We start from the raw sequence: 55889 nt of genomic DNA, 5'->3' as shown, positions 1-55889 counted from the left end.
GCCATCATCAGCAAGGCGATTTTCGAGAAGGAGGCCGCTGGCCTCTCTCCCGGCCAGGTGTTGCCGACGGACCGCTACCGCAGCCAGAGCAAGCACCTCACTCCACTCGAGGACGGCGGACGCCTCTTCCTCGTCACCGTGCGTCCCCCCGACGAAGCTCTCTGGCTCGTCGCCGTGCTCGAAGGCCTGTCCTCCGATGACGAGGGGTGGATCGGCCGCAAGAACCGCGTCCCCATCACCGACGTCACCTCCGCCATCTCCAAGCTGCGCTTCGAGTTCGGCAAGGGCATCCAGGCCGCGAAGGGCGCGCTGGGCATGTCCCTCCAGACGCCTCGCGTCCTCACCTTGGCGGACTCGGAACTCCTGCTCGGAAGCGCGGGCGGCGGACCCATCAACTTCACCGCGCACCAGGAGCACTCCGCGCTGCCCTGTCTGTGCAAGCAGTGCCTCCCCCGAAGCCCCGAGCGCGCGGAAGCCCAGGGCATGCGCTTCCTCCGTGCACAGGTGGAGACCGGTGGCCGGCTGCTGTACTACTGGCTGCCCGAGGAACTCACCACTGACTCACGCGCTGTCGCCCAGGCCGTTCGCGGCGCCCTCATCGGGCGGCTCGGCTCCTGACTCACTCAGCGGAGGGAACCGCTACTTCGCGTCCGGCGTGGCCAGCTCCGAGCCGATCTGCTGCCACTCCTGGGCGTAGGCGCCCCGGGTGAAGGTGCGCAGGTCGTCGCTCGTCACGGTGCCTCGCGCCAGCGCGGTGTCGAGCGCGCGGACGACGGCGGTGCGGTGCGGCTGCTCCACGTAGGGATTGCCCTCGCGGAACACCTCGCCGAACAGCGACTCCAGCCGGCCATCCTGCTTCAGCCGCTCCACGATGCGCGCCTGCGAGGCGGGCTCGTCCGCGTGCGCATGCAGCATCGCGGAGGCCATCCCACCCTGGGCGTCGGCGTCGGGGAACTCCGAAAGCAACTCCAGCTCCGCGTCCGCGCCAGCGATGGCCGAGGCCTCATTGGCAGCGGGCGCCAGCGCGGGGTTGATTGCGGGCGTGGCGCGCGGCGTCGGCCGACGCTCCGGCTCGAAGTCGCTGCGGCCCTGGAACGGACTCACCGCGCGATGTGCCTGGACTTCCTTCTTTCCGGGGCTCTGCTGCACGTTCTTGGAGGCGGAGTCCGGCCGCTCCGTGCTGGAGCGCTCCGAGACGGAGCTCTTCGGCGGGGACGAACGGTTGCCACCATCAATGCGCGACATGAGTGCGCTCCAGGAAGACTGCGAGCCGGTGCGGGCATGGCTCCGGGAAGTCTCAAGGAAGTTATCGGACGCCCCGGGCGCCAGTTGCGTCCAGCACGAAGGTGAGGTGGCACACGGACCCATGCCGCGCTGATGACCACCAGAAGACACTTGAGAAATGCAGCAACTACCGGCGCTTGGCCACGGGCTGTGGAGCGAACAGCGCCTCCAGCCCACGCACCACGTCATCCCGCCAGGCCGGGTAATTGTGCCCTCCGCTGTACTCCCGGTACTCGACGCGGTGCCCGGTGCCCTTCAGCAAGGGGACGAGCCGCTGGTTGCCCTCCAGCAACACCTCGAAGCGGCCGCAGCTCATCCACACGTCCAGGGGGCGACGAGGCAGGTGCCGCGCCAGGTCGAACACGACGAACTCGTGGTTTTCCACGACGAACGCCCCCGACTGCGACAGCACCCGTCCAAAAATCTCCGGCGCGCGCAGCCCGATGAAGAGCGACATCAACCCGCCCAACGACGAGCCCAACACCCCGTGCACGCCCGGGTTGTGTCGTTCGTCCACCAACGACAGGTGCTCCCGGGCCAGGGGCAGCACCTTCCAGAGGAGGAGGGCCACGGTGTACTCGCTGCACGCGTACTCCACGCCGCGCGTCACGCCGCCGTTGGAGACGAGCGCGAGGGCCACGGGCCGCATGCGGCCATCGGCGACCAGCGTGTCCACCAGCTCCGGCAGGCGCACGCGGCGCAGGTAGTCATCGCCATCGAGCACGACGAGCAGCGGCACCGGCCCACGCGTCGGCGGGGCGTACAGGTGCACGGTGCGCTGGCCGTCCAGGCCCACGTCGGACATGTCCACGCGGTGGCGGGTGACGTGGCCGCGCGGCACGCCTCGGGGACGGCGCAGGGGCAGCGAGGGCCCACCGTCGGGCATGTAGAAGGCGTGGTTGACGTCGCCGAAGCCGTTGTCGGAGACGCGGACGTTGAAGTCGTCCTTCAGCCGCTGCCCGTGGGAATCGAAGAGGGCGTATTCGACGTACGCGTCGCGGGGCAGCGCCAGCGAGCGAGTCCACAAGCCCGGCGCCACGCGCTCCAGGGGAAGCGGCTCGCCCCTCCAGTCCTGGAAGTCACCCTGCACGAAGACAGGCCCCCGCCCCCGCCACACGAAGGTGGCCGTGTCTCCGATGATGACGGGCGTGCCCTCGGCTCGCGCTCGCGCTTCCAGCTCCCTGGCTTCCATGCGCGTCAACCTATGTCAGTAGATTCCTCAGCGCCCCCTCCAGTTCGGGAAAGCGGAAGGCGAAGCCTGTCTGCCGGGCACGCGCGGGCAGCACGCGCTGACCCTCCAGGACGACCTTCGCCATCTCCCCCATGGCCGCCTTCACCATGAACGCGGGGATGTGCATGACCGACGGCCGGCCCAACGCATGGCCGAGCGCATGGGCAAGTGTCGCGTTCGTCACCGGCTCCGGGGCCGTCGCGTTCACCGGGCCCTCCACCGTCGCGTCCTGGAGCACGAAGCGCACCATCGCCTGGGCATCCTCGCGGTGAATCCAGCTCACGTACTGCCGGCCGCTGCCCACCGCGCCTCCCGCGCCCATGCGGAAGGGCGGCAACATCTTGTGGAGCGCGCCGCCGTCCGGATGCAGCACCACGCCCATGCGCACCACCGCGGTGCTGATGCCCGCGCCGCGCGCGTTCCCCGCCTCCGCCTCCCAGTCCACGCACACCCGCGCCAGGAAGTCGTCCCCCGGCGGGCTCTCTTCCGTGAGCGCCTCCGCCTCGCGCGCGCCGCCGTAGTAGCCGATGGCCGACGTGGACACGAAGCGCTTCACCGTCCCCGCCGCCTTCATCGCCTCCACCAACATCCGCGTGCCCAGCACCCGACTGTCGTGGATGCGCTGCTTCGCGTCCTTCGTCCACCGCTGCGCCACCGGTTCACCCGCGAGATGAATGACGGCGTCCGCGCCCCCCAGCACCTCCGGGGCGACCGCCGCCCGTCCATGGAAGGGCGCACCCGTCACCCCCGGCGGCAGCTTCTCCAGCGCCCGAGGCACGTCCCGCGTCAGCACATGCACGGTGTGTCCCTGGCTCAACAAACCCTGGACAATTCCTGGGCCCAGAAACCCCGTGGCGCCGGTGATGGCCACCTTCACGGCGCGGCCTCCGGGGCCTTGGGCGCCGCCGGCGTGTTGAGGTCCACCCCCACCAGCGTGCTCAGGGCCGAGAAGAACGCCACCTGCTCCTCCGGTTTCATCTTCCCGGAATACCGGTAGACCACCGCGCCCTGGGCATCCAGCAGCAGCACGTTGGAGGTCTTCATCGGCAGGCCCCACGGCGCCGAGCCCATCGTCCCGTCCAAATCCACCAGGATGGGCACGCCCACCTTCTTCTCCTCATCCCGCACATAGGAGAGGGCAATCTGCCGAGCGGGAAAGAAGTCGAACTTCCGCAGGTTGGCCACCGCCACCACCCAGGCGGAGCCCAAGAGGTTCCGCTCCTTGCCGCGCGCGAACAGCTCCTCCTTCAGCTCCGCGTTGAGCGTCGTGGAGTCCTTGTCCTCATAAAAGAGAATTACCGGTTTTCCACGCCATTTCGAGAGGCGAATCTCATCTCCGCTGGAACTCCGTAACGTCGCATCGTGCGGGCCGTCTGCTGGGCTGGAAGCCAGCGCACCCTGGGTCAGCAGGGCCGCCGTCAGCGTGCTTGTGATCCACAACTTCATGAGGTGACCCCCGGTGGACAAGGTTCTTACAAACCCTGTACATAGCCTTGACAAGCCCTCGACGCAAACGCTACGTCTGGAGGGCAGGACCCTCATGAACCCCGAGGATCAACCCATGGCACTCCCGCGTTCCGCCGCGCAGCCGGGCGAACTCCCTTTGGAGCAGGCGTGGCGGATGCTGGTGCACGCGAAGGTGGAGGCGTCGCTGGCGGAGCTGTTCGAGCTTCCGGACGAGGCGGGCCTGGACGCGCGGTGGACGCGGGCGTTGGAGGAGGCGCGGCTGTACGCGCTGCGGCCCGCGAAGCGGGTGCGTCCGGCGCTGGTGATGGCGGGGCACTGTCTCGCGAAGGGCACACCGGTGGTGCCCTCGGAGCTGTGGCGCTTCGCCGCGGGGTTGGAGTTGCTCCACACCTTCCTCCTGATTCATGACGACGTGGCGGACCGCGCGGTGCTGCGACGTGGGAGCGCGGCGCTGCACCACCTGCTGGCGCCCGGGCGGATGGGCGAGGACCTGGCGGTGGTGGTGGGAGACCACCTCTTCGCGCGCGCCCTGGAGGCGATGCTGGAGTCGGACCTGCCGGGCGTGGCGAAAGTCGTCCGCTACTACCTGGCGGTGTGCCGGCACACGGCGGCGGGGCAGTATCTGGATTTGTCTCTGGAGCGCGCGCCGCTGTCGGAGGTGTCGCTGTTCCAGGTGATGCGCGTGGCCTACCTCAAGACGGCGCGCTACGGCTTCTGCGCGCCGCTCGTCTGTGGCGCCATGCTGGGCGGCGCGAGCCCCGCGCTGCTGGAGGGGCTGGAGCGCGTGGGCCGTCAGGTGGGGCTCGCCTACCAGCTCCGCGATGACCTCATCGGCCTCTTCGGCGACTCCACCGTCGCGGGCAAGTCGTCGGCCAGCGACTTCACGCAAGGCAAGCGCACCTTCCCCCTGCTCGCGGCGTATGCGCGCGCCTCGCCCGAGGGACGCGAGGAGCTGGAGGCGCTCTGGGCGCTGCCGGAATGTCAGAAGGATGCGGCGGCCCTGGTGCGTGCCCGGGCGCTGGTGGAGGCGCATGGCGGCCGAGCCGCGTGCGAGCGGATGGTGGAGCGCGCCTCTCGCGCCGCTCGTCGCACCCTCCAGTCGTTGCCCAACCCCAACGGCGTGAGGGACTTGATGGACGCCCTCATCGCCCGGCTCGCGCATCGCGCGGCCTGAGGAACACATGAGCCCGCGGACACAAGGCAGACGCGTGGTGGTGGTGGGCGCTGGCGTGGGAGGTCTGGCCGCGGCGGCGCGACTGGCGCACCAGGGCTTCGACGTCCAGGTCGTCGAGAAGACGGTGGGGCCGGGCGGGCGCTGCAACCGGCTGCGGGTGGACGGCTTCACCTGGGACATCGGTCCCACCATCGTGCTGATGCCGGAGGTGTTCGAGGAGACCTTCCGCGCGCTCGGCCGCCGAATCGAGGACTACCTGACGTTGCTCAAGTGCGACCCGAACTATCGGGTTCACTTCCGTGACGGCTCCGACGTGACGTTCACCTCCGAGCTGTGCGCCATGGGACGAGAGCTGGAGCGGGTGGAGCCGGGCAGCTACGCGCGCTACCTCGCCTTCCTGGCCCAGGGTCGTGTCCAGTACCGCACCAGCCTGGACCATCTGGTGGGCCGCAACTACGCGGGCATCACCGACTATCTGTCCCCGCGCGTGCTCGCCCGCATCTTCCAGGTGCGCGCCCACCGGCGCATGTACCCGGACGTCAGCCGCTACTTCCGCGATGACCGGCTGCGCGCGGCGATGACGTTCCAGACGATGTACCTGGGCGTCTCTCCCTTCGAGTCGCCCGCCGTCTACGGCCTGTTGCCCTTCACCGAGCTGGGCGTGGGCATCTGGTTCCCCAAGGGTGGGCTGTATGCCATTCCGCAGGCGCTGGAGCGGCTGGCCATCGAGGAGGGCGTGCGCTTCCACTACGGCTCGCCGGTGGAGCGCATCCTCACGGACGGAAACCGCACCACCGGAGTCCGGCTGGAGGGTGGCGAGGTGCTGGAGGCGGACGCGGTGCTGTGCAACGCGGACCTGCCCTACGCGTACGAGAAGCTGTTGGACCCCCAGGCCACCACGCTCAAGCGCCGCGAGTCGCTGCGCTACACCTCCAGCGGCTACATGCTCTACCTGGGCATGCGCCGGAAGGTGCCGGAGCTGTTGCATCACAATGTCATCTTCGGGCGCGACTACCGGGGCTCGTTCGAAGACATCTTCAAGCGCTTCCGCGTGCCGGACGACCCGAGCTTCTACGTCAACGCGCCCACGCGCACCGACGCGTCGATGGCGCCCGAGGGCAAGGACTCGCTCTACGTGCTGGTGCCCGTGCCGCACCAGCACCCGTCGCTGGACTGGAAGACGGAGGGGCCGAAGGTGCGCGCCAAGGTCTTCGCGCGGCTGGCGGAGCTGGGCTTCCCCAACCTGGAGTCGGACATCGAGGTGGAGCGCGTCTTCACTCCGGATGACTGGGCGGGCACGTACAACCTGGCGAAGGGCAGCGCCTTCGGCCTGGCGCAGAACTTCATGCAGATTGGGCCCTTCCGTCCGTCCAACCAGGACGCGCGGGTGAAGAACCTCTTCTTCGTCGGAGCCTCCACGCAGCCGGGCACGGGGCTGCCCACGGTGCTCATCTCCGCGCGGCTCGTCACCGAGCGCCTGGGAGACTGGGCAAGGCAGCAGGGCGTGACGCTCTCGCCGCGCGGAAGCCGGACGAAGTCGACAGCGGTGGAGGCGGCGGCGTGAGCGCGTCCGACGACAGGGCGCTGGTGCGCCGGGGATATTGGCTGGCGCGGCGGGTGACGCGTCACCACGCGAAGAGCTTCTTCTTCGCCTCGTATCTGCTGTTCGGTCAGCGTCGCAAGGCGGCCTTCGCGCTGTATGCGTTCTGCCGGCGGCTCGATGACCTGGTGGACGAGGCGGGCGCGGCGACGGAGGACTTGTCCGTGCGGCTGGGGCGGGCGCGGCGCATGGTGGCGGAGCTGTACGTGCCCATGCCGGAGCTGGCGTCGAAGGAGCTGGGGCCGCCGGGCGGACGACTGGTGGGCGTGGCGGCGAGCTCACCGTGGGACGCGGGGGAGTTCGCCGCGCTCGCGCACACGGTGCGCCACTACCGGATTCCCGAGCAGCCCTTCCAGGACCTCATCTCCGGCATGGAGATGGACCTGACGAAGCACCACTACGCCACGTGGGAGGAGTTGGACCTCTACTGCTACCGCGTGGCGGGCGTGGTGGGGTTGATGCTGACGCCGGTGTTGGGGTGCTCGGACGAGGGCGCGCTGCAGCCAGCGGCGGACCTGGGCCGGGGCATGCAGCTCACCAACATCCTGCGCGATGTGCGCGAGGACCTGGAGCGGGGGCGGGTGTACCTGCCCGCTCGGGAGCTGGCGGCCTTCGGCCTGTCCGAGGACGACTTGCGGCAGGGCAAGGTGGATGCGCGGTGGCGCGACTTCATGCGCTTCCAGGTCGAGCGCGCGCGGACGTACTACGCGAGAGCGGCCCTGGGTGTGCCCGCGCTCACGGGCTTTGGCAGTCAGCGGATGGTTCGGCTGATGGGCGCCATCTATGGCGACATCCTTCGTGAAATCGAAGCGCGCGACTACGACGTGTTCAGCTCTCGGGCGTATGTGACGACGCGGCGCAAGCTGTCGCTGGCCACCTCGGCCTTCCTCCGGCCCCACTCCGTGCTTCCCGCGCCGCCGGCCGAGCCGCGCGTGCCACTGCTGCCGAGCGAAGTAGGGGGACAACGCCATGGGTGAAGCGAAGCGCCTGTCGGTGGCTGGCGAGGCACGGACGCGCGGGCTCCTGGACGCCGAGGTGGCGCGACGGAGGCCCTGGTCATGAGCACCTCTCGTGTCGCTGTCGTGGGGGGAGGCATTGGAGGACTCACCGCGGCGGGCCTGCTGGCGAAGGAAGGCCACGCGGTGACGCTCTTCGAGGGCGGGCCCTCGCTGGGTGGCAAGGCCCAGGCCGTCACCGTGGACGGAATCACCCTGGACACCGGGCCCACGTTGCTGACGTTGCCGGACCTGGTGCGTGGCACCTTCGAGCAACTGGGTGCGCTCGACCTGTTGCCGAGGCTCACCGAGTTGGAGCCGCAGTGCACCTATCGCTTCTCGGACGGGTGCGCCTTCACCGCGTACAAGGACCTGGACCGCACCGCGGACAGCGCGAGTGAGGTGAAGCCGGTGGAGCGCAAGGGCATCCGCGGTTTCTACGCGGAGGCCGCCGCCATCTGGGGCGCCGCGGGCGAGCCGTACCTGGAGGCGCCCTTCGAGGGCATGGCCGGGTTCATGGGACGCGTGGCCCGCCGGGGGATTGGCGCGGTGATGGCGGGGATGCAGTTGTCGTCCCTGCACGGGCTGGCGGTGAAGCACCTGCGCACCTCGCACCTGCAGCAGTACGTGGGTCGCTTCGCCACGTACGCGGGCGCGTCTCCGTACGAGGCGAGCGCGGCCTACGCGTTGATTCCGCACATCGAGCGCGCGTACGGCGTCCACCATGCCCAGGGCGGCGTGGGCGCGCTGGTGGACGCGCTGGGGCGGGCGGTGCGCAGGCTCGGTGTCACGGTGCACCTGAAGACGCGCGCTCGGTTCGCGCATACGAGCGAAGGCTACCGCGTGGGGCCCGGCGAGGACTCCGCGCCGTTCGACAGCGTGGTGGTGAACGCGGACCCGCTGGAGTCACTGCGTCGTGGAGACGAGCCGCTGGCGCTCTCCGGGTTCGTGTTGTTGCTGGAAGTGGAGGGGCGTCCCTCGCTGCCGCACCACGCGGTGCTGTTTGGTGGCGACTACCGGCGCGAGTTCGACGAGCTGTTCAGCGGGCAGCTCGCGACGGACCCGACGGTGTACTTCTGCAACCCCACCGCGACGGACCCGACGATGTCGCCGTCTGGGCGCACGGGCCTGTTCGTCATGGTGAACGCGCCCGCGTTGCCGGTGGATGAAGCGGAGGCGGACGCGGCGGCGCGCGCCTGGGAGCTTCAAGCGGAGCGGGTGAAGGCGCAGATGTTCGAGAAGCTCTTCGCGCACTTCCCGGAGCTGAAGGGCCGGGTGCGAGTCATCGGCCAGCGCTCGCCGGTGGACCTGGCCGCGCAGGGGGCGCCGGGAGGCTCCATCTACGGCTTCCTGCCGCATGGGAAGCTGGGGCCCTTCCGTCGTCCGCGCATCCGGGGAAACACCCCGGGCCTGTTCTTCGCGGGAGGTGGCACGCATCCGGGGGGCGGGGTGCCGCTCGTCATGCTGTCGGGGCGCTTCGCCGCGGAGATGGCATCCGAGCATCTGCGGAGGGGCGCATGAACAGCCTGCGCGACATTCCTCCGCTGCCCCGTGAAGCGGGGGCCTATCGCTGGTTCTATGCCGACGTGACGGCGGGGCCCTACAGCGCGGTGTGCATCTTCATGCTGGGTTCGCTCTTCTCCCCGCGCTATTCGGTGGCGGCGCGGCGGGGCGGGCGGCCCATGGAGCACAGCGCGGTGAACTTCGCGCTGTACCACGAGGGCGTGCGCCGCCTCTGGGTCCTGAGCGAGTACCCTCATGCCGAGGTGGAGTCGGCGGGACGGCTGCGGATTGGCCGCTCGACGCTGACGTACGGAGAGGGTGGCACGGTGCGTATGGACGTGGAGGACTGGACGGCGCCCTGGGGGCGGCCCGTGAGCGCGCGCCTCACCCTGGAGCCGCTGACGCCGGTGGGCGAGGTGGTGCGGTTGATGCCCGAGCTGCCGCACTACTGGCAGGCGCTGGCGCCTCGCGCGCGGGCTCGGCTGGAGGTGTCCTCCCTTGGGGTGAAGGCGGAGGGGCTGGGCTACCACGACACGAACCACGGCGAGGAGCTGCTGGGCGAGCGGCTCGCGGGCTGGCACTGGGCGCGCACGCATCGCGAGGACGCGACGACGGTGGTGGACTACCACCTGCCGGATGGCGTGGCGCCGCTGCGGATGACGGCGTGTGCGCAGGGCGTGCGTTGCGAGCGGGGCCCGGGACCGAGGACGCAGCCCACGGTGATTACCGGCTGGGGCCTGCGCGTGCCCTCGCGACTCCAGGCCGGCAACGTGGAGGTGGGGCAGGCGCGGTTGCTGGAGTCCTCGCCCTTCTATGCGCGGATGGAGGCTCGCAAGGGCGCGCTGGATTGCATGGGCGAGGTGGCGGACTTCCGTCGCTTCCACTCGCCCTTCATCCGCTGGATGGCGCACTTCCGCACGCGGCTGGGGACGGCGGCATGAGCGTTCCGGTTCTCCTGGGACTGGGTTGGGCCGTGCTCGCCACGGGCTTCAGCGGCGTCGCGCTCGCGCGCCTGCTGCGCCTGCGTCGGGGCACGGGGACTCGGCCCGTGCAGGAGCCGTCTGTCGAGGCGCATGGCACTCGGCCTTCGGTGTTGTTGCTGCGCCCGGTGGACGCGCCCACGCCTCGTGAGCTGGAGAACCTGGCCCTGCCCATCGAGTACGCGGGCGCGCTGGAGCAGGTCGTCGTTTCGCCCTACCGCCCCCGGCTTCCACCCGACGTTCGCTGGCTGCCGAGCGACCCGCTCACGCCCAACCGCAAGGTGGGCCATCTCCTCTACGCGCTGGAGGTGCTTCCCATCGAGGGCCGCGTCGTCCTCGCCGTGGATGCGGATGTCGCGGTGACAGGCGCGCTCGTGGAAGGGCTCGCGGCGCCCCTGGTTCGTGGGGCCGCGCTGAGCACCGCCGCCCCCACTCCGGTGGACGTGCGCGATGGCGCCGGGCGGGCCATGGCCGGTCTGCTTCGCTACACGCATCACAGCTTCCTCGCGCTGCACGTGATGAGCGCGGGCGCGAAGTCCGTGTGTGGCAAGGCCCTGGGTCTGTCCCCAGTGGCGATGGAGTCGCTCAAGTCCCTGGCCGACCACATCGGCGAGGACCTGGAGCTGTCGAAGCGCCTGCACGCACTCGGCCTCGACGTCGAACTGAGCGACGCGCCGGCCGTGGTGCCGCTGGGAGACATCGGCGCTTGGGAGGTTCCCCTGGCCCGCTTCACGCGCTGGATGCGCGTGCTGGCCAGTCACCGTCCCGCGCTGTACCCCACCGTGCCGCTGCTCTTCACGCCCACCGTGCCGCTGGTGGTGCTGGCCGCCCTGCTGGGCTCGCCCGTGCTCTCGCTCGCCGTGGGATTGCTCGTGTGCGTGCGCGCTCTGCTGGCGCTCCGACTCGCGGTGCTCGGCGCGCCTCGGGTGGAGGGCTTGCGCGACGCGGGCCTCGGGCGCGCCTTGACGGATTGGTTGCTGGGAGAGTTGCTGTTGCTGACTGCCTTCATCGTCTCCCTGGGCCGCCAGGGCCTGGTGACGTGGCGGGGGCGCACGTACGCGCTCTTGCCGGGAGGCCGCATGGTCCGGGTGTCGCCGGAGCTGACGGGAGGACCTGGATGACCTACGCGCGTTTCCTCGGGCTGTTCGTGGTGCTGCCCATCGTCTTCCTGCTGTGGCGCTACCGCCGCACCTTCACGGCGCGCAGTCTGGCGCCCATGGGGCTCTTGCTCATCGTCGTCTACGCGGCGACGTCGCCCTGGGACAACCTCGCGGTGAAGTGGGGCCTGTGGGGCTTCGACGAGAGCCGCATCTGGGGCATCAAGCTGGGCTACCTGCCGCTGGAGGAGTACCTGTTCTTCGGCCTCCAGACGCTCCTCGTGGGGCTGTGGGCGAGGGCCCGACTCACCCGCGCACTGGCGCGCACGGAGCCCGCGCGGCCCGCGACGTCGTTGCCCACGCCTCCCTCCGAGCGCGCCCTGGCCCCGAGCGAGGTGTCGTCATGATGGAGACGCGCTGGGCCTATCTCATCCACCTGGTCGGCTGGACGCTGCCGCTCATCCTCTTGCAGACGGTGGTGCTGGTGCGCCATTACAAGGAGCGCTCCGGCGCGGTGCTGCGCGCGGTGCTTCCGCCCGCGTTCATCATCGGCATCTACCTGGCGGTGGCTGACCACCTGGCCATCTCCACGGGCATCTGGAACTTCGGCGAGGGCCTGCACCTGGGCGTCTACGTGGGGCTCGTTCCCCTGGAGGAGGTGCTGTTCTTCCTGCTGACCAGCGTGCTCGTGTCGCTGGGGCTCGCCCTCTTCACGGGCCTGGTGGAGCTCTTGACGAAGAAGGAGGCCAAGGCGTCGTGATTCCCGCGGCCAAGGGAGGCCCCTTCGGGTGGGCGCTGGACGCGTATATCGGGTGGAAGTTCCGCTCGGCGTTCCGAGGCCTGTGGGTGCGCGGAGAACTGCCCGCCGCTGGCCCGGGGAGGTTGGTGTACCTGAACCACGCGAACTGGTGGGACGGCTTCATGCTGCACCAGCTCTCGCGCGTGGCGGGGTGGGACGCCTACTGCCTGATGGACGAGGAGAACCTGCGCCGCTACCCCTTCCTGGCGCGCATCGGAGCCTTCAGCATCCGCCGCAAGGACGCCGTGTCGTCGGTGGAGTCGCTGCGCTACGCGAAGGACCTCCTGAAGCGCCCCCGCGCGGCGCTATATGTCTTTCCCGAGGGTGAGCACCGGCCCTTCGGCGAACTGCCGCTGCGGCTGGAGCGCGGCGTGGAGCTGCTGGCGCGCGTGGCCAAGGTGGAGTGCGTGCCCATTGGCGTGCGCTACGCCTTCTTCGAGCACGAGCGCCCGGATGTCCTCCTGGAGGTGGGCACGCCGCACCCGCCCGGCTCACTGGCTGTCTTCCAGCAGGGGCTGGAGTCCGTGGTGCGCCGGTTGATGGCGGTGACGAGCCTGGAGGGCTTCACGCGCAAGGTGTCCGGCGCGCGGGGCGTGGCGGAGCGCTGGGATGCCGCCCGAGGGGTGGGGCCATGATGCTGCGCATCCGCACCATCGCCCGCCTGACGGGCATCCGCGAGGCGACCCTGCGCGCGTGGGAGCGACGCTACGGCTTCCCGCGCCCGATGCGCTCGGAGGGCAACAACTACCGCGTCTATTCGCGCGAGGAGGTGGAGTCCATCCGCCGCGTCGCGCGGCTCATCCAACTGGACGGCCTGGCGGTGAGCGAGGCCATCGCCCAGGTGCTCGCCACGCCCGTGAAGTCGATGCCCCGCGCGGAGCGGTTCCAGGAGCGCTTCTGGGCCGCCGTCATGCTGCTGGACGGGGACGAGGTGTCGCGCGTGCTCGACGAGGCGCAGGAGGCCATGGACGTGGACACCTACTGCGACGACTTCCTGATGCCGCTGCTGCGAGAGATGAGCGCGCGGCTGGACATCGCCCGTGAGCACCTGGCGTCCGGGTTCATCCGGCAGCGGCTGCGGCAGGTGCTGACGAGCGTGGAGAGCCCGGCGAACGGGCCGCGCGCGCTCCTGGCCTGCCCGCCCCAGGACTTCCACGAGGGGGGCCTCCTGGGCCTGGGCGTGCAGCTCAAGCGCCAGGGGTGGCGGGTGACGATGCTGGGGGCGGACACCCCGGCCGAGGCGCTGCGCTCCGCCCGCGAGCAGCTCCACCCGGACATGGTGGCGCTGTCCTTCGTGCAGAGGCGCGAACCGGACGAATTCATGACGCTGTTATCAGATGCGCTGCGAGCCTGCGCCCCCACGCCGGTCGTGGTAGGAGGGCCCGGCGCTCGCGAGCACCTGAAGGCCACCTTCACGCTGGGCGCGCAGTACGCGGAGTCCTCTCAGGAGCTGATAGCCCTCTGGAACCAGGTGCGTACCGCGCAGAACCGCCCCTGACCCGTATCGCCCATGGCCGAGCGCACCTACCGAATCCACGTCGCCGCGGAGCTGTCAGGGGTTCGGGTGGAGCTCATCCGGGCCTGGGAGCGTCGGTATGGCGTGCTCCAGCCCTTGCGCACGCCCGCCGGCTACCGCGTCTACACCGAGCGGGACATCGCGCTGCTCAAGCGGCTCAAGAAGCTGACGGACGAGGGCGTGGCCATCAGCGAGGCGGCGAAGCTGCTGCCTCAACTGCTCGCGCAGCTGGACGCCGTGCCCGCCGCCCCCGACGACGTCCGGGGCTCCGGCGCGGGCCTGGAGTTCTGGCGGGACGCCGCGCTGCTCGCGGCCGAGGCGTATGACCAGGGCGGCGTGTCCGCCGTGGTGGACGAGGTGCTGTCCGCGCTGCCCCCGCTCAAGGCGTTCGACGGCGTGCTGGCGCCGCTCCAGCGCGAGGTGGGCGAGCGCTGGCACTCGGGAGAGTTGAGCGTGGTGCAGGAGCACCTGGTGACGCAGGTGGTGCGCGCCCGGCTGGTGAACCTGCTGCACGCGGCGCCGGACAGCGGGCGGCGCCACGCGGTGCTGGCGTGCTTCCCGGACGAGGAGCACGAGCTGGGGCTGCTGGGCGTGGCGCTGCGCCTGCGTCACACGGGCTTCCGGGTGACGCTCCTGGGACAGCGGGTGCCCGCGTTGGATTTGGGCCGGGCGGTGGCGGAGCTGAAGCCGGAGCTGGTGGGCCTGTCCGCCGTCCACAACCGGGGCGAGGGGCCGTTCCGCGACACGCTCTCCGAGCTGATGCGGGCGCTGCCCCGGGGCGTACCCGTATGGGTGGGCGGCGCGGCGGCGGTGGCCCACTCGGACGTCGTCGTCCGACTGGGCGCGCGGCTGTTCAGCGCCGAGGACGACTGGGCGAAGGTGTTGGAGGACTAGGCGCGGGCGCCCGCTGGAGCGTCGCGATGCGGCCCGCGTCTCCGACAGCCCACACGCGCTTGCCCGTGGGCGATGCGGACACGGCGTGGAAGCCCGGGGTGCCCAGCGACGTCCAGTGCTTCGCGCCGTCCACGGACAGCTCCGAGCCGGACGGCCCCACGGTGACGAGCGTGGGCCCCGGCGCTCCTGGCAACCGCGCGACGCAGGAGCGGTAGCCCGCGGGCCTCGCGCCTGGGGGCACGCTCCACGTCTTGCCCCCGTCCCGCGTGAGGGCCAGGTTGCCGGTGGCGTCATCGTGACGCTGGTGGTTGCCGCCCACGGCGATGCCGTCGGTGTCGCTCCAGAAGAGCAGCGAGAAGACGCCGCCGCCGTCGCCCGTGGCCAGGGGCGTCGTCGCGACGCTCCACGACTTGCCTCCGTCCGTCGTGCGGAGCACGCGCGCCGCCGCGCCGCCCAGGCCGAACCACGCCTGCCTCGGGGCTCGCACGGCGATGCTGGTGCCGCTGGCCGCGAAGCCCGCCTCGCCGGGGAGCGCGGGCGGAAACGCTTCAGCGGGAAGCGGAGCCCAGGTGGCGCCGCCGTCGGAAGTGGCGATGACGAGGAAGCGGCCCTCCACCGGGTCGCTGAAGGCGAGGCCCTGCTGCTCGTCCCAGAAGGCCATCCCGTCGAAGAACGCGCCGGGCGTCGAGCTGGTGAACTGGAGCGTCCAGTGCTCGCCGCCGTCCACCGTCTTGTAGATGCGGGACTTGTCGCCCTCGCCGATGGAGAGCAGATACGCGGTGGTGTCGCTGAAGGCATCCACGTCGCGGAAGTCCAGGCCTTCAGCGCCGGGCACCGTGCCCGCCTTCCACGTCACGCCTCCGTCCGTCGTCCGGACGAAGGTCCCCTTGTCCCCGCTGGCCCAGCCCACGCGTGCGTCGACGGCGCTGACGCCTCGCAGGCGCACGGTGGTGTGGCTGTCCTGGGGCTCCCACTTCATGCCCGCGCTCCCCAGCGACAACAGCGTCGCCAGCCAGATGGCTCCCGTCATCATGCCGCGTCCTCCTCGCGGCCCGGGAGGCTAGCTCAGGGCTGGGGCCTGGTGAGTTGCTCGTTGGCGATGGAGTTGTTGAAGACGACGCTCTTGAAGAGCTGCTTGGCCTCCTGGGCGTTGTCGCAGATGGGCGAGCACTTGAAGGCGGTCGAGACGTTGTGCGGGTCCCTGCAGTCGTTGATGACGTGGCCGTTGGCGTCCTCGATGGGCTTCTGCAACGTCACGCAGCCGGCCTGCAGGTGCTTCCAGCGCCAGTGGCTCAGACACGCCGGGCCGCTGGTGTCCCAGCCCGCCTCGAACTGCATGCCCGCCGGGCCCGAGCCCTGGGTGGGAGGGGGGATGATGTTCGGCGCCAGCGAGTCCCACGGCTGGATGAGGGTGCCGTCCTGGGTGAAGGACGCGCCACCGCCGCAGTAGTCGGCGCGGGCCATGCGGGTGCAGGCCCAGTGGGCCTTCGTCACCGCGCCCGGGCTGGCGCCATCCAGCCACGGCTTGTAACCCCAGCGGTAGCACTTGGCGAGCACGCCCGGGTCGCACGCGAGCGTGAAGATTTGGGTGCTCTCCTCGCGGTCGCCCGCCTTCGAGAAGGAGCCCTCCAGGGGCACTGTCCAGGCCCAGCCCACGGCGGGGTCGGCGCCCGTCGTGCACAGGTCCACGGTCGGCCCGGTGTTGGGCCGAATCTGCAGGCGATAGAGGAAGGTGTCGCCGCTGGCGTCCCAGATGCCAGGGGACTCGGGGATGACGACGTTGGCCGCGTTGGTCGCGTCCTTGACCTCGATGACGGTGCCGTAGCCGGACGGTGACGAGCTCAGCATCCGCGCGCCGATGAGCTGCTCGCCGCGCAGGTCCTTGTACGTCACCGGGAAGCGGCCGGAGGTGGCGCGCGCCGCCACGCTCGCTGTCTGGGTCGTCGAATAGGGCCCGGTCAGCACGGTGAAGATGCCGCTCGAGGGGCAGGTGAACCTCACGGAGGGACAGCTCGAGGTGAGGCTGCACTGGAGGTCGGGCCCCGCCGAGCCCACGTCCGTGCCCAGGTAGCCGGTTCGCTCGAACTCACAGGGCTTCTCTCCCGAGCAGACGCGCAGGATGGGGCGGCCCGTGCAGCTCCCCTGTGTGCCCGCGCACTCACCACTGGAGACGGTGACCAGCGCGTTCGGCGAACAGATGCCCTGGCCCGCCACGGTGAAGCCACAGCTTCGCTCGGGTCCCGTTCCACGCGTGACGCATGGGGCGAGGCTGGGCGTGATGCCCGTCACCGACAGGGGGATTCGGGCGAACAGCTCACCCTGGAAGATTCGCAGCGTCGCGGCGCGGCGGACGCCGTCGTGCATCACGGAGGCCCCCGTGTACGAGACGGACGGGATGTGCGAACCGTGGAGCTGGGTGCCCTGGGAGTGGGAGTCGTCGTTTCCAGCGGAGAACGCCTGGGACTCCAGGGGAGACGTCGCGTCCTCGGGGGCCAGGGGCCCGCATGCGGCGAGGAGACAAAGACAGAGATTCAATGACAACAATTTCGAGATGGCGCTCATGTGAGGGGCCTCGGTTTCGTTCAATCCAGATGGGCGCCTGTAGAGCATCTCGTATGCCATGGGCACGTCCGCGCACACCTCGGGTAGAGGGTGGACGGGGCCCCGCGAAGCAGCGGAAGCCGGCGGTTCCGGCCGGCAAGGGTTGCCGGGGTCCGGCTTGGGTTGCCGCGCTACGGGCGCGGCGTGGCACAGACGCGCAGGCCGATGAGGGCCTCGCGCTGCGTGGGCTCCACGCGGTCCCGGTTGGCGGTGTGCGCGGTGAGGTCGCTCTGGTACCAGCTTCCGCCCTGCGCGGAGGGCTTGGAGGGGTCCACGCTGGAGCGGGTCCACTCCCAGACGTTGCCCGCGAGGTCGTCCACGCCGAAGGGGCTGCGTGAGCGCGGGTGGCTGCCGACCTCGTCGGGCCCGAAGCCTCCGGGCTCGCGGCCGTACGTCACGTCGTGGTTGGCGTCGTCCGGGGACAGCCAGTCACCCATGGGGTAGCGGCGGCCATCGGCGCCTCGGGCGGCGCGCTCCCACTCGTGCTCGGTGCAGATGCGGGCCCCGGGGACCTGGCCGGTGCGGTCCAGCCAGGCCACGTAGGCCTCCGAGTCCTCGAAGGAGATGGCGGACACCGGGAAGCGCAGCCAGTCCTGCTCGCGGCGACGGTCTCGCGTGTCGTAGCGCAGCCGTTCTCCATTGAGCACGCTGTAGCTGGCGGAGGCGGGGCGCAGGTTGAAGCGCCAGCGTCCGTCGGGCTCGCGCGACAGGTCCACCACGGTGAGCCGGCGGCGTGAGCCCGGCATGCGCGCGGCGCGCTCCTCGGGTGGAAGGGTCTCCAGGAAGGCGATGTACTGGCCGAACGTCACCTCGTGCCGGGCGATGAGGTAGGCGCCGGTCTCCATCTCGTGCAGGGGCGGGGAGAAGAAGAAGGCGCGGCGCAGGAACTCGCTCTCCGAGGCGCCCTGGAGGAAGCGGCCAGGAGGCACGTACACGAAGCCCTCGGGGACGGCGGAGGCTTCGGGCAGGGCGAGGTCCAGGGTGAGCGTTTCACCCGTGCGCACCATGATGGGGGCTCGCACGGGGAAGCGACCTGGAGCCTCCATCAGGAGCAGGTGAGAGCCTTCGGTCAGCTCCAACTCGCGCAGGGGCGTCTGTCCGAGGTCCTGTCCGGAGGTGTCCGGTGGCGGCGAGGTAGGGGGCCGCGCCGTGTCGCGTGCCTGGTCATGTCCTGCGGCGCTCGTGTCACCGACGGGGGCCTTCAGCAGCCGCACCCGTGCCCCAGGTGGTGAGGTGATGATGGAGATGCGCGCGGGTGTCACCAGCTTCCGCTGGCGCAGTCCGGACGTGTCGTAGGCGGCGAGGCGTGCGAGCAGTTGGGCGCGCAGTTCGGGCTGTCGTTGCCGGTCGGCCCGCACCGCGCGCTCGGCGAGCAGGTCCGCGAGCGGCTCGTTCACCCGAGGGCTTCCCGGGTCCAGCCCCCATGCCGTCTCCAGCGCGGCCTGGGCTCGCAGCGATAGGGTCTCCACCTCCTGCTCTTCCTCCTGGACGCGCGTCCACAGTGCCTCGGCGGCTTCGCGGCGCTCGGAGCCCGGCGTGTCGAAGAGGGTGAGCGACTCCTGTCGCAGCCGCTGGGCCGTCGAGTCCTTCTCGAGGGCATCGTCGCGGTGCCTTCGCGCCTCGTCCAGATGGTGCGTGATTCGGGCTTCGAGCTGCGCGCGCGACTGGACACGAGTCACAGCCACCACGGACAGGAGCGCGAGCGGCGCGGCGATGGCCACCGTCCAGCGCGCGGCCCGGCGACGACGCACCGTCTGGTGCGAGCGGGCAAGGAAGTCCTCTTGCCCCTTCCCCTCGGCGAGCACTCCGGCGGCGCTCGCCTCCGTGAGCTGGCGCTCAGCGTAGAGCAGTTCGGAAGGGCGGCCCAGGCGCTCCCACTCGGCGGCGGCGCGAGCGAGGCGGTGCCGGATGGCGCGGCGCTGTTCATCCTGGCCGAGCCAACCGCGCAGCGTGTCCCAACCCGTCAGCAGGCTCTCGTGCGCGAGCGTGTAGACACCCTCGCCGCTCTCGGCCTCGCCCGCCGTGAGGAGTCGACCGCGCACCAGTCCATCCAACACCGCGCGACCGTTGTCATCCTGAGCGCCGCGCAAGAGCTCCTCACGGGTGCGGCGCAGTCGCGTGCCCTCGGGGGTGACCAGCTCCAGCAGCAGCTCCCGCGCGCGCGGACGTTGTTCCGGGCGGAGCCTGTCCACCACCGCGTCCGCGTGACGGGCCAGCGCGCCCTCCACGCCACCGAGCGAAACCAGCGCCTCGGCGGGGATGATTCCCCGGGCGACATCGCGGGCATCCCACAGCGCTTCCAGCGCGAACTGCAACAGCGGGAGTCCACCGTCGGCGCGCGCGGCGGACGTGACGAGCGTGTCGACCAGGGCAGGGGACTCGAAGCGGATGCCCAGCGCGCGGGCGGGCCCCTCCACGGCCTCGCGCAGTCCTCGGTCGGACAGGGCGCGAACGATGTACAGCGCGCGAGGGAGCTCGTCTCCCAGCCCCGGCAGGGCCACCAGTCGCGTGAGGCAGTCACTGCGCGCGGTGGCCAGCACGCGGATGCGCGGAACGCGGTGAAGCGCCAGGGCCAGCTCCTCGGCGAACCGCGCGGCCTGGGCGGGCTCGGAGAAGGTGACGAGCTCCTCGAGCTGGTCGATGAACAGGAGCACCGGGGGAGCCCCCGAGGGACGTCGGCGCAAGGCTCGCGCGAGCGCGCCGGGTTCCTCGGTGGCGACCTGCGCGAGGAACACGTCGGCGCCCCCGTCGAGCACGGGCGCGAGCGCCTCCGCCAGCGCCTCCAAGGGCTGTCGTCCAGGAGTCCACGAGACGATGTTCCACGCGGGGCCATCGTCTCCACGTCCCGCGATGACGGGCAGCACTCCGGCGCGACACAGCGACGACTTGCCGACGCCCGAGTCTCCCGCGAGCAGCACGAAGCGCTCGCCGCGCAGCCGGTCCATCACCTCGCGCAGCTCGGCCTCGCGTCCGAAGAAGACGCCACGGTGCTCGGCCTCGAAGCTGCGCAGTCCCCGATAGGGGTTGCCGGAGGGCAGGGGGCTCGCCTGCGTCGAGTGGGCCAGCGCCTCCAGGGCCTCGCGCAGCGCGTCTCCAGACTCGAAGCGCTGCTCGGGAGCCAGGGCGAGGCAGCGGTCCACCACGGCGGCCAGGCCGGGAGGAAGGTCCAGGTCCTGCTCCACGAGCGGGCGTGGGCGCTGCTCCAGCACGGCGCGCTTGAGCTCGGACATGGGCACATTCTCGTGAGGCGCGTTGCCGGTGCACAGCTCATGGAGGAGCACGCCCAGCGCGTAGATGTCGCTGGCCCGACTGGCGGACTCACCGCGCCAGAGCTCGGGTGCGAGGTAGAGCGGCGTGCCCGGCACGGCCATCGAGACGGTCGCCGCCCCACGGTGCGCGGTGGGCACTTCATCCCAGGCCCCACCCGGAGACGACTCCTCGCGCGGACCCTCGACCTCGCCGGGGCCCGTCCGTGGCTTCGGTGAGCCGCTTCCCGCCTCGGGTGTCGAGGGCGCCGAGTCACCCGGGAAGGGCAGGGGTTGTGTCTCCGTCAGGAGCCCTCGCGCCGCGCCCTCGCCCACTGGCGACATGGGACGCGTCCGCACCTGTGCCTTCGGCGCGGCGGCTCCGCGAGCACCTGGCGTGTCATCTCCTCGTCCCGTGTCCAGCGTCGCGCGCGGTGCTTCCTGCCCCGAGTCCCGAGCGTCCCGAGCACCCACCGAAGAGCTCGTCGCGTCCGTCCACACCCGCGCGCGCGGACCGTCCTCCTCCGTCCACGACTCCGCGAGCCCGAAGTCGAGCAGCTTCACCTCGCCTTCCTCGGACAGGATGGCATTGGCGGGTTTGATATCGCGGTGCAGGACGCCGCACCGGTGCGCCGCCGCGAGCCCTCGCGCCAACCCCATCCCCAACGCCAGCACCTGCCGCCCGTCCATCGGCTTGCGCAGCGTGTCCAGCGGCTCGCCCCGGATGAGCTCGGACACCAGATACGGCTGGCCGCGCACCTCGCCCACGCGGTGGATGGCCACCACGTTGGGGTGCTGGAGCCGCGCGATCGCCCGGGCCTCCTGGAAGAACCGCGCGCGCGCCACCGCGTCCGGCAACCTCCCCGCGGGCGTCGCGATGAACTTCACCGCGACCAACCTGTCCAGCAGTGTGTCCCGCGCGAGGAAGACCTGTCCCATGGCGCCGCGCCCCAGGGGGCGGAGCACCTGGTACTCCTCGAACTCGCGGGGGGGCTCCAGCAGCCCGGATGGCTCACTCATTCCGGCGAGGTGCCTCGGCGCGCGGTGCGAGGTTGCAAGCCCAGTTGCTTCAGCTTGAACGAGAACGTCCGGATGGGCATGCCGATGAGCGCCGCCGCTCGCGTCTGCACGCCCTCCGCCGCCTCCAGCGCCTCCTGCATCCTGCGCCGCTCCAGCTCCCGAATCTCCTGCGCCAGCGACTGCCGGGGCCGCTGCGCCGCGTGCTCCGGCTCCGAGGCCACCGGCTCCACCTGCGCCACCGTCCGTCCACCCGCCATGCGCGCTGGCAGGTGATGCGGCTCCACCACATCCCCCGTCACCGCCGCCGCCACGTAGTCCATCAGGTTGCGCAGCTCGCGCACGTTGCCCGGCCACGAGTGCCGCGACAGCGCGTGCAGCGTGCCCGACGCCAGCTCCAGCCCGCCGCGCCCCAGCGCCACACAGGCCCGCTCCAGGAAGTCGCGCGCGAGCATGGGCACCTCGCGAGGCCGCTCACGCAGCGGCGGCAGCAGCACCGTGGCCGCGCCCAGCCGGAAGTACAAATCCTGCCGGAAGCGCCCCGCGGACACCTCCGCCTCCAAATCCCGATGCGTGGCGGCGACCACGCGGATGTCGATGGTCCGCTCCTTCGTGTCTCCCACGCGGGTGATGCGGCGCACCTCCAGCGCGCGCAGCAGCTTGGCCTGCGCGGACGCGGGCAGCTCGCCCACTTCATCCAGGAACACCGTCCCGCCCTGCGCGCTCTCCAGCAACCCCGCGCGCGACGTGGTGGCCCCGGTGAAGGCCCCGCGCTCGTGGCCGAACAGCTCGCTCTCCACCAGGCCTTCCGGGAGCGCGGCGCAGTTGACGGGAACGAAGGGCCCGGACGTCCGCCGAGACCAATGGTGCACCGCGAAGGCGGCGTTCTCCTTGCCCGCGCCTGTCTCCCCGCACACCAGCACCGGCAGCTCGCTGGCCGCCAGCCTGCGCAGGAGCGCGTAGAGCTGCGCCATCGCCGGGTCCGCCACCAGCACCGTGCGCTCGCCCAACGTCACCCGGGTGATGCCCTCCGCCGCCGAGGCGAAGCCCCCTGGCGCGGCCGTCCGCGCGGCCGTCCGCGCCGCGGCCACCAGCGTCTCCGCGTCACACCCATCCGACGGACACGTGGCGGCGCCCAGCCGAGCGCGAGGACTCGCGCTCAAGAGCGCCTCCACGCGCTCCCCCAGCCCCTCCTCGCCCGGCTCGCCGGAGACCTCTGGCAACAGCCACAGCAGGTGCTCTCCGTCCAGCCAGCCTGCCGCCTCCGCGGGCCCCGCGTCCGAGCCGAGCACCGCCTCCACCGCCTCGCGCTCGAACGGGGCCTGCTCGGCCAGCGCGAGCGTCAGCACCGTGAGCGGCCGGCCATAGCGCAGCGCGCGCTCCACCTCCTCGCGCAATTGCCCCATCAGCCGGTCCGCGTCGAGCGCCCGGCGCGCCGGCATGGGACGGCGCCTGGCGCGCACCACCGCCACCACCGCGCCGAAGGAGACCACGTCCCCAGACAACAGCGGCCGGGCGTCGTCGAGCGGACGGCCGTTGAGCGACGTCCCGTTCTGACTGCCCAGGTCCACCACGCGCGCGCCCTCGTCCGTCACCAGGATGCGGGCGTGACGGCGCGACACGCTCTCGTCCTTCAGCTTCAGGTCCGCCTTGTCGTCGCGGCCCACCAGCACCACGCCCTCGGCCGGCAGCGGGAAGCGCCAGGAGGACTCGCCCTCCAGCACCAGCAGATAGGCCGCGCCTGCCCCGGAGGGCTCCGAGGGAGTGCCGATGGGGCGGGTGTCGCGAGCACTGGGAGGCGGAGCGGACATCGGGCGGACGTCCATGCTGGCACGCTCGCGCCGAATCGGGCAACCCAGGGGTACCCTGGAAAAAAGCCGCCTGGGCCCCGAGCGGAGGATGCTCACTTGCGCAGCGTCATGGGCAGGCGTTCTCCGGCCCGCGAGAGGTAGACGCGCGAGGTCCGACGTCCCCCTTCGTTCCGGGGACGCACCACGGCCTGTCCGCGCAGGCCCTTCACGCGCAGGAGCGAGGTGAGCAGCTCCGCCTGGGCGTCGCCGTCATCGTGCTCCACCTCCAGCGTGCACAGGTGCGTGCGGCACTCGATTCGCGCCAGCCGCGAGCCCACGAAGTCCGGGCCCTGGAAGGATTGGGTGACGAGCGACTCGGTGGGGGCCGCCCACTGCGCGTCCCGAGGCTCCGTGTTCGCGGCGAGCTCCAGCTCCGCCTCCAGCTCGACGACACGCTCCTGGCGCTGCTGCTCTCGCGCCGCCCGCACGACCTCCTCGTCCTGAGCGGGGGCGGGGTCCTCGGCGTCCTTCGCCGTGGCCCCCTCCACCGGCTGCACCGGCGCGGTGTGGGGCTGCTGCTCCAGGCGGCCCTGATTGCGACGCAGGGCCTCCAGCTCCGCGCGCAGCGCGCGCACTTCCTGCTCCAGGTCCGCTGGAGGCCCGGCGCGGACCTCCGAGACGGTCGTCGTCGGCACGCCCGGCGTCGGCGCGTCCCCCCTCAGACTCCACGCTCCGGCGGCGGCCACGGCGGCTCCGGCCAACCCCAGGACTCCCCAGCGGACCTTGGACATGGCGGCTACTCCGAGATGTAGAAGCTGGAGAGCGCGGAGTTGTAGCCGGAGTACGGCGCCGGCAGCTCGCAGCGCAGCGCGATGAAACCGTTCACGGACGCGAACGTCGCCGGGATGCTCAGGCTGATGCTCTTGGGGTTGGCGGTATCGGCGCCGGAGGTACAGCCGGAGTCAGCGGCGATGGCCGTACCGTCGGGCTCCGTCACCGTCGCGGTGCAGCAGACGTTCTCGGTGAGGTGCGGATCTCTCGCGGTGATGAGCAGGGAGACGGTCTCGTTGAAGCCCACGGTGTTGACGTTGCGCTGCACGGGGCAGACGACCTCGAGCGCGGCGCCGGTCTGGTTGATGAGCCGGCCGCTGCGGAAGATGCTGGGGGCGCTGAAGCCCGACACGGACGTGCACAGCGCGCCCGCGTACGTCGCCGGACCTGCGACGGAAGGCAGCGCACCGAGCAGCGCGAGCGCCGCCACCGACTTCTTGAACGTGTTCTTCGTCATGGGGTTTTCCTTGTCGTGCGCGCCGCCCTCGAGATGTCGCGTCATGCGCAAACCCGGGCGGCGTGCTTGGGACAGGGAAGAGCAACGAGGATGCCAGCGCCTCGCGGTCCGCCTCCCGGGCGAAGGCGCTCGCCACTCCGGCAGGAGTTGCCGCGCGGCGCGGTTTCCGGAACGGCAACGCTTGCCGTCCCCGGCGAACCTTGCCGGGGTGGACATGACGAAGCCCCGGCCCAAGTGACGGGCGCCGGGGCTTCGGACCGCTGGGCCCAGGAAGGCCGGGGGCTACTTCGCCGCGGAGCGCAGCGCGACCTGGCTCTGCGACTGGAGCGCCGGCGGCGAGGCGTTCAGCGCGCCCAGGTACAGCCGCCCGTGGAAGCCGTCCGGCCGCGTCTCGCCGAAGAGCTGGACGCCCGGGTTCACCTTGGAGAGCTGCAGCGCCTCGTTCGTCGGGCTGATGGCGAAGACGTTGCACTCCACGTCCTCCCAGACGCTGTAGCGGCAGGAGAACTGGGTGCCGCGCTTGAAGCCGACATCCAGGGCGCGCACGGAGCTGGGCAGGGCGCGGAACACGCGCGCGCCCAGCGGCTCGAAGTCACCGTCCCAGCCGACCTTCGCGGTGCGCGCATGCACGCTGCCGGTGAGCACCAGCGTCCACGACTGGGGGCGCTTGGACTGGAAGGCGAGCAGGTTCTTGGCCATCAGCGCCTCGCGCTCGTTGCCCTGGACCTTCTCTCCGTCAATCGCGGCCAGGGCCACGTCCTTGCCGGAGGCGCGCAGGCGGCGCACCTGCTCGACGAGCCACAGCATGGCGCGGCTGCTGCGCCCGTCCTGGTATACGCGGCGCCAGAAGGCGCTCTCCGACAAGAGCTCCTGCGCGTCCTCGGACTTGCCCTCGCTGGCGAGGTAGCGCTCCAGGAGCGGCTGCTCGGAGGCGGGCACCGACAGGGCCAGCGTCGCCGGCAGCCCCTGGGCGGTGGCCTCGCACAGCATCCGCAGCGCCATGGACGGCACCTCCTGGGTGCCCAGCGGGTCGGCGACGAACAGCACCTGTCCCGCGGTCAGCAGGGGGCTCGCGCCATCGACGGGCGCGCCGCACTCCGCCGCGTTGACGGTGCCCGCCTCGCCCTGCTCACCCCAGCCCTCCATCATCATCGAGCGCATGGGCACGGGAGCGTTGCCGCCCACCAGCTCCAGCGCGGGCACCATCTCCAGTCGCTCCAGCAACTGGCGCTCGATGCCCAAATCGCGCACGCCGTGCACCATCCGGAAGCGCTCCATGCCCGGGGCGCTCGGGAACGGGTCCGCGAGCGCCACCTGCTGGCGGTGGCCCTGGGCGTTGGTCTCCGTCCGGAAGGCCTCCAGCCGTGCATCCAGGGGGTTGGAGTTCTGGTCGGAGAGCAGGTCCTTGTTCAGCGAGCCCGCCACGCGCGGTCCCTGCTCGACGACGTTCTCCATCTCGTTGTAGCGGAGGCGGAAGACGCGGACGAGCGTCTTGCGAGGCCCCAGTCGCTCGCCCTTGACGTAGTAGCGCTCGACGGTGCGCAGGTTCTGCTGGTTCCTCCCCGGCTCGTGCGCGGAGGAGAACAGCTCCAGCCCGCCGTCCTTCTCCAGCACGTCGTAGCGCTCCGACTCCAGGATGCGCCGCGCCGTCATCATCGCGTCCTCGACGGGCACCAGGTACACCGTCTCCTCGACGGGGGTCTCGAACTCGCCAGTCTCGGGGTTGATGTTCGCCCCGAGCGGCCGGGTGAGCGTGGAGCACCCCGTGAGCAGCAACCCCATCAGCAGTCCGTACCGGCGCATCCTGGCTCCCTGTCCGGGCGCGTGAAGGAGCCCGGTGCGACACTCCCAGCCAAACGCCCGGCCACCGCCGAGTATATCGCGACCTCCCGCCCGACCCGCCGCGTCGCCAGGACGGGGGGTGGAGTTGGTGCCGGTGCCAGCCCTGTAGTGAACTGCCGACCGTGCCCCCACCCCTCGCCGCTTCCACTGCGTCGTCCCAGGAACGAACGGTCGGTCCGTTTCAGCTCCTCGCCCTGGGCGTCAACGGCATCGTCGGGGTGGGCATCTTCTTCGCGCCCGCGGAGGTGGCCGCGCACGCACCGGGGATGGGCGCGGTGCTCGCCTTCGCGCTCACCGGACTGTCGCTGATTCCGGTGGCGCTGGCCTTCGCGGTGCTCGGTCGCCGCTTCGACGCGGATGGCGGGCCCGTCGTCTTCGCGCGGGCGGCGTTTGGCGAGCGCGTCGCCTTCCTCGTCGGCTGGGTGGCCTACGTCAGCGCGTTCCTGAGCACGTCCGCGGTGGTGGCGGGACTGTCGCAAGCCGTCGCGCCGTCGCTGGGGCTGGAGGGGCCGGTGGGGCAGCGCGTGCTGGCCTCCGCGCTGGTGACGGCGCTGGCGGCCATCGTCGCCTCGGGCATCCGCGTCTCCGCGCGGACGTGGACGTCGCTCACGGTGCTCAAGCTGTTGCCGCTGGCCGCGCTGCTCATCGCGTTCGCCGTGGCCACGGGGACTGGGCCGGTGGTGGCGCCGACAACGGGGCTCTCGGACGGCGCGTGGCTGCGCGCGGGGCTCACGGTGATGTTCGCGTACCAGGGCTTCGAAATCGTGCCGGTGATTGCCGGGCAGGTGCGCTCGTCGGAGCGCAGCGTGCCGATGGCCACGGTGGGCTCGCTGTTGGGCGCGGTGGTGTTGTACGTGGCGCTCGTCTGGGCGTGTGTCGCGGCGCTGCCGGAGCTGGCGTCATCCGCCGCGCCGCTCGCCTCGGCGGCGGGCGTGTGGGGCGGGACGGGGCTTGCGCGAGTGGTGACGGCGGGCACCAGCGTGTCCGCGCTGGGCATCTGCGTGGGGATGATGGTGACGACGCCGCGCTACCTGTCCGCGCTCGCGTCGGGAGGCCGGTCGCTGTTGGGGCTGGAGGGCATGTCACCCCGGGGCGTGCCCCTGCGGGCGCTGGCCGTCACGTGGGGCGCGGTGCTGCTCTTCGTCAACCTGGGGAACCTGTCGGAGCTCTTCGCGCTCTCCAGCATCGCCGTGCTGATGCAGTACGGCGTCACGGCGGCGGCGCTGGCGTGGCTCTCGTTCAAGCGTCAGCGGGGCTTGCGGCCGGTGCACGCGGTGTTGGCGGTGCCCACGCTGGGGCTCGGCCTGACGCTGGTGGCGTTCGGCGCGAGCCTCCGGGAGGCCGCCACCACCGGAGTCGCGGTGGTGGCGGGCCTGGTGCTGCTGGGGCTGTCCCGGCCGAGGGCCTAGAACTGGCTCCAGAGGTACTGGTTGGTGATTTCGTGGTGGAACTGGATTTCGGACGTCTTCACCCGGGCGCCCAACTGCTTGGGGCAGCGCTCGGCCGAGGCCGTCTTCAGCTCCGCGAACTTGGACTGCACGTTCTCACCCAGGATGTTGGCGATGAACGAGCTGCCCTTGAAGAGGCGGATGGCGTCGAAGATGTTGTCCGGCAGGAAGCGGGTGCGGCTGCGCTTGGTCTCCGCGTCCTCCTGCGGCTGCGGGCCTTCCAGGCCGGTGCGCAGCAGCGAGTAGAGCACCAGGTACGGGTTGGCGTCCGGGGCGACGGAGCGGCACTCGACGCGCGCCGAGCGCTCGTTGCCATAGGGGATGCGCACCATGGCGCCGCGGTTGTTGGCGCTGGCCTTGATCTGATTCGGGGCCTCGTAGTGCGGATCCAACCGGCGGTACGCGTTCACGCTGGAGTTGAGGACCAGGCAGATGTCGTTGGCGTTGGTGAGCAGCCGGTCGATGAAGTCCCAGCCCATCTGGCTCAGGTTGTCCTCGCCGGCCTTGTCGTAGAACAGGTTCTTGTTGTTCTTCGACAGCGACATGTTCATGTGCATGCCGTTGCCGTTGACGCCCGTCACCGGCTTCGGGAGGAAGCTGGCGGTGGTGTCCATCTGCGCGGCGACCTGGCGGCACAGGAGCTTGTAGAGCTGAATCTGGTCCGCGGAGATGAGCGCCTCGCTGTACGAGAAGTTCATCTCGAACTGGCTGGGGGCCACTTCCGGGTGGTCCTTCTCGTTCTGGAAGCCCATGGCGCGCTGGGCCTCGGCGGCCTTGTCGATGAAGGCGCGCAGCGGGTCACCGGGCAGCGAGTGGTAGTAGCCGCCGGTGGAGATGAAGTCGAACTTGCTCGTCTCGTGGTAGTGGCGCTCGGCGTCGCGGCCCTTGAAGAGGAAGCCTTCGACTTCGGGCGCGGCGTGGAAGACGGTGCCGTCCTTCTGGTACAGCGCCTCGGTGATGCGCTTGAGCTGGCCGCGCATGTCCGCGTGGTACGGGCTGCCGTCGCGCTCCAGCACTTCGCTGAACACCAGCACCTTGCCGGGGCCGAAGATGTCGGAGGGCAGCCAGTAGAAGGAGCCCCAGTCGATGTTCAGCCGCAGGTCGCTCTCCGACTGCTGGGAGAAGCCGCGGATGGAGGAGCCGTCGAAGGTGAGGTTGTCGGCGCTCTTGAGCAGGAACTTCTTGTCGTAGTCCAGCATGTGCAGCCGACCCTCGAGGTCGGTGAAGCACACGGTGACGGCCTTCAGGTTGCGCTCGTCGGTGAGGTACTTGATGCGCTCCTCACGGACCTTGTCAGTGGCCACGTGCTGGATGCGCTGCTCCTTCACCTTGAGGTTGCGCTCCTCCAGCTCGTCGTAGGGAATCTCCAGGAACGTCCGCAGCCCCTTCGTCTCCATGTTTCCGTGCCTCCAGGCCGGTGACCGCCGTCAAAAACGGCGGCAGCGAATCCGTGGGCGCAGGTATTTACATTTGGAGACCGGAAATCAAGCCTAAATTCACGCGAATGAAGGCTAAATGCTTGGTCTAAAAACGTTTAAAGCCCGCTTGGCAACACTTCGGAGGGGCTTCGGGAGGGTGGGAGTGACGCCCGGAGGACACTGGGAGGCCCCGGGAGCTTGCCTGCCCGGGAGGGCCATGGACGGGGGTGGAGCGAGGTACAGTCGGCGGCCTTCGGGGACAGGTGGAGGTGGAGGGGCAGGATGTTGGGTCCAAATGACATCAAGGAGCAGCTCAGCTTCGCGTACGTGCATGCCGTCGCGGCCCGGGCTGACTGCTCGGTAGGCGAGGATCTCCGCCCATGAGTGGCGAGCCGCTGTTTCGGCTGGGAACCCGGGTCGACGCCCTCGACGTGAGAGCCTATCTGGAGGCGCGTGGCTGGAGTCGCGTGCCTTCGCGTCGCGCCTATGCCGCCATCTACCGGAGCTCCCGCGAGCCCCTTGTGGAGGTCCAGGTCCCGCTGGACCGTGACCTCGCCGACTATGGTGACGCGATGGTCGTCATCGCGCGGCGCGTCTCGGAGTGGGAAGGGCGGTCCGTCGAATCCGTCCTGCACGACCTGCTGCAGCCACGAAGGGATTTGCCGCGCTCCGGGCTCGAAGGCGATAGCCCACGCGAGATGCAGCCCGCGCAGTTCGTGGGACAGGTCAGCGAGCTGATGGGCGCACCGGGGGAGCAGGGCGCGGTCGAAGGGCCCGTGGTCCTCCAGGTGCAAGTGGAAGACGAGTTGCTCAAGGCGCGCGTCATGCTGGGCGCGGTGGAGTACCGACAGGCCGCCGCCGCGCATCTGGATCAACGCTACGTGACGGTGCGCGGGGTTCTCCGACGAGGACCGCGCATCCATTGGATTGAAGCCGCATCGGGCTTTGGAATCGTCGGTGGCCCATCAGGAGGGGTGGCATGAGCTCGCAGTGGATTCTCGAGGAGGCGCCCGCCGCGCCGGATGCACGCATCGCGTATGGCCCGGGTCCGCACCACTTCGGGGAGCTGCGGCTTCCACCGGGCAAGGGTCGCCACCCCGTCGTCGTCGCCATCCACGGGGGCTTCTGGCGCGCGAAGTATGACCTGGCCCACCTGGGCCACCTGTGCGCCGCGCTCACCGCGAGCGGCTTCGCCACCTGGAACCTGGAGTTCCGACGCATCGGCCACGAGGGCGGTGGCTACCCCGGCACGCTGGAAGACGTCGCGCTCGGCGCGGACTTCCTGCGCACCCTCGCGGACTCCCACCCGTTGGACCTCTCCCGAGTCGTCTTCCTGGGACACTCCGCGGGCGGCCACCTCGCGCTGTGGCTCGGGGCCCGTCACCGTCTGCCGCCGGGTGTCTCCCTGCGCGGCCAGGACCCGCTGCGCCCGCGCGGCATCGTCTCGCTCGCGGGCGTGGCCGACGTGACGCGCGCCTACGAGCTGGGCTTGAGCGACAACGCCGCGGAGGCGCTCCTCGGCGGCTCTCCGCTGGAGGTGCCCCTTCGCTACCAGCGCTCCTCTCCCGCCGCGCTCCAGCCCCTGGGTGTCCCCCAGGTCCTCCTGCACGGCTCCGAGGACGACACCGTCCCCGTGGCGATGAGCGCGGACTTCAGTGCCCGGGGACGCGCGCACGGAGATGAAGTGCGCTGTGTCGTGCTGCCCGGCGCGGGCCACTTCGAAGTCGTGGACCCGCGCTCGCGCGAGTGGCCCCAGGTCGTGGACGCCGTGCGCTCGCTGCTGTGAGCGCGGTCGTCACGAGCCCCACTTGAGGCCGAGCACGCCCTGACGTCATGGGGAGCGTGCCCGGCCTCGTGTGCTAGTTCACGTCACCGAAGACGATGCCGTAGCCCACCGAGTTGGGAGTCCCGCCGTCCGGGCCTCCGGCGCCCGCCGTCATGCACGTGAAGGTGCTCGTCGCGTCGTCATACGCATACGTGTACGCGGTGGGGCAGGCCTTCTTGAGGAACGCGAGCCACGGCTGGACGTTCTGCGCCCACGCGGTGTTGTTGTTGATGCACTGCCCCTGGTTCTGCTGGTTCGGGTTGTTGCCGGCCTCCAGCGTGGTGGGCCAGAAGCTGCCCGCGGGATTGCCGGGGAACGTCGCGCAGCCGCAGCAGGCGGGGGTGTTGCCCGCGCTGGAGTTGTAGCAGGACTGGCCGAAGTTCCCCGCGCACTGGAAGAGGTTGTTCAGCGTGTCCGTCACCGTGCCCGCGGTCATCACCTGCGAGCAGTTCAGCGGGCCGTAGCTGAACGAAGACATCGCCGCGCAGAAGTCCTCATAGGACCACCAGCCGATGGACTGGCCACACGTCTGGATGAGCGGCGTCATGGTGTCGACGCCCGGGAGGAAGGCCGTGCCGCAGGTCGGCGTGCCCCCATCATCCAGGCCCGCGCAGTCGCTGTTCGACGCGCAGGTGCTGCAATAGCCGGCGTCGGGGTTGTTGGGGTTGCTGCACACCGCGTTGCCCGCGCAGTACGGCTCGGTGAGGGCGCACTTCGTCAGCGTGGGCTGGCACACGCCGCTGGTGCAGGTGGTGCCCGCTCCGCAGTCGGTGTTCGTGCCGCACGCCGGCAGGACGATGGCGCGCAGCAGGGTGGAGTAGTCGGCGGGGAGCCCCGCCGTCGTGTCGGGGGTGAATTGCCACGAGCATGCCTCCAGCGTCCCCGCGTCGGGAGTGCTCTGGGCGCTGCGTGAGCCCGCGGTTCCACAGTTGTAGGGCGAAGGCAGGGACGTGGGCGCGAAGCCGCCGTCATTCGTGGGCCCCATCTGGATGCTGACGTTCGCTCCGTTGATGACGGTGACGTCGTAGAAGTCGGAGGCGTTGGGCTGGAGGGTGAACTCCGCGGCGGCGAACGGGTTGGTGCCGCCCTTGCCGAGCGGGCATGGCAGTCCGGGTCCGTTGCCGCAGTCCGCGCTCTGGCACTTCGTTCCGTCGGGCTGGCACCCCGTGCGTCCGAAGATGCCGCCGCTCCATCCGACGACGGAACGGCACAGGCAGTTGGTCGAGCCCGCATCCTGGGAGCAGTCCTTGGTGGTGATGTCGGGTCCGTTGGCCTGCAGGCAGCGGTTGCTCTGGCATTGCGAGTCCTGGGTGCACGCCGTCATCTGGGGCTGGAGATTGGCGTAGGCGGGAGGAAGCGAGGACGGCATGCACAGCGTGGCCGTCTCCTGGGGCGTCAGCTCCAGCGCATCCAGGGGCACTCCACCATCCGTGCGCGGGTACTGGCACAGGCCCAGTGCCACGTCGCACGTCTGTCCCGTCGGGCAGGTGGTGTTGCCCGTGCCGCAGGCCTGATTCTCACCGGGGACGACCTGTTGGAAGTAGCAGGTGCCCCCGTTGGCGAGGCTGCACTCCTGCACGGTGTTGGCGCACGTCGTCCCCGTGGGGCACACGCCCTGGCCGCCCGTCGCGCAGTTGCACAGGCCCGTGGCGGAGTCGCAGCCCTCCGGGCCGCAGTCAGCGCATGCCGCCACCTGCATGGCTCCCGTGCACTGCATGGAGGGAAGGGTGACGGTGACGATGGGCGCGCTGCCGTTGCACTGGGTGCCGGGCGCCACCATGCACTGACCCGTGGTGGTGTCACACATGTTGCCGGCGTTGCAGTCGGCGGTGCTGGTACAGCCCGGGTTGTTGCACTGCTGATTCGGACCACAGTCCGTGTCGTCGGTGCAGGAGAAGGGCGGCGGTGCGGCGCCCGCTGTCTGCCCGAGCCACACCGTCTGGCTCGCCTGGTTCGTCAGGGTGAAGGGGCGGAAGCCAGGAGGGCAGGCCGCCGGTGGTGGCGTGGAGGTCACGTCGGGTCGGGGCTCCGGGCCCGATGTTCCTCGGTCCTGGTTCATCGCGAGCACCACCACGAGCGCGGCCAGGCCGAGCGACACCACGGGAACAACCAAGCGACGCGAGACCATGACGGGGGACTCCAGGGCGGGAACTGTCGAGGACCGTACTTTGCGTGAAGGCACCCACCAAGGAGTCGGGGCATCGGATGCCCGGGTGTCCCGAGACGTACCCGCTTGGGAGTGCTCCCTCATGTCGCGCATCGCGTCCGGCAGGTTTCCCGGCGCGCGGACACACGAGCCGCTGTCCTGGCGCAGCCGCGCGCACGTTTCGTCGTGGAGCACTTGCACTCGACAGCGAGCTTGATTATCACTGAACCATATGGTTCAGTTTGATTCGCGGCTCGATTTGGCCTTCGGAGCGTTGGCGGATGCCACGCGTCGGGGCGTGCTGGAGCGGCTGGGACGTGGCGAGGCGTCCATCAGCGAGCTGGCTGGGTCCTTCGACATGACCCTCACGGGCATGAAGAAGCACGTGCACGTGCTGGAAGAGGCGGGGCTGGTCTCCACCGAGAAGGTGGGGCGGGTGAGGACCTGCAAATTGGGACCGCGGCGCCTGGAGGAAGAGGCGGCGTGGATCGCCGGCTATCGGCGGATGTTGGACGCCCGGCTGGACAGCCTGGGCGAGTTCCTCGCGCGAACGAAGGATGAGGAGGAGTCATGAGCATGTCTTTGCAGCAGACGACCAGGGATGCCGTTGTCACGCAGCCGTCCGACCGGGAGATTCGCTCCGAGCGCATCTTCAATGCCTCGCGCGAGCGGGTCTGGCGAGCGATGACGGACCCGAAGCAGGTGGCGCAGTGGTGGGGCCGTGGCAACAAGCTCGTCGTCGAGCGGCTGGAAGTCGAACGCGGCGGACACTGGCGTTTCGTCGAGCACGCCGAGGACGGTGCCCACGGCTTCGAGGGACGGTTCCGCGAAGTCTCGCCGCCCGAGCGGATGGTGCAGACCTTCGAGTGGGATGGGATGCCGGGTTACGTCATCCTGAACACGACGACGCTCGAGGACCTGGGTGACGGGCGCACGAAGCTGGTGGCGACGTCGCTCTTCTACACGACGGAGGAGCGCGACGGCATGGCGTCCTCGGGTATGGAAGGGGGCCTCAACGAGAGCTACCGCGCGCTGGATGCGCTGCTGGCTCGGGAGGCGTAGCCGGCTTCACGCGGCTCGCTCGGCTCATTCCCTGGACCAGCCATAAGGTTCAGGGAATGAGCCGATCACCAGCGGCTCCGGTGCTCACGCGAGGCGTATCATGCGGGGGCTCATATCTGGGGGCTCGATGGTAACGATTCGCGCGTGGTGGGTTGCTCTGTTGTGGGCCGTGCTCCTTGGCTGTTCGACGACGTCGGAAATCGCGAGCACGGAAACCATCACGCTGCCGCGAGAGGCTGACTCCGCCGAGGATTGCGCGGGGGCGGCCGATAACGACACGGGCTGTGTCACCATCGCGTGCGCGGGAAATGTCTGCGGCGGGTATCGGTGCGAGGACGTGGCATCAGCGCCAGTCGCTCTGCGAGGCGCTACCGCTCCATCGATGACAGGTGCCAGCTCCTCGCCCCAGCGTCTTTGGGGCGCTCCGCAGGTACTCCCTGGACGGGAGGCGGTATTCGTCATCCGCTGGGAACGCCCGGAGGAACTTCCGAGCCAGAAGCAGATCAGGAAGGCGTATGAGGAGTGGGAGAAAGTCCCGAAGGAGAAGCATCACATCTTTCCCCGGGCATTCGAGTCCTACTTCGCTCAGCAGGGCATCAACATCCACGAGTACGCCATCGCCATCGATGTGAAGCGGCACAAGGAGATTCATCGCGGTGAATCAGGTGCTCCGTGGAACGCCGATTGGGAAGACCACATCCTCCGGCTCGAGGGAGCGAGCCTGTCGCCGAGGGACGCGAAGCGGAGGCACTTCGAGCATGCGGGCTACATGATCCAGAAATATCGTCTGGTCGGAATGCCCATGTCCTACTGGCAGCAGCTCGGCAAGTTGGAGCAGGTGCTGCAGGGAGTGAGTCGCTGATGCGCTACTACACGCTGAGGAACGCCATCGACCGGGAGGTGAATCACCGGCAGTGGACCATCAGCGCCAGGCGAAAGTGGGGGCTCCCAGGGGCGGCTTGCGGCAAATGCTTCGCGGAGTGGGCGACCATCTCCCTCAACTATCCGAGCGTGGACCTGTCCACGCTGCCCGAGCAGCGCGAGTTCGTGAAGGCTCGGCAGGAGCCCTGGTCGGAATACATCCGGCTCCGTGACCTCGTGCTTCCATTCATGCCCGACGGAGCTCTCGTGAGGCCGGGGGCGGGAATGGGCCCTCTAGCCGGGCAGGTGAGGGGACGGCCTCCTGCGATTGCGATGGATGCGCCGTGGAACCTCTTCGTCCAGCCAGCGGCGGTTGAGGCGCTGTCGGAAGCGCGGCTTCGAGGAATCAAGCCCGTGTCGACCGCATTGAAGATGGCCCCGGACGTACCCCCGTTGCTGGAACTGGAGTTGCTCGTGGCGGGGGACTACGCGGTCGAATGCCGTTCCATGCCAGTCGGCGAACCTTGCCCGGTGTGTGGCTCCCAGGAGATGACGCTGGTGCCCGCTCGCTGGTGGCTCGACGCGGCGACTCTCCCCGATGCGGACGTGTTCCGCTTCCGCCCCGGTCCAGGTCACATCATCGCGAGCGAGCGCTTCGTCGCCGTGCTCCAATCGCTGGGCGACACCGGCATCCAAGTGTCGGAGATTTCAGAGCCAGCGCCGAACGAGGGTGAAGCGCGGAGCCCATCAGGGAACTCCGCGCCTCGGTGACGGTCAGAACCCGCGCTGCGCGCCACCATCGACGACGATGGACTGGCCGGTGATGTACGAGGCCTGCTCGGAAGACAGGAACGCCACCAACGAAGCCAGTTCCTCCGGCCGTCCCAGTCGCCTCGCGGGAATCTGCGGCGCCACCTTCTCGTCCGTGAGACCCAGCTGCGTCATCCGCTCCGTCGCGTGGAAGCCCGGCAGCACCGCGTTCAACGTGACGCCGTACTGCGCGACTTCATTGCTCACCGTCTTCACCAAACCAAGCAACCCGGCGCGCAAGCCGTTGGAGATGGTGAGGTTGGGCATCGCCTCGCGCGCGGCCAGCGACGTCACCAGGACGATGCGGCCCCACTTGCGCTCCTTCATCCCTGGCAGCGACGCCTGGATGCCGTCCACCGCCGCCATCCACAGGCTCTGGAAGCCGAGCTGCCACTGCTCCGCCGTCAGTGACTCGAAGCCTCCCGCCGGAGGCCCGCCCGTGTTCACCACGAGCACGTCCAGGCCGCCCAGCTTCGCGACCACCTCGTCCACCAGTTGCTTCGCCGCGCCCGGCTGATTCAAATCACACGGCACCGCGAGCGCCGCGCCCAGCTCCTTCGCCGCGCGCTCCAGCTTGTCTCCACCGCGTGAGCAGATGGCCACCGTGGCGCCCTCCTTCACCAGCGCCTGCGCCGTCGCGTAGCCCAGCCCCGCCGACGCGCCCATGACGAGCGCGCGCCTACCCTTGAGTCCGAAATCCATCCGCGTGCTCCTTCATGAATGGCACCAGTCGCTCCTGGATGAGCTGCTTCGCCCGCCCCAGGTCCACGTCCTCGGCGCGCGTCAGCCCCTCGGACAGCTCGGAGACGATGCCACCGGCAATCGCCCCCACTTCATAGGCCAGCCGGTACGGCACCCGGCTGAAGCTCACCATCGAGTAGCGACTGACGAACTCGCCCGGGAAGGCATTGAGCAACGCCTTCTCCACCGCCTTCTCCAGCAGGAAGCGCGGGCTGCCCGTGCTGTCGCGCATCTCCACGAAGTTCTCCACCGCCATGTCGGCGATGGCATCCGCGTTCGTCTTGCGCAGCCGCTCCAACGTCCCGAACACCTCCGCCCACGTGCCGTGCTGCTCCAGCAGCCCATCCAGCACCGTGCAGTCCTCGAAGCCGCAGTTCATCCCCTGACCGAAGAACGGGACGATGGCGTGCGCCGCGTCACCCAGCACCAGCGCCTTGTCCTCCACGCGCCACGGCGCGCACTTCACCGTCACCATGCTGCCCGTGGGCCGCGCGAAGAACGCCTCCGTCAAATCCGGGATGAGCGCCTTCGCGTCCGGGAACTGCTCCTCGAAGAACGCCTCCAGCCGCGCGGGCGTGTCCAGCGACTCGAAGCTCACCGGCCCCTTCCACGGCAGGAACAGCGTGCACGTGAAGCTGCCGTCCTCATTGGGCAGCCCAATCAACATGTACGTGCCGCGCGGCCAGATGTGCAGCGCGTGCTTCTCCATCTGGAATGCGCCACCCGGGCCCGCCGGAATCGTCAGCTCCTTGTAGCCGTGCCCCAACTGCTCCTGCGTCGCCGCGAAGCCCGGCACCTGCTCCATGGCCTGCCGCACCGTGGAACCGGAGCCATCCGTGCCGAACAACACCCGGCCTTCTTCCTGACGCTCCCGCCCCGTGGCCTCGTCCAGCACCGTGAGCGAGCCCTTCGCCAGGTCCGCCTGCGTCACCCGCTGCTTGAAGCGGATGTTGACGCGGCCCGTGGCCTCCGCCGCCGACATCAGGAACTTGTTCAGCCACGCCCGCGACAGCGAGTTGATGTGCTGCGAGTCGTCCTTGCCATACGGCTGATACGCCAGCGCCCCCTTCGGCGGGTGAATCATCCGCCCGCGCATGGGGATGGCGTGCTTCAGCGCCTCCTCCTCCAACCCCACCTGTCGCAGCGCGTACAGGCCGCGCGTGGAGATGGCGAGGTTGATGGAGCGGCCCGCGTCGATGACCTCCCGACGCATGTCCGGACGCCGCTCCAGCACCTCCACGGAGTAGCCCCGGCGCGCCAGGAACACGGAGAGCAGCGAACCCACGAGGCCCGCGCCCACCACGGTGACGGCTTCGTTCCGCTCACCCACGGGCATGGCCCTCCAGCGTCTTCACGAAGCGGTAGACGTCGGTGAAGGAGTTGTACAGCGGCGCGGGCGCCGCGCGGATGATGTCCGGCTTGCGGAAGTCGCAGATGATGCCCGCGTCCGACAGGCGCTTGAGCATTCCCTGTGGCTCGCCCTTGAACCGTAGCGAGAGCTGCGCACCGCGCTGCTTCGAATCTCGGGGCGTGGTGATGCGCACGAAGGACGGCGGCAGCTTGTCCAACAGGAACTCCAGATACCCCGTGAGCCGCTCGCTCTTCGCGCGCAGCGCCTCCATGCCCGCCTTGTCGAACAGCTCGAACGACGCGCGCAGCGCCGCGAGCTGGAGGATGGGCGGGTTGGACAACTGCCACCCCTCCGCGCCCGGAATCGGGTCGAAGTCGGGCCCCATCTGGAAGCGCGTCGTCTTGTCGTGCCCCCACCAGCCCTCGAAGCGGGGGATGTCCCGCGAGCGCGAGTGCCGCTCGTGGATGAACACCCCACCCAGGCTCCCCGGGCCGCCGTTGAGGTACTTGTACGAGCACCACACCGCGAAGTCCGGCCCGTCGTCGTGCAACGACAGCTTCAGGTTGCCCGCGCCGTGCGCCAGGTCGAACCCGACCAGACATCCCTTCGCGTGCGCCGTGCGCGTAATCGCCGCCAGATCAAACGCCTGGCCCGTGAGGTAGTTCACGCTGCCGAGCAACACGAGCGCCACCTCGTGCCCGTGCTGGTCCAGCGTGGCCAGGATGTCCTCGGTGCGCAGCGTCTCCTCGCCAAGGCGCGGCTTCAGCTCCAGCACCGCCTCGCGCGGGTCATACCCGTGGAAGCGCGCCTGCGACGCCACCGCGTACTGGTCCGACGGAAACGCGCCACCCTCGACGAGGATTTTGAACCGCTCGCGCGTGGGTCGGTAGAACGACACCATCATCAGGTGCAGGTTCACGGTGAGGGTGTTCATCACCACCACTTCCTGCGGCTTCGCGCCCACCAGCCGCGCGGCCTGCTCGGTGACGAGCTCGTGGTAGTGCAGCCACGGGTGTCGTCCCTGGTGGTGCCCCTCCACGCCCAGCTTCGCCCAGTCCTCCAGCTCCTCCTGCACGTAGCGCGCGGCGTTGCGCGGCTGGAGCCCCAGCGAGTTGCCCGCCAGATACACCACCGGTTTGCCGTCCGGGCCGGGAGGGAAGAGGAACGCGTCGCGGAACGTGCGCAGCGCATCCTCCGCGTCGGCGCGGCGCGCGAAGTCCTCGGAGTCCTCGTAGGGAAGCGTCGTCGTCATGGTGCGAAGTCCTCGCGAGAGCGCCCCAGCCATGCCAGGGCGTTCTTCCAGAGCAGCTGTTCGCGCGCGTCGGGCGCCAGCTCGCTCATCGATTCGATGAGAGTTCCCGGGCGCAGCTCGCCCAGGGGGAACGGATAGTCACTGCCCAGCGCCACCTTGTCCGCGCCGAACAGCTTGACGATGAAGCGCAGCGTCTCCGCGTCATGCACCAGCGAGTCCACCCAGAAGCGGCCCAGGTACTCGCGCGGCGGCACCTTGTTGTCCACGGCCACCAGGTCCGGACGCGCCTCGAAGCCGTGCTCGATTCGCCCCAGCGTCCCGGGGAACGAGCCGCCGCCGTGTGCGAAGGCGAAGCGCAGCCTGGGCAGCCGCTCCAGCACGCCGCCGAAGATGAGCGAGCACATGGCCAGCGACACCTCCGCGGGCATGCCCACCAGCCACGGCAGCCAGTACTTCTGCATCTTCGCCTCGCCCATCATGTCCCACGGGTGGACGAAGATGGACGCGCCCAGCTCGCTCGCGGCCTCGAAGAAGGGGAACAGCTTCTCGTCGGAGAGGTTCCAGTCGTTGACGTGGCTGCCAATCTGCACGCCCGCCAGCCCCAGCTCCTTCACGCACCGCTCCAGCTCGCGAATCGCCAGCTCTGGCGACTGCAGCGGCACCGTGCCCAGGCCCACGAAGCGCTTGGGGTGCTCACGCACGACGGAGGCGACGTGGTCGTTCAGGAAGCGCGACAAATCCAGCCCGTGCTCCGGCTGCGTCCAGTAGCTGAACATCACCGGCACGGTGGAAATCACCTGGACGTGCACGCCCGCCGCGTCGCACTCCTCGATGCGCTTCACCGGGTCCCAGCAGTTGCTCTCCACCTCGCGGAAGAACTTCCCGTCGTCGCGCAGCATCCGCGCGCGGCACGGCTGGTGGTGGTCCAGCGTGATGAAGCCGCCGTAGCCATAGCGCTCCGCGAAGCGCGGCAGCTTCTCCGGCAACAGGTGCGTGTGGATGTCGACCTTCAACGCTTCGGCCCTTCCTTGGTGACCTTCGTCCCGCACTTCTCGCAGGTGCAGTTGTCGGGGTTGCCGTAGAAGTGCTCGAAGATGGGCGGCAACTGCGTCACCAGATTCGTGACGTGCACGAACTCCTCGTAGAGCTTCTCGCCGCACGAGGGGCACAGCCACATGAAGCCGTCCAGCTCCCCGGGCAGGCGGCGGCGCTCCAGCACCAGGCCCACCGTGCCGGCGGGACGCTGCGGCGAGTGCGGCACCTTGGGCGGCAACAGGAAGATGTCGCCCTCGGAGATGGGGATGTCCACGGGCTTGCCGTCGTCGAGCACGCGCAGGTTGATGGTGCCCTCCAACTGGTAGAAGAACTCCTCGCCCTCGTTGATGTGGAAGTCCGTGCGCGAGTTGGGGCCGCCGACCACGGTGACCATGAACTCGCGGTCCGCCCACACCTGCTGGTTGCCGACGGGCGGCTTGAGCAGGTGGCGGTGCTCATCAATCCACTTCTTGAAGTTGATGGGGGTCAGGCGGCCCATTCAGTCGTCTCCGATGGTGGCGATGCACTTGAGCTCGATGGCGATGGGCGTGGGCAGCCGATTGATTTCGAGCGTCGTCCTGCACGGCGGGTTGTCCTTGAAGTACTCCGCCCACAGCCGGTTGTACGTGGGGAAGTCCTTCTTCATGTCCGTCAGGTACACCGTGACGTCCACCAGCTTGTCCCAGGACGAGCCCGCGTCCTCCAGGATGTAGCGGACGTTGCGGAACACCGAGTGACACTGCGCCTCGATGTCGTACGAGGTGATGTTGCCCTCGGCGTCCAGCTCCACGCCGGGAATCTTCTTCGTCCCGCGCTCGCGCGGGCCCACGCCCGACAGGAACAACAAGTTGCCCACGCGCCGTGCGTGGGGATACAGCCCCACCGGCTCCGGGGCCTTCTGGGAATCGACTCGCTCACTGGTGCTCACGTCGTGTCTCCGTCCGGCGCGTCACAGCTTGATGCACACGTTCTTCGGCTCGGTGAAGAAGCGCAGCGCTTCCCACCCGCCCTCGCGTCCCACGCCCGAGTCCTTCACCCCGCCGAACGGCGTGCGCAGGTCGCGCAGCATCCAGCAGTTCACCCAGACGATGCCGCTGTGCAGCCGCGACGCGAAGCGGTGCGCCCGCGTCACGTCCTTCGTCCACACGCTGGCGGCGAGGCCATACTTCGTGGAGTTGGCCCACGCGAGCACCTCGTCCTCCTTGTCGAAGGGGATGAGCGTGGCCACCGGGCCGAAAATCTCCTCCTGGTTCGTGCGGCACGCTGAGTCCAGGCCCTCGATGAGCGTAGGCTCCACGAACCAGCCCTCGGCGCAGCGGCCGGACAGGCTCGCGCGCTGTCCTCCCGTGAGGACGCGCCCGCCCTCCTGCTTCGCCAGGTCGATGTAGCCCATCACCTTGTCGAAGTGCTGCTGCGACACCAGCGCGCCCTGCTCGGTGCTGGCCTCCAGCGGGTCACCCACCTTGAGCGCCCGCGTGCGCGCCACCAGCGCGTCCTTGAAGCGCTCGTAGATGGGGCGCTGCACGAAGATGCGCGGGCCGCAGAGGCAAATCTGGCCCTGGTTGGAGAACGACGAGCGCACCGTCGTCGCCAGCGCCTCCTCGAAGTCGCAGTCCTCGAAGATGACGTTCGGGTTCTTCCCGCCCATCTCCAGCGACAGCTTCTTGAAGTTCGGCGCCGCCACGCGCGCAATCTCCGAGCCCACGCGGGTGCTGCCCGTGAAGGAGATGGCGGCGATGTCCGGATGCTGGCTCATGGCCGCGCCCACCTTGGGGCCCAGGCCGTGGACGACGTTGAGCACCCCGGGCGGCAGGCCGACCTCGCGGCAGACCTGGGACAGGAGATACGCCGTCATCGGCGTGACTTCGGAGGGCTTGGCCACCACGCAGTTGCCGATGGCCAGCGCGGGCGCCAGCTTCCACGTCAGCAGATAGAGCGGCAGGTTCCACGGGGAGATGCAGCCCACCACGCCCAGGGGCGAGCGCAGCGTGTAGTTGAGCGCCACGCCGTCGGTGGCGTGCGCTTCGCTTGCGAACTGCGTCACCGCGTCCGCGAAGAACTCGAAGTTGAGGATGCTGCGCGGAATGTCCACGTTCGCCGCCACGGACAGCGGCTTGCCGGAGTCGATGGACTCTGCGCGGGCGAAGTCGGCCAGCCGCTCCCGGATGGCGTCGGCCAGACGGCGAATCAGGCGGGAGCGCTCGGCGGCGGGCGTGGCGGACCAGGATGGGAAGGCGCGCCTGGCGGCCTCCACCGCGTGCTGGATGTCGGTGGCGTCCGAGTCCGGCACCTGGGCGTACGTCTTCCCCGTCGCGGGCTCCGGCTTGTCCAGCCACTGGCCACCGCGGGCGGGCAACAGCTCCCCACCGATGTAGTTGAGCACCTTCTCCATGGCCGGACCCTCCGTGCGTGCCCGCACCCCGAGCCGCCCACGGGCGCCCGCCTCTTCGGTTGCCGAGAGGGAGGGGGACCGCGCGAACCCGGGTCGAACGGGGCGCAATGTACGCAACCGACGGAGCCGTCACCAGCATTGCGGCAAGCGCTCTTCACCGTGTCGTCCTCTCGCGTCAAACGCCCGACGGCCCTGCCTGTCCGGAGGGCGAGGGGGCGTTGAAGCCCTTCGTCACATCGGAGGGGCGAGGGGCCGGACGGGGTTGAGCCCAAGGGGAGTCGAACATGCCGATGGAACCTGTCGCGCCCATGTCGCTGGAAGAGGCGCGCGCGGCGGAGGACGCGGACTCGAGGCAGCTCCTGTCGGCCGCCACGGTCGAAGAGGCGCTCGCCGTGCTCGTGGAGATCGCCCGCCGCCTGACGCGCGCCCACCAGGCGACCGTCGTCCTTTCGCCCGCTCCCGGCAAGACGCGAGGGGCGAGCGTCACGTCGCTCTCACACGCCTATGAGGTCTGGGGCGGCTACACCGTGCCGTCCAGCGACGAGCCCGGCCGCACGTCGAGAGAGCGTCGCGCCTCGCGCGCGGAGCCTCGTGGCCGGCTGCACGGGTCGCTGCCCGGGGATGCGGGCGTGCTCTATCTCTTCGACCGGGAGGTGGGGGACTTCAGCCGTGAGGACGAACTGGCCCTCCATCGACTCGCCCGGCTGGCGGGACTGGCGCTGGAGTCCGCGCGCCTCCTGCGAGAGGAACAGCACGCCCGCGCGGAGGCGGAGTCGGCGGAGCAGCGCGCGGCCTTCCTCGCGGACGCGAGCCGGGTGTTGGCCTCGTCCTCGTTGGACCCGAAGGCCACGCTGGACACCCTGGCCCGGCTCTGTGTCCCCATCCTCGCGGACTGGTGCTTCGTCGACGTCATGGACGAGGCGGGCACCGTGCAACGCACGTCCGTCGCTCACGCCGACCCCGGCCTGGACGCGCTCGCCCAGCGCGTGCGGTGCTTTCCCGCCGGACCGGAGGGCAGCTCGCACCCCACCTCCCGCGTGGTCCGTCACGCTGAATCCCTCCTGGTGGACGACGTCGACGAGGCCTGGCTGCGCCGCGTGGCGGTGAGCGAGGCCCACTACGAGACGATGCGCGCGGTGGGCTTCCACGAAATCCTCTCCGTGCCGCTGCTCGCGCGCGGCCGCTCGCTGGGCGCGCTCACCTTCCTCGCGGTGCGTCCCTCGCGCCACTACAACCAGGCCGATTTGGAGACGGCGCAGGACCTGGCCCGCCGCGCCGCGCTCCTCGTGGACAACGCCCGGCTGTACCGCGAGGCGCGCCGCTCCGTGCGCCTGCGCGACGAGTTCCTCGCCGTGGCCAGCCACGAGCTCAAGACGCCCCTCACCCCGCTTCAGCTCCGCCTCCAGTGGCTGCGGCGGCAGACGCGCAAGGACCGGCCCTACCTCCCCACGCCGATGGTCATCTCCCAGCTCGACGTCGTGCAACGCCAGGTGGACAAGCTGTCGGGGCTCGTCCACGGCCTGTTGGACGTGTCGCGCCTGTCCAGCGGCAGGCTGGTGCTGCACCGCGAGGACGTGGACCTGGAGGCGGTGGCGCGCGAGGTGAAGGACCAGCTCGCCGTCCCCGCGAGCCAGGCGGGAAGTCCGGTGTCGGTCTCCGTGCGGGGCGACGTGCATGGGCACTGGGACCGGGCCCGACTGGAGCAGGTGCTGACGAACCTGCTCGCCAACGCGGTGAAATACGGCGCGGGCCATCCCGTGCACATCGCGCTCCGGGGAGAGCCAGAGCGGGTGGTGCTGCGCGTGGAGGACACGGGCATCGGAATCGCCAGCGAGTACCAGTCCCACATCTTCGAGCGCTTCGGCCGCGCCGTCAGCGAGCGCCACTATGGAGGGCTGGGGCTGGGGCTCTACATCACCCGACAGATTGTCGAAGCCCACGGTGGCGACATCCAGGTGCGCAGCGAGCCGGAGCTGGGCAGCCGCTTCGAAGTCACGCTCCCCCGTCACGAAGCCGCCGCGAATGCGTGAGTCGCCCGGCGCTCGGCTATAAGGGCGCTGGGAGGAAACAACATGTCACGCAAGGTGGCCCTCATCACCGGAGCCTCGGCTGGCCTCGGAGTGCATTTCGCGCGGCGCTTTGCCCGGGACGGGCACGACGTCATCCTCGTCGCACGCGGTGCCTCGCGGCTGGAAGAACTCGCCGCGGCGCTGGAGAAGGAGCACGGGGTGAAGGCCCACGTGCTGCCCGCGGACCTGGCGCAGCCGGAGGCCCCCGAGCAGCTCTTCGCGCAGGTGGCCCAGCGCGGATTGACGGTGGACTTCCTCGTCAACAACGCGGGCTTCGGCAGCTCGGGCCCCTTCCTGGACCAGGACGTGAAGCGCGAGGCGGAGATGGTGCAGGTCAACTGCACCGCGCTCCTGAAGCTGGCGCACCTGTTCGCCCGGCCCATGCGTGAGCGCGGCCAGGGCCGCATCCTCAACGTGGCCTCCACCGCCGCGTTCCAGGCCGGGCCCTACATGTCCACGTACTACGCGACGAAGGCGTTCGTCGTGTCGCTGTCGGAGGGGATGTCCTACGAGCTGAAGGGCACCGGCGTGACGGTGACCTGCTCCTGCCCTGGCGCGACGCAGACGGAGTTCGCCCAGCGCGCGGGCAATGACAAGAGCCGCCTGTTCCAGCGCTCCGGCGTGGCGAAGCCCGAGGACGTGGTGGAGCACGCCTACAAGGCGATGATGCGCGGGAAGGTGCTGGCCGTGCACGGCGCGCTCAATGTCATGGCCTCCTTCATGGTGCGCTTCAGCCCGCGCTCCGCAGCGACGGCCATCGCCGCGGGACTCAACCAGCAGGCCTGAGGCTCAAGGGGGCCGTGACTCGTCCGCGAGAACGGAAGCGTCACGGCCACCCGAGGCCGACCCTCAGTTGAAGGTGGCGGTGAAGAGCAGCGAGAAGCTGGTGACGTCCCAGTCGTCGCCGTCGTTCTCGCTGCTGCGGATGCGGCCCAGCGCCACCTCGGCGCCGATGCCCACCGCCCAGTTGTCGCTCACCCACCACTCCTTGCCCAGGCCCAGGTTCAGGCCCACGCCGGAGTCCGTCCTTCCCTCCTGCTCGCCGTCCTGCGTGACGCTGAGCTGGTTGGCCACCACCGCGCCGGAGATGTAGAGGTTGACGGGCATGAAGTAGTACGTCACGCCCACGCCAATCCCGGCGTAGTTGCTGGCCACGTCGTCGCCCTCGTCACCTTCAATCGTGATGTCGCCCACCTCGATGTCCGGGTTCGTCGTCGACGTGCCGAAGAGCTTTCCGTAGATGATGAAGTTGTTGATGATCGCGTAGCCCAGCTCCAGGTTGAGGGAGCCCGAGGCGCCCTTGATGGCCAGGTCGACTTCCTTTGCCTCGGCGCGCGTGTAGCCGATGCCCAGCTGGCCGCGCAGGTAGAATCCGTCGTGGGTATGCCGCCCGGGCGTCTCGTCCGCGAACGCCAACGTGGTCGGTAGAAGCACTGCCGCGAAGAGCCAGAGATATCGCATGAAGTGGAGTCCTTGCTTCGGGATGCCCGCCCGGCCGGGGGCCACAACCGGGGTTATGCAGCACGTCGACCCGATGATTCCAGTCCCCGGATGCCCCGTGTCTCCGGTGGGCGCGGCTTATACCCCGGAGCCGGACGCCCTGCGCATCAGCCGCCTCGCCTGGGGCTTCCGGCCGTGCTCTGCTGCGCCGCCCCCGCAACACCCCACCTGGAGAGGGATGCAATGACGCAGACCGTGGACCCCTCGGAGCTGGCCCGACGCCTGGACGCCGCCCGGCGAGAGCGGCGCGAAGTGCCGCCCCTCACGAACGAGTTGCCCCAGCTCACGCTGTCGGAGGCCTACGCCGTCCAGGAGGGGGGCATCCAGCTCCGCCTGGCCGAGGGTGAGCGCGTCGTCGGCCTGAAGATGGGCCTGACGTCCGAGGCCAAGCGCAAGCAGATGAACCTGGACTCGCCGGTGTACGGCGTCCTCACGGACCGGATGCGCGTGGAGGCGGACGGCGTCATCCGGCTGGGGCAGGGCATCCACCCGAAAATCGAGCCGGAAATCGCCTTCCGCACCGCGCGCGAGCTGAGCGGGACGGTGACGCGCGAGGAGGCGCTGGACGCGTGCGAGTCCGTGTTCGCCGCGATGGAAATCCTCGACTCGCGCTACCGCGACTTCAAGTACTTCTCCCTGCCGGACGTGGTGGCGGACAACTCGTCCTCCGCGCTGTTCGTCCTCGCGACGGAGGAGCACCCGCCGCGCGCGCTGGACTTGACGCGCCTGGAGATGAAGATGTCGGTGAACGACGCGGTGGTGCAGTCGGCCCGCTCGGACGCCATCTCCGGAGACCCGGTGCTGTCCGTGGTGCAGTTGTGCGCGCTGCTCGCCGAGCGGGGCCAGGTGCTCCCCGCCGGCAGCATCGTCCTGGCGGGCGCCGCCACGGCCGCGCACATGCTCCAGCCTGGAGACAAGGTGCGGCTCGTCGTGGAGGGCCTGGGCTCCGTGGCGGTGTCTGCCGGGTAGCGCGGCTCCGGGCTTCCGGTGCCTCAGTTCATCCACGACGAGGACACGCCCGCGCTCGAGTGACGCGGGCGCGTGTCGGTGTCGTGCCAGCGCACCGCGTAGCGGTCCCCGTGCTGGCGCAGGAAGGCTTCCAGCCGCTCCAGGCCCATCCGCTCGGGCATGGCGTGGCGCGGGGCCAGCGCCCGCTTCAGCGCGGGGTGGTAGCGGACGACGGAGGCGAAGTCGCGTGGGTACTCCCGCTCGTCCACGCCCACCAGCTCGCCCCGGTCCAACCCGCGCGAGAGCAGCTCCCGCCAACGTTGCAGCGGCGCCATGCCCAGCGAGTCCACGCCCCGGGAGCAGAGCATGAGGAAGAGCGCATCCCAGGGCTCGGACGCGTCCAGGTAATGCTCCAGCGCGCGGGCGGAAGGGCGCGTGTTGAGCACCATCCAGAAGGGCACCGCGCCGGTGCGCAGCGCCCACCAGGGCTCCAGCAGAATCGAGGACTCCACCAGCAGCTGTCCCAGCGGCATGCGCCTGTCGCGATACCAGTGCCGGTACAGGTCCGCCACCAGCGGGCTGAGCGCCTCCGGCTCCGGATAGACGATGCGACGCAGCCGCCAACGCCGCTTGCGCGCCAGGCGCTGGAGGTCCTCGCTCAGCGCGGGCTCGAAGCCCCACTCCGCCTCCGGACTGTCGCTGTCCGGCGGCGGCGTGGGCCAGCGCGGATGGGACGAGCCCTGGCTCCGCAGCCACGCCTCCACGCGCGGGCCACCCAGGTAGTACTCGTCCGGGCTCGCCCCGCCCAACGCCCCCTGTTGGAAGACGTGCCGCTCGCCTTGCCGCAGCGTGGGCCAGCGCAGCTCGCACTCGGACACGAAGAGGGTGGCGCCGGGCTCCAGCACGTCCTCCAGGAAGCGGACATAGGCGGCGCCCAGGCGGCGGCGCTTCACCCGGAAGTGTGTCAGCCCTCGCAACAGGAGCCGGTCGTGGTTGGCGTCGTGCGTGTGGTGCAACTGGAGGTCCGGATGGGACTCCAGCAGGCGGCGCGCGGGCTCCCTGGCGAAGTCCAAATCCTTGAGGGGCTCGTCCACGAGCACGCGCCCGTCATGGCGCACGGACAACAGCTGCGTCTGGGGCAGCCACGGAATGCCCAGCGCCGCGCACAGGTGGACGAGCGCGCCATTGGAGGCGCCCACCACGGCGGCCGGGTAGCGCCGGCGCGGGTAGCGAGCGACCACCCAGCGCGCCAGGGCCTCCGCGTCGAAGTGGGCCAGCGCGCGCGGCGTGAGGGCCTCCGCCAGTCCGCCGCGGACAAAGGCCGCCTCGCGCAGCGGCACCGAGAGGTGGTTGACCACCGGGAGGAGCGTCTCGAACAAGGGGTGGGTATGGCGGTGCGTGCCCAGCGCGGGGAAGTCGCGGCCGTGCAGGAAGCTTGCGAGCGCGCGCAACATGGCGGCCGAGGAGTCGAAGTCCGCGACGAAGCGGCGCGCCATCATGGTGGACCTGCTTCATCGCGCCCGGAGCGCCGCGGCGTGCCAGGACTCCTTGCGTGCGGCAGGCCCATTCCCCCTCCCAGGCGGTGAGTGCGTCCGTCAGGAAGGTAGCCCCTGGAGGCCACCCGAGCAGGCCGCCGACACCAGCCCGTCCGCACGAGGGGAGGGGAGGCGTGCGTGCGTCGCGCTCAGGGCTCCGGCCGGCGCGCGGTGGAGGGGAGGTCCGCCGTCACGCGCAGGCCCTGGGCCGAGTGCGCGCGAGCGCAGGGCTGGATGCGGGCCTCCGTCGGGCCCAGCGTCTCCAGCACGAAGGAGGAGTCCTTGTGGTGCGGGGGGGACTCCGGCCAGTGGCCTCGCTCGGCGCGCGCCAGGTCCACCTCCGCCAGGGTGATGAGCGCGTCGTGCTGGAGCCTTCGTACATCCAACCGCTCCGCGTACTCGCCATAGGTGGCGATGTGCGGTCCATGGATGGAGCCGAGCTGGTTCTCCTCCTCGCTCGCCTCCAGCAGCGCGAAGGCCCGGCGACGCGCGGAGGTGGGCAGGTCCGCCGCGGCCGTCAGCGCGTCGAAGCCCTCCACCAGCGTCCACCACGCGCGCCGCGAGCCCAGGGGGCCGTCGTTGATGGCCTCCTCGTCCCTCAACTCCAGCGGCACGCAGTCCTCGCTGTGCGGCGGCAGCGCGGCCAGGGCCTCGTCGGACAAGAGGCCCCGGAAGTAGACCAGCTGTACCAGCGCGGACTCGTGCCGCAGCGACATGGAGAAGGGCGCGAAGCCCTCGGCCAGCTTCACCAACTGGGCAATCGCCAGCGGCTTGCGCTCCGTGGGCGCCGCGTCCAGCGCGTCCGCGCACGGCCGGTAGAGCACGCCGTGGCCCGTCGCGGAGAGCAGCTGCCCCTCCATGCCCCCGCCCAGCTCCAGCTCGCGGCTCAGCGCCAGCGCGTCCAGGCACGTGTCCAGCGCCGCCAGCGGCCTGCCCTGGGAGAGCTTCAGCCGCGTGTCCAGCGCGGCCAGGTTCACCACGTACATCAACGCGAACTTCCCGTTGGACCGCGCATGGGTGACGGGCGCGAGCACCCCCAGCCGCTCCGGCAGTCCGCCGAACTCCGCGTGCGTCGCCGCCAGCACCTGCTCCAGCAGGGGCCGCGCGCGCTCCAGCGTCTCGCCGCACGCCGAGGGCAAGGACGACGTCGGCAGCTTCCCGTCCGCCACGTCCCGGCAGTGCTGCCCCAGCGTCGAGTCCGGACCCGTGCCCGACTTCTGCCGCTCCTGGTACAGGTGCAACACGTCTTCCAGCAGCGGCTCCAGGTGGCGGGCGAAGGTGCCCGGGCTCGGCGGCTGCACGTGCGAGGGCCGCGCGTACCGCGCCCGCGCCAGCTCATTCACCTCGCGCACCAGCCGCTCTTCCAGCGGCCCCGTGCGCAATTGCAAGTAGGCCAGGCTCCCCGCGCAGACGAGGAGGAGGGCGAGCATGCCTCCTGCCACGGGGATGAGAGCGCGATGGGAAGTCATGAGGGGGAAGCCCGGCGGCGGGAAGCCTCGCATGAAATCCCGGCTCCAGGGGTTTCCACTCTTCCGTGGACAGGCTGCCCCGCCAGTCTATTCTCAGCCAGCGCTGCGGCGGGGGGCGATGAAGCCGCGTCCCAGCCGCTTGAGCAGGTGCTCGGACAGGGCGCGGGCCTGGGTGCGAATCTCCGGCACGGCCGTGGTCTCCCACAGCTCGCCGCGCCGGAGGGGGCCCAGGGTGAACAGGCGCCCCCCGGCATGCCCGTTCGCGTCCAGCAGCGCCCCGTGGCGGTCGGTGTCCAGGCCCAGGCCGAGGGCGTCCGGGCGCACCCGGCCTTCCTCGGCGAGGCGATGCAGCAGCGGATGTCCATGGCGGGTGACGTCGCCCTCCGGGCCCGTGCAGTTGACCACGTGGTGGACCTGGAGGTCCTCCTCGCGCCGCTCTCCCCGGCGCCGGACGCGCACCCGCACGGTGCCCGCGTCGTCTGGGTGGAAGCTCCGCACGCGGGCCGCGTGCAGCGCCAGCCGGCCCTGGGTCCTCAGCCGCTCCAGCCCGTCCGCCACGTCCGGTGCCATGCGGTGGCGGTGCACGTCCCAGTAGGCGCGCAGGTGCCGCAGGAAGCGCCGGCGCTCTCCGATGTCCAGCCGCTGCCACAGCGGCACCGTCACCGGCCGCAGCGCGTCCATCACCGCCCGCCAGCTCGCCCCTGCGTCCGTCGCGCGGCGCACCTCGTGGCGCAGCACGCGCAAGAGCGCGCGCACCCGCACGGGGATGGGATGGGGCTGCTCCAGGGCAGGCAGCCCGTCGTCGCGCAGCCCCGTGTCGCGCAGCGCGCGCAGCACGTCGCGGATGCCGGGCGAGGCATAGGTGCCCTGGAGGACGGTGCGCGGGTGGCGGTGCGGCAGGAGGCCATGGCGCGACAGCGCGTGCAGCGCTCCCCGGTGGCCGCGCTCCTCCAAGGACAGCACCGCGTCCACCATGGTGAGCCCCGTGCCGATGAGCAGCACCGTGTCGTCCTCGCCAATGCCGTCCAGCGCGCCCGGCGCCCACGGCGAGCGGTGGTAGCGAGGACTTGTGTACAGCCCGCCGTCCGCCACGCGCAGGTCCGCGGGGCTCGCGTTGCCCAGGGCCAGCACCGCCGCTCGCGCGACGAGCTCCACGCCGCCTCGGGTCGTCAGCGTCACCAGCCCGCCGTGCTCGCGCGTCGACGTCACCTCGCCCGACTGCGTCTCCAACTGGACACCCGGGGGCGCGCGGGCGATGGACTCCTTCAACACGGAGTCCAGGTACTGGCCGTAGCGCAGCCGGGGGACGAAGTCTCCGCCCTCCGTGTCGGGTGTCTGCTGGCGCAGCCAGCGCAGGAAGTGCTCGGGCTCCTCGGCGAAGGCGCCCATCCGCGCGGCCGGGACGTTGAGCAGGTGACGCTGGCTCCGCGTCGAGTAGGCGAGCCCCTGGCCCACCTGCCCGCCCCGTTCCACCAGGAGGATTCGGAAGGGGGCGCGGGCCTGTCTCAAGAGGTGGATGGCCAACAACGTTCCACTGGCCCCTCCCCCCACCACGGCCACATCCCAGGGGCTGCTCTGAACTCGCACGCCGCAATCCTATGTCCGTCCCTGCCCCACGGCATCCCGACACACGAGCGTAGACAATCGAATGACAACCCCTGGCCAGGGTCTCAGGCCGTGTCCACACTCCCACGCACATCCCGGGAGATCCATGCGAGAGCGCCCCAAGGAAGACTGGGACGGAGAAGTCCCGGACATGAGAAGCCTGCTCGGCTGGCCGTTGCCAGAGCGCAGGGAGTCCATCCCCTCGTTGTCGTGGTTGGTGGACCGGCTCCGCGACAGCCGGCCCGACTGGGGCCTGCTGGAGTCACTCGTCCAGTTCGACGAGGCGCGCTACGTGCGCAGGACGCTGGCGAAGACCGAGGCGTGTGAGCTGCTGCTGGTGTGCTGGGGGCCGGGGCAGGGTTCCCTCGTCCATGACCACGGTGGCTCGGCCGGCGTGTCCCTGATGGTGCGCGGCGCGGTGCGGGAGACCCGCTATGCGTGGGCGGGAGACCGGCTGCTGCCCGAGCTGTCCGTGCGCGCGCAGGAGGGGGACCTGATGCTCGAGGAGCCGGACACCATCCATCGCATCCTCAACACGACGCGTCGCGGCGCCGTGTCGCTGCACCTCTACGCGCCGCCGATGGAGGGCATGACGCCCTATGACGACCAGGTGGTGACGCTCAAACCACCGCGTCCAGTTGCCGCGGGGGCTGGGCGAAGGCGCCGGCCACGGGCAGGGTGACGCGGAAGATGCTGCCTTGCCCGGGCGCGCTCTCCACCGTGAGCGTGCCGCCCAGGGACGTGACGATGCCATGGCACACCGCCAGGCCCAGGCCGGTGCCCACGCCCAGGGGCTTGGTGGTGAAGAACGGGTCGAAGATGCGCTCGCGGTGCTCGGGGGAGATGCCGCAGCCGGTGTCTCGCACCTCCACCGAGACCAGGCGGCCCGCCATCGCCTCGCGCGCGACGACGCGCACCTCGTTCAGCTCCACCTGACCGGGAACAATCGCCTGCGCCGCGTTGAGCAGCAGGTTGAGGAACACCTGGCCCAGCCGCGAGCCATTGCCCTGCACGGGCGGCACGCCGTCGCACTCGACGATGAGCCGCGCGCGGTGCCGCAACTCGTGCATGGCCATCTTCGCCGCGGTGCGCACCACCGCGCCCACGTCCGAGGGCCCGCTGCCCACGTCCTCCGAGCGCGACAGCGTCTGCAAGTCGCGGACGATGAGGCGGATGCGCTCCGCGCCGTCGCGCGTCTCCGCCAGCGCCTCCAGCACCTCCTGGCGCTCGCGCTCGGGGAGCTGCTCCTTCTGCTGGAGCTCCTGGTGGATGTACTCCAGGTTGCTGAGGATGAAGGCGAGCGGGTTGTTGATTTCGTGCCCCACGCCCGCGGCGATGCGCCCCAGGGCAATCAGCCGGTCCGCGAAGAGCAACTGGGCCTGGGTGGCGTGGAGCTGCTCCAGGCTGCGGGACAGCTTCGCGTTGGCGGCCTCCAGCTCCGCGGTCCGCTCCCGCACCGTCTCCTCCAGCCGCCTGCCCGCCTCGCCGGCCTCGCGGGCGACGTCCAACCCCGGGCTCTCCGCTCCTTGTGAAAACCCCGCGCGAGCCTGGAAGGCGCGTCGCAGCGTGCCGCGCCGCTGCGCCACCGCCGACATCAACAGGACCCTGGCTCGTAGCGTCATCACGTCGCAATCTCGGCGTCAGGTGTCCGTCCCGGGTGCTTCGCGGGGGCGGGCGGACCTTCCCAGTCAACACCGCCGGGACGTGTCCGGCAAGGAGCCGATGTCGGCTCGCGCGAGGGTTCGTGTCTGTCCAGACGGGTAGTCGACGCCAGCGCTCCGAAGTGGCGCGGACAGCGTTGGCGACTGGAAGGTCCGCCCCGAGTCACCGCGTCAGCGAGGAGCCGGGCGCGTGTCGCGGAGCGCTCGGACGCGGTGTGGGCGTGGGGGATGCCCGAGGGTGAGGCCCCGAGTCACCGGGCTCCGGCGTCCGCGCGCGGCTGCTCAGCGTCAGCGCGAGCAAGGAAGGTGGCCAGCGCCGCATCCACCACACGCCACCCACGAGACACACCCCCAGCCCCAGGGCCAGCAGGGCGCGCGGTAACTCGATGGCGCGAGCCTCCCGCGTCACCGGCCGGGCCCGGACGACGAGCCCGGGCGCCTCGGCGGGGCTGGAGACGGCTTGAATCGCGGGCAGCGTCCCGGAGCCCGTCGAGCGCCGTCCGCGCGATGGAGGGCGCGGGCCGCCCTGGACGTCCACCGGCACGTTCGCCGCGTCCGGGAACAAGGGCACGTCCCACGCAGCGTCCGCGCTGGCGAGCGCCGTCTCCAGCGCCTCGCACCAGGTGCTCGCGGTGCCCCGACGCCAGGGCTGCTTGGCGAGCAGTCGCAGACATAGTTCGCTGAGCGCCCACGGCACCCGGGGGTTGAGCAGGGCGGGCGTCACCGGAGGGTGGTGGATGACGGCCACCTCGCCTTCGGGCGTCTCCACGTTCTCGAACGGGTAGCGCGCGGTGAGCATCCAGTAGAGGACGACGCCGAGCGCGTACAGGTCATCCGCCACGGTGGCCGGGTACACGCCTTCGCGGCGCTCCTGGCGGAAGGCCAGGGCCTCCGGGCTGCGGTAGCGCGGCGTCCCTGGGGGCAGCACCCCGCGCGGCAGCCGGGGCGCTCCGGAATAGACGCCCACGCCGAAGTCCATCAGCACCGGCGTGCCGTCCTCCTCGCGCACCACCACGTTGGCTTCCTTGATGTCGCGGTGGAGCACGTCCGCGGCATGCGCGGCCTCCAGTCCCCGCGCCATGCCCAGCGCCAGCCGCGCCGCGCGCCGCGCGCCGGGATTCTCCTCCTCCACCCACTGGGCCAGCGGGCGCCCGTGCACGTACTCCATCGCCAGATAGAGCCACTCGGGCGCCTCTGGTGGGAACAGGCCGCCGTCGCGGAAGCCCACCACGTTGCGGTGGGCCAGCCGCATCAGGATGGCGACCTCGCGCTGGGCCCAGCCACCCAGTTGCACCAGTGACTGGAGCTTGAGCGCCACGGACTGGCCGTCGCGCGTGGCGCGGTACACCACGCCACAACCTCCCGCGCCCAGCAGTCCTTCCACCGTGTAACCGGCGATGTCGGTGCCCTCGGGGGCATCCAGGATGCGAAGACCGTTCATGCGACCTCCCGTGTCCGGCCCAACCTCGGGAATGGGGAAAGCCTAGCACCACCCCTGGGGATGTCCCCACCGGCGGGGGCCCTCACGGACCCAACGCGCCGGCGCGGACTGTGTCGCGCGAAACCAACGCCTCGCCCTCAGGGGCAGGTGCCGCAATCCGCGCGGCAGCTCAGCGCGGTGGTGCCCGTGCCGCAGCGCTCGGTGAACTGGCAGGTGCCGTCGCCGCAGCGATAGATTTCCTGCGGGCGGATGCGCGCGGTGATGGGGCGGTAGTTCTTCCCGTTGTACGTGCAGTTTGTGTAGTAGGGCGAAGACGAGGTGCTGCCCTGGCAATACGTGGCGCACATGCCCACGTGGGTAATGGGCGGGCAGTTCTGCGCCGGGCCCGAGGCCAGTCCACACGTGCGCGGAGTGCTCTTGTCCGCGGCCAGATAGGCCTGGTCATTGGCCGCGAAGACGCCGGTGCCATCGAACAGGTTGCCGAAGTAGCACGCCTCCGTCTCGCTGTACGTCGCCAGCTCCTGCGGCGTGTACGGGATGGGCGCGTTCGTGCTCGACGTGGTGAGGCCCAGCACGGAGATGGGCACGTGCAGGCCGTACTTGTTCGCATGCGCCGCGAGGCAGGCGGAGACCACCTGCTTCTCCAGGTCCGTCGCGGGCGCTCCGTCGGCCCAGCTCGGCGCCAGTCCCAGTGCCCCGAGCCACATGTGCGTGTTTCCCGTCACCGGATTGGTGAACGTGCGGGCGACCCCCGCCTGCACCGCGCACGTCACCACGTAGGACATCACCGCGTCCGCATTCACCGGGTCCTGGTTGAACCACGTCGAGAAGCCATTCGTGGACAGGCCATTCGTGGACAGGCCATTCGTGGACAGGCCATTCGTGGACAAGCCATTCGTTGAGAGGCCATTCGTGGACAAGCCATTCGTTGAAAGGCCATTCGCGGAGACCTGACTGTGGCGCAGGTGCCCCATCTCCTCCCCCACCGGTTCCACCC

The 55889-nt window shown here is 70.3% G+C and carries 50 protein-coding genes (1 of these 50 running past the window's edge); 23 read left to right on the top strand and 27 right to left on the bottom strand.

What is annotated here, in order from left to right; genetic code table 11:
- Window positions 1-618 carry the 3' portion of a hypothetical protein gene (locus HUW62_RS08395; RefSeq protein ID WP_176434113.1) on the top strand. The gene continues 15 nt to the left of window position 1, outside the view, so 618 of the gene's 633 nt are visible here — the last part of the coding sequence; its start codon lies beyond the left edge, outside the window; its stop codon occupies window positions 616-618.
- A gap of 21 nt (window positions 619-639) precedes the next feature.
- Here the strand turns inward: HUW62_RS08395 and HUW62_RS08390 are convergent, their stop codons facing one another.
- The 4 genes from HUW62_RS08390 to HUW62_RS08375 form a co-directional block, all read right to left on the bottom strand.
- Entirely contained in the window at window positions 640-1245 is a 606-nt protein-coding gene (locus HUW62_RS08390; RefSeq protein ID WP_163862889.1) for a hypothetical protein, read from the bottom strand.
- 166 nt (window positions 1246-1411) lie between these two features.
- On the bottom strand, window positions 1412-2476 hold the full coding sequence (locus tag HUW62_RS08385) for an alpha/beta hydrolase-fold protein (RefSeq protein ID WP_163862887.1): 1065 nt from the start codon (window positions 2474-2476) through the stop codon (window positions 1412-1414).
- A gap of 10 nt (window positions 2477-2486) precedes the next feature.
- Window positions 2487-3392: a TIGR01777 family oxidoreductase gene (locus HUW62_RS08380; RefSeq protein WP_163862885.1), complete on the bottom strand. Its 906-nt coding sequence runs from the start codon at window positions 3390-3392 to the stop codon at window positions 2487-2489.
- Window positions 3389-3961: a peroxiredoxin gene (locus HUW62_RS08375; RefSeq protein ID WP_163862883.1), complete on the bottom strand. Its 573-nt coding sequence runs from the start codon at window positions 3959-3961 to the stop codon at window positions 3389-3391. Before HUW62_RS08375 ends, HUW62_RS08380 begins: the two co-directional genes overlap by 4 nt.
- Before the next feature lie 115 nt (window positions 3962-4076).
- On the opposite strand from HUW62_RS08375, the gene HUW62_RS08370 reads away from it, so the two are divergent.
- The 11 genes from HUW62_RS08370 to HUW62_RS08320 all read left to right on the top strand — a co-directional run bounded on the left by HUW62_RS08370 (window position 4077) and on the right by HUW62_RS08320 (window position 14540).
- Window positions 4077-5156: a polyprenyl synthetase family protein gene (locus HUW62_RS08370; RefSeq protein WP_163862881.1), complete on the top strand. Its 1080-nt coding sequence runs from the start codon at window positions 4077-4079 to the stop codon at window positions 5154-5156.
- Between the two features lie 7 nt (window positions 5157-5163).
- A complete protein-coding gene (locus HUW62_RS08365; RefSeq protein WP_163862879.1) occupies window positions 5164-6720 on the top strand; it encodes an NAD(P)/FAD-dependent oxidoreductase in 1557 nt (518 codons plus the stop codon).
- The gene (locus tag HUW62_RS08360) at window positions 6717-7733 is read left to right on the top strand and encodes a phytoene/squalene synthase family protein (RefSeq protein WP_163862877.1); all 1017 of its coding nucleotides are present in this window, start codon (window positions 6717-6719) and stop codon (window positions 7731-7733) included. Before HUW62_RS08365 ends, HUW62_RS08360 begins: the two co-directional genes overlap by 4 nt.
- Before the next feature lie 81 nt (window positions 7734-7814).
- Window positions 7815-9272 carry an NAD(P)/FAD-dependent oxidoreductase gene (locus HUW62_RS08355; RefSeq protein ID WP_163862874.1) on the top strand — a complete coding sequence of 486 codons (1458 nt, stop codon included), beginning with the start codon at window positions 7815-7817 and terminating at the stop codon, window positions 9270-9272.
- Window positions 9269-10195 (top strand): carotenoid 1,2-hydratase, encoded by a 927-nt coding sequence (locus HUW62_RS08350; RefSeq protein ID WP_163862872.1) that lies wholly within the window; start codon window positions 9269-9271, stop codon window positions 10193-10195. The genes HUW62_RS08355 and HUW62_RS08350 overlap by 4 nt, the downstream gene beginning before the upstream one ends.
- On the top strand, window positions 10192-11355 hold the full coding sequence (locus tag HUW62_RS08345; RefSeq protein WP_176434112.1) for a glycosyltransferase: 1164 nt from the start codon (window positions 10192-10194) through the stop codon (window positions 11353-11355). The genes HUW62_RS08350 and HUW62_RS08345 overlap by 4 nt, the downstream gene beginning before the upstream one ends.
- Entirely contained in the window at window positions 11352-11738 is a 387-nt protein-coding gene (locus HUW62_RS08340) for a lycopene cyclase domain-containing protein (protein WP_163862868.1), read from the top strand. The genes HUW62_RS08345 and HUW62_RS08340 overlap by 4 nt, the downstream gene beginning before the upstream one ends.
- Complete coding sequence (locus tag HUW62_RS08335; RefSeq protein WP_163862866.1) at window positions 11735-12091, top strand: lycopene cyclase domain-containing protein; 357 nt, start codon at window positions 11735-11737, stop codon at window positions 12089-12091. Before HUW62_RS08340 ends, HUW62_RS08335 begins: the two co-directional genes overlap by 4 nt.
- A complete protein-coding gene (locus HUW62_RS08330) occupies window positions 12088-12765 on the top strand; it encodes a lysophospholipid acyltransferase family protein (RefSeq protein ID WP_163862864.1) in 678 nt (225 codons plus the stop codon). The genes HUW62_RS08335 and HUW62_RS08330 overlap by 4 nt, the downstream gene beginning before the upstream one ends.
- Window positions 12762-13628 (top strand): MerR family transcriptional regulator, encoded by an 867-nt coding sequence (locus HUW62_RS08325; protein WP_163862862.1) that lies wholly within the window; start codon window positions 12762-12764, stop codon window positions 13626-13628. Before HUW62_RS08330 ends, HUW62_RS08325 begins: the two co-directional genes overlap by 4 nt.
- 12 nt (window positions 13629-13640) lie before the next feature.
- A complete protein-coding gene (locus HUW62_RS08320; protein ID WP_176434111.1) occupies window positions 13641-14540 on the top strand; it encodes a MerR family transcriptional regulator in 900 nt (299 codons plus the stop codon).
- Here the strand turns inward: HUW62_RS08320 and HUW62_RS08315 are convergent.
- From HUW62_RS08315 to HUW62_RS08285, 7 genes are all read right to left on the bottom strand, one after another.
- Entirely contained in the window at window positions 14500-15573 is a 1074-nt protein-coding gene (locus HUW62_RS08315; protein ID WP_176434110.1) for an oxidoreductase, read from the bottom strand. The genes HUW62_RS08320 and HUW62_RS08315 overlap by 41 nt on opposite strands.
- A 32-nt stretch (window positions 15574-15605) precedes the next feature.
- The gene (locus HUW62_RS08310) at window positions 15606-17102 is read right to left on the bottom strand and encodes an ADYC domain-containing protein (protein WP_176434109.1); all 1497 of its coding nucleotides are present in this window, start codon (window positions 17100-17102) and stop codon (window positions 15606-15608) included.
- Between the two features lie 170 nt (window positions 17103-17272).
- A complete protein-coding gene (locus HUW62_RS08305) occupies window positions 17273-21406 on the bottom strand; it encodes an SUMF1/EgtB/PvdO family nonheme iron enzyme (protein ID WP_176434108.1) in 4134 nt (1377 codons plus the stop codon).
- Window positions 21403-23214: a sigma 54-interacting transcriptional regulator gene (locus HUW62_RS08300; protein WP_176434107.1), complete on the bottom strand. Its 1812-nt coding sequence runs from the start codon at window positions 23212-23214 to the stop codon at window positions 21403-21405. Before HUW62_RS08300 ends, HUW62_RS08305 begins: the two co-directional genes overlap by 4 nt.
- 92 nt (window positions 23215-23306) lie before the next feature.
- Complete coding sequence (locus HUW62_RS08295) at window positions 23307-23984, bottom strand: hypothetical protein (protein ID WP_176434106.1); 678 nt, start codon at window positions 23982-23984, stop codon at window positions 23307-23309.
- Window positions 23985-23989: 5 nt separating this feature from the next.
- Window positions 23990-24481, bottom strand: a complete 492-nt coding sequence (locus HUW62_RS08290; protein WP_176434105.1) for a hypothetical protein — start codon at window positions 24479-24481, stop codon at window positions 23990-23992.
- A gap of 282 nt (window positions 24482-24763) precedes the next feature.
- Entirely contained in the window at window positions 24764-26284 is a 1521-nt protein-coding gene (locus HUW62_RS08285; protein WP_176434104.1) for a hypothetical protein, read from the bottom strand.
- Window positions 26285-26445: 161 nt separating this feature from the next.
- On the opposite strand from HUW62_RS08285, the gene HUW62_RS08280 reads away from it, so the two are divergent.
- Entirely contained in the window at window positions 26446-27732 is a 1287-nt protein-coding gene (locus tag HUW62_RS08280) for an APC family permease (RefSeq protein WP_176434103.1), read from the top strand.
- Here HUW62_RS08280 and HUW62_RS08275 read toward each other — a convergent pair.
- A complete protein-coding gene (locus HUW62_RS08275; protein WP_163862840.1) occupies window positions 27729-29168 on the bottom strand; it encodes a glutamine synthetase family protein in 1440 nt (479 codons plus the stop codon). The two genes, HUW62_RS08280 and HUW62_RS08275, sit on opposite strands and share 4 nt — an antisense overlap.
- 401 nt (window positions 29169-29569) lie before the next feature.
- Here HUW62_RS08275 and HUW62_RS08270 point away from each other — a divergent pair, with 401 nt between their 5' ends.
- Both HUW62_RS08270 and HUW62_RS08265 read left to right on the top strand, forming a co-directional pair.
- Complete coding sequence (locus HUW62_RS08270) at window positions 29570-30172, top strand: hypothetical protein (RefSeq protein WP_163862838.1); 603 nt, start codon at window positions 29570-29572, stop codon at window positions 30170-30172.
- Window positions 30169-30975, top strand: a complete 807-nt coding sequence (locus HUW62_RS08265) for a S9 family peptidase (protein ID WP_176434102.1) — start codon at window positions 30169-30171, stop codon at window positions 30973-30975. Before HUW62_RS08270 ends, HUW62_RS08265 begins: the two co-directional genes overlap by 4 nt.
- 73 nt (window positions 30976-31048) lie before the next feature.
- Here HUW62_RS08265 and HUW62_RS08260 read toward each other — a convergent pair whose 3' ends face one another.
- A complete protein-coding gene (locus HUW62_RS08260; RefSeq protein ID WP_176434101.1) occupies window positions 31049-33142 on the bottom strand; it encodes a thaumatin family protein in 2094 nt (697 codons plus the stop codon).
- A 250-nt stretch (window positions 33143-33392) separates the two neighbouring features.
- Between HUW62_RS08260 and HUW62_RS08255 the strand changes: the two genes are divergently transcribed.
- From HUW62_RS08255 to HUW62_RS08240, 4 genes are all read left to right on the top strand, one after another.
- On the top strand, window positions 33393-33734 hold the full coding sequence (locus tag HUW62_RS08255; RefSeq protein WP_163862833.1) for a helix-turn-helix transcriptional regulator: 342 nt from the start codon (window positions 33393-33395) through the stop codon (window positions 33732-33734).
- On the top strand, window positions 33731-34222 hold the full coding sequence (locus HUW62_RS08250) for an SRPBCC family protein (RefSeq protein WP_240356133.1): 492 nt from the start codon (window positions 33731-33733) through the stop codon (window positions 34220-34222). The genes HUW62_RS08255 and HUW62_RS08250 overlap by 4 nt, the downstream gene beginning before the upstream one ends.
- Before the next feature lie 100 nt (window positions 34223-34322).
- Entirely contained in the window at window positions 34323-35084 is a 762-nt protein-coding gene (locus HUW62_RS08245) for a TIGR02269 family lipoprotein (protein WP_338041900.1), read from the top strand.
- The gene (locus HUW62_RS08240; RefSeq protein ID WP_163862829.1) at window positions 35084-35854 is read left to right on the top strand and encodes a double-CXXCG motif protein; all 771 of its coding nucleotides are present in this window, start codon (window positions 35084-35086) and stop codon (window positions 35852-35854) included. The genes HUW62_RS08245 and HUW62_RS08240 overlap by 1 nt, the downstream gene beginning before the upstream one ends.
- A gap of 3 nt (window positions 35855-35857) precedes the next feature.
- Here HUW62_RS08240 and HUW62_RS08235 read toward each other — a convergent pair whose 3' ends face one another.
- From HUW62_RS08235 to HUW62_RS08205, 7 genes are read right to left on the bottom strand one after another with little or no spacing between them, the layout of a single operon-like run.
- Window positions 35858-36595, bottom strand: a complete 738-nt coding sequence (locus tag HUW62_RS08235) for an SDR family oxidoreductase (RefSeq protein ID WP_163862827.1) — start codon at window positions 36593-36595, stop codon at window positions 35858-35860.
- A complete protein-coding gene (locus tag HUW62_RS08230) occupies window positions 36573-37964 on the bottom strand; it encodes an NAD(P)/FAD-dependent oxidoreductase (protein WP_176434100.1) in 1392 nt (463 codons plus the stop codon). Before HUW62_RS08230 ends, HUW62_RS08235 begins: the two co-directional genes overlap by 23 nt.
- Window positions 37957-39237 carry a kynureninase gene (gene kynU, locus HUW62_RS08225; RefSeq protein ID WP_176434099.1) on the bottom strand — a complete coding sequence of 427 codons (1281 nt, stop codon included), beginning with the start codon at window positions 39235-39237 and terminating at the stop codon, window positions 37957-37959. Before kynU ends, HUW62_RS08230 begins: the two co-directional genes overlap by 8 nt.
- Window positions 39234-40250, bottom strand: a complete 1017-nt coding sequence (locus HUW62_RS08220; protein ID WP_176434098.1) for an amidohydrolase family protein — start codon at window positions 40248-40250, stop codon at window positions 39234-39236. The genes kynU and HUW62_RS08220 overlap by 4 nt, the downstream gene beginning before the upstream one ends.
- On the bottom strand, window positions 40247-40771 hold the full coding sequence (gene nbaC / locus HUW62_RS08215; RefSeq protein WP_176434097.1) for a 3-hydroxyanthranilate 3,4-dioxygenase: 525 nt from the start codon (window positions 40769-40771) through the stop codon (window positions 40247-40249). Before nbaC ends, HUW62_RS08220 begins: the two co-directional genes overlap by 4 nt.
- Window positions 40772-41200 carry a RidA family protein gene (locus HUW62_RS08210; RefSeq protein WP_163862819.1) on the bottom strand — a complete coding sequence of 143 codons (429 nt, stop codon included), beginning with the start codon at window positions 41198-41200 and terminating at the stop codon, window positions 40772-40774.
- Between the two features lie 21 nt (window positions 41201-41221).
- Window positions 41222-42664, bottom strand: coding sequence for an aldehyde dehydrogenase (locus HUW62_RS08205; protein WP_176434096.1), 1443 nt, complete (start codon window positions 42662-42664; stop codon window positions 41222-41224).
- Window positions 42665-42948: 284 nt separating this feature from the next.
- Between HUW62_RS08205 and HUW62_RS08200 the strand changes: the two genes are divergently transcribed.
- The gene (locus tag HUW62_RS08200; protein WP_176434095.1) at window positions 42949-44694 is read left to right on the top strand and encodes a HAMP domain-containing sensor histidine kinase; all 1746 of its coding nucleotides are present in this window, start codon (window positions 42949-42951) and stop codon (window positions 44692-44694) included.
- Between the two features lie 42 nt (window positions 44695-44736).
- Window positions 44737-45519: an SDR family oxidoreductase gene (locus tag HUW62_RS08195; RefSeq protein WP_176434094.1), complete on the top strand. Its 783-nt coding sequence runs from the start codon at window positions 44737-44739 to the stop codon at window positions 45517-45519.
- Between the two features lie 63 nt (window positions 45520-45582).
- Here HUW62_RS08195 and HUW62_RS08190 read toward each other — a convergent pair whose 3' ends face one another.
- Complete coding sequence (locus tag HUW62_RS08190; protein WP_176434093.1) at window positions 45583-46194, bottom strand: outer membrane beta-barrel protein; 612 nt, start codon at window positions 46192-46194, stop codon at window positions 45583-45585.
- 222 nt (window positions 46195-46416) lie between these two features.
- On the opposite strand from HUW62_RS08190, the gene HUW62_RS08185 reads away from it, so the two are divergent.
- A complete protein-coding gene (locus HUW62_RS08185) occupies window positions 46417-47202 on the top strand; it encodes a 2-keto-4-pentenoate hydratase (RefSeq protein ID WP_176434092.1) in 786 nt (261 codons plus the stop codon).
- Between the two features lie 23 nt (window positions 47203-47225).
- Here HUW62_RS08185 and HUW62_RS08180 read toward each other — a convergent pair whose 3' ends face one another.
- The 3 genes from HUW62_RS08180 to HUW62_RS08170 all read right to left on the bottom strand — a co-directional run bounded on the left by HUW62_RS08180 (window position 47226) and on the right by HUW62_RS08170 (window position 51772).
- A complete protein-coding gene (locus HUW62_RS08180) occupies window positions 47226-48680 on the bottom strand; it encodes a hypothetical protein (protein ID WP_176434091.1) in 1455 nt (484 codons plus the stop codon).
- A 185-nt stretch (window positions 48681-48865) separates the two neighbouring features.
- Entirely contained in the window at window positions 48866-50146 is a 1281-nt protein-coding gene (locus tag HUW62_RS08175) for a hypothetical protein (protein WP_163869520.1), read from the bottom strand.
- A gap of 132 nt (window positions 50147-50278) precedes the next feature.
- Entirely contained in the window at window positions 50279-51772 is a 1494-nt protein-coding gene (locus HUW62_RS08170) for an FAD/NAD(P)-binding protein (protein ID WP_163869519.1), read from the bottom strand.
- 169 nt (window positions 51773-51941) lie between these two features.
- Here HUW62_RS08170 and HUW62_RS08165 point away from each other — a divergent pair, with 169 nt between their 5' ends.
- On the top strand, window positions 51942-52472 hold the full coding sequence (locus tag HUW62_RS08165; RefSeq protein WP_240357027.1) for a cysteine dioxygenase family protein: 531 nt from the start codon (window positions 51942-51944) through the stop codon (window positions 52470-52472).
- On the opposite strand, the gene HUW62_RS08160 is transcribed toward HUW62_RS08165, so the two are convergent.
- From HUW62_RS08160 to HUW62_RS08150, 3 genes are all read right to left on the bottom strand, one after another.
- Window positions 52411-53412, bottom strand: coding sequence for a sensor histidine kinase (locus HUW62_RS08160; protein ID WP_163869533.1), 1002 nt, complete (start codon window positions 53410-53412; stop codon window positions 52411-52413). The two genes, HUW62_RS08165 and HUW62_RS08160, sit on opposite strands and share 62 nt — an antisense overlap.
- A gap of 202 nt (window positions 53413-53614) precedes the next feature.
- Window positions 53615-54892, bottom strand: coding sequence for a protein kinase (locus HUW62_RS08155; protein ID WP_176434090.1), 1278 nt, complete (start codon window positions 54890-54892; stop codon window positions 53615-53617).
- Window positions 54893-55029: 137 nt separating this feature from the next.
- A complete protein-coding gene (locus HUW62_RS08150; protein ID WP_176434116.1) occupies window positions 55030-55866 on the bottom strand; it encodes a hypothetical protein in 837 nt (278 codons plus the stop codon).
- Between the last annotated feature and the right edge of the window lie 23 nt (window positions 55867-55889).

Origin of the sequence: Myxococcus sp. AM011 (assembly GCF_013372595.1) — a bacterium.
Classification (GTDB): Bacteria; Myxococcota; Myxococcia; order Myxococcales; family Myxococcaceae; genus Myxococcus; species Myxococcus eversor.
The sequence above is the reverse complement of the archived record's forward strand: the minus strand, read 5'-3'. Positions and strand labels throughout refer to the sequence as shown.

Bases quoted from the DNA above. Each gene is read 5' to 3' on its own strand.
- HUW62_RS08335 (WP_163862866.1), top strand. From the start codon at position 11,735: ATGATGGAGACGCGCTGGGCCTATCTCATCCACCTGGTCGGCTGGACG.
- HUW62_RS08155 (WP_176434090.1), bottom strand. From the start codon at position 54,892: ATGAACGGTCTTCGCATCCTGGATGCCCCCGAGGGCACCGACATCGCC.
- HUW62_RS08375 (WP_163862883.1), bottom strand. From the start codon at position 3,961: ATGAAGTTGTGGATCACAAGCACGCTGACGGCGGCCCTGCTGACCCAG.
- HUW62_RS08320 (WP_176434111.1), top strand. From the start codon at position 13,641: ATGGCCGAGCGCACCTACCGAATCCACGTCGCCGCGGAGCTGTCAGGG.
- HUW62_RS08350 (WP_163862872.1), top strand. From the start codon at position 9,269: ATGAACAGCCTGCGCGACATTCCTCCGCTGCCCCGTGAAGCGGGGGCC.
- HUW62_RS08340 (WP_163862868.1), top strand. From the start codon at position 11,352: ATGACCTACGCGCGTTTCCTCGGGCTGTTCGTGGTGCTGCCCATCGTC.
- HUW62_RS08285 (WP_176434104.1), bottom strand. From the start codon at position 26,284: ATGCGCCGGTACGGACTGCTGATGGGGTTGCTGCTCACGGGGTGCTCC.
- HUW62_RS08390 (WP_163862889.1), bottom strand. From the start codon at position 1,245: ATGTCGCGCATTGATGGTGGCAACCGTTCGTCCCCGCCGAAGAGCTCC.
- HUW62_RS08175 (WP_163869520.1), bottom strand. From the start codon at position 50,146: ATGCTCGCCCTCCTCCTCGTCTGCGCGGGGAGCCTGGCCTACTTGCAA.
- kynU (WP_176434099.1), bottom strand. From the start codon at position 39,237: ATGACGACGACGCTTCCCTACGAGGACTCCGAGGACTTCGCGCGCCGC.
- HUW62_RS08165 (WP_240357027.1), top strand. From the start codon at position 51,942: ATGAGAAGCCTGCTCGGCTGGCCGTTGCCAGAGCGCAGGGAGTCCATC.
- HUW62_RS08355 (WP_163862874.1), top strand. From the start codon at position 7,815: ATGAGCACCTCTCGTGTCGCTGTCGTGGGGGGAGGCATTGGAGGACTC.
- HUW62_RS08235 (WP_163862827.1), bottom strand. From the start codon at position 36,595: ATGGATTTCGGACTCAAGGGTAGGCGCGCGCTCGTCATGGGCGCGTCG.
- HUW62_RS08240 (WP_163862829.1), top strand. From the start codon at position 35,084: ATGCGCTACTACACGCTGAGGAACGCCATCGACCGGGAGGTGAATCAC.
- HUW62_RS08310 (WP_176434109.1), bottom strand. From the start codon at position 17,102: ATGAGCGCCATCTCGAAATTGTTGTCATTGAATCTCTGTCTTTGTCTC.
- HUW62_RS08295 (WP_176434106.1), bottom strand. From the start codon at position 23,984: ATGTCCAAGGTCCGCTGGGGAGTCCTGGGGTTGGCCGGAGCCGCCGTG.
- HUW62_RS08260 (WP_176434101.1), bottom strand. From the start codon at position 33,142: ATGGTCTCGCGTCGCTTGGTTGTTCCCGTGGTGTCGCTCGGCCTGGCC.
- HUW62_RS08265 (WP_176434102.1), top strand. From the start codon at position 30,169: ATGAGCTCGCAGTGGATTCTCGAGGAGGCGCCCGCCGCGCCGGATGCA.
- HUW62_RS08180 (WP_176434091.1), bottom strand. From the start codon at position 48,680: ATGATGGCGCGCCGCTTCGTCGCGGACTTCGACTCCTCGGCCGCCATG.
- nbaC (WP_176434097.1), bottom strand. From the start codon at position 40,771: ATGGGCCGCCTGACCCCCATCAACTTCAAGAAGTGGATTGATGAGCAC.
- HUW62_RS08190 (WP_176434093.1), bottom strand. From the start codon at position 46,194: ATGCGATATCTCTGGCTCTTCGCGGCAGTGCTTCTACCGACCACGTTG.
- HUW62_RS08160 (WP_163869533.1), bottom strand. From the start codon at position 53,412: ATGACGCTACGAGCCAGGGTCCTGTTGATGTCGGCGGTGGCGCAGCGG.
- HUW62_RS08185 (WP_176434092.1), top strand. From the start codon at position 46,417: ATGACGCAGACCGTGGACCCCTCGGAGCTGGCCCGACGCCTGGACGCC.
- HUW62_RS08245 (WP_338041900.1), top strand. From the start codon at position 34,323: ATGCGGGGGCTCATATCTGGGGGCTCGATGGTAACGATTCGCGCGTGG.
- HUW62_RS08200 (WP_176434095.1), top strand. From the start codon at position 42,949: ATGCCGATGGAACCTGTCGCGCCCATGTCGCTGGAAGAGGCGCGCGCG.
- HUW62_RS08255 (WP_163862833.1), top strand. From the start codon at position 33,393: ATGGTTCAGTTTGATTCGCGGCTCGATTTGGCCTTCGGAGCGTTGGCG.
- HUW62_RS08315 (WP_176434110.1), bottom strand. From the start codon at position 15,573: ATGATGACGGGAGCCATCTGGCTGGCGACGCTGTTGTCGCTGGGGAGC.
- HUW62_RS08300 (WP_176434107.1), bottom strand. From the start codon at position 23,214: ATGTCCGCTCCGCCTCCCAGTGCTCGCGACACCCGCCCCATCGGCACT.
- HUW62_RS08205 (WP_176434096.1), bottom strand. From the start codon at position 42,664: ATGGAGAAGGTGCTCAACTACATCGGTGGGGAGCTGTTGCCCGCCCGC.
- HUW62_RS08275 (WP_163862840.1), bottom strand. From the start codon at position 29,168: ATGGAGACGAAGGGGCTGCGGACGTTCCTGGAGATTCCCTACGACGAG.
- HUW62_RS08325 (WP_163862862.1), top strand. From the start codon at position 12,762: ATGATGCTGCGCATCCGCACCATCGCCCGCCTGACGGGCATCCGCGAG.
- HUW62_RS08250 (WP_240356133.1), top strand. From the start codon at position 33,731: ATGAGCATGTCTTTGCAGCAGACGACCAGGGATGCCGTTGTCACGCAG.
- HUW62_RS08385 (WP_163862887.1), bottom strand. From the start codon at position 2,476: ATGGAAGCCAGGGAGCTGGAAGCGCGAGCGCGAGCCGAGGGCACGCCC.
- HUW62_RS08370 (WP_163862881.1), top strand. From the start codon at position 4,077: ATGGCACTCCCGCGTTCCGCCGCGCAGCCGGGCGAACTCCCTTTGGAG.
- HUW62_RS08290 (WP_176434105.1), bottom strand. From the start codon at position 24,481: ATGACGAAGAACACGTTCAAGAAGTCGGTGGCGGCGCTCGCGCTGCTC.
- HUW62_RS08270 (WP_163862838.1), top strand. From the start codon at position 29,570: ATGAGTGGCGAGCCGCTGTTTCGGCTGGGAACCCGGGTCGACGCCCTC.
- HUW62_RS08195 (WP_176434094.1), top strand. From the start codon at position 44,737: ATGTCACGCAAGGTGGCCCTCATCACCGGAGCCTCGGCTGGCCTCGGA.
- HUW62_RS08150 (WP_176434116.1), bottom strand. From the start codon at position 55,866: ATGGGGCACCTGCGCCACAGTCAGGTCTCCGCGAATGGCCTTTCAACG.
- HUW62_RS08365 (WP_163862879.1), top strand. From the start codon at position 5,164: ATGAGCCCGCGGACACAAGGCAGACGCGTGGTGGTGGTGGGCGCTGGC.
- HUW62_RS08305 (WP_176434108.1), bottom strand. From the start codon at position 21,406: ATGAGTGAGCCATCCGGGCTGCTGGAGCCCCCCCGCGAGTTCGAGGAG.
- HUW62_RS08345 (WP_176434112.1), top strand. From the start codon at position 10,192: ATGAGCGTTCCGGTTCTCCTGGGACTGGGTTGGGCCGTGCTCGCCACG.